52 protein-coding genes and 2 tRNA genes (2 of these 54 only partly in view) are annotated in these 57,671 nt (G+C 71.4%); 31 read left to right on the top strand and 23 right to left on the bottom strand.

Annotated elements, in window-relative coordinates:
- On the top strand, positions 1-406 hold the 3' portion of the coding sequence (locus tag ABD714_RS18625) for a CYTH domain-containing protein (RefSeq protein ID WP_344813950.1). The gene continues 74 nt to the left of window position 1, outside the view; only the last 406 of its 480 coding nucleotides appear in the window; its start codon lies off the left edge, out of view; it ends in the stop codon at positions 404-406.
- 134 nt (positions 407-540) lie between these two features.
- Here ABD714_RS18625 and ABD714_RS18630 read toward each other — a convergent pair.
- Positions 541-617 (bottom strand) — tRNA-Met (locus tag ABD714_RS18630).
- A gap of 140 nt (positions 618-757) precedes the next feature.
- Here ABD714_RS18630 and ABD714_RS18635 point away from each other — a divergent pair.
- Positions 758-1,417: a rhomboid-like protein gene (locus ABD714_RS18635; RefSeq protein ID WP_344813951.1), complete on the top strand. Its 660-nt coding sequence runs from the start codon at positions 758-760 to the stop codon at positions 1,415-1,417.
- Between the two features lie 9 nt (positions 1,418-1,426).
- Complete coding sequence (locus tag ABD714_RS18640) at positions 1,427-3,457, top strand: ABC transporter ATP-binding protein (RefSeq protein WP_344813952.1); 2,031 nt, start codon at positions 1,427-1,429, stop codon at positions 3,455-3,457.
- A gap of 125 nt (positions 3,458-3,582) precedes the next feature.
- Here the strand turns inward: ABD714_RS18640 and ABD714_RS18645 are convergent, their stop codons facing one another.
- A complete protein-coding gene (locus ABD714_RS18645) occupies positions 3,583-4,893 on the bottom strand; it encodes a threonine/serine exporter family protein (protein WP_344813953.1) in 1,311 nt (436 codons plus the stop codon).
- On the opposite strand from ABD714_RS18645, the gene ABD714_RS18650 reads away from it, so the two are divergent.
- Complete coding sequence (locus tag ABD714_RS18650; protein ID WP_344813954.1) at positions 4,886-5,383, top strand: hypothetical protein; 498 nt, start codon at positions 4,886-4,888, stop codon at positions 5,381-5,383. The genes ABD714_RS18645 and ABD714_RS18650 overlap by 8 nt on opposite strands.
- Here ABD714_RS18650 and ABD714_RS18655 read toward each other — a convergent pair.
- The gene (locus tag ABD714_RS18655) at positions 5,364-6,518 is read right to left on the bottom strand and encodes an FUSC family protein (protein ID WP_344813955.1); all 1,155 of its coding nucleotides are present in this window, start codon (positions 6,516-6,518) and stop codon (positions 5,364-5,366) included. The two genes, ABD714_RS18650 and ABD714_RS18655, sit on opposite strands and share 20 nt — an antisense overlap.
- Positions 6,519-6,560: 42 nt before the next feature.
- Between ABD714_RS18655 and ABD714_RS18660 the strand changes: the two genes are divergently transcribed.
- The 4 genes from ABD714_RS18660 (at position 6,561) to ABD714_RS18675 (ending at position 11,694) form a co-directional block, all read left to right on the top strand.
- Positions 6,561-7,379 (top strand): ThuA domain-containing protein, encoded by an 819-nt coding sequence (locus ABD714_RS18660; RefSeq protein WP_344813956.1) that lies wholly within the window; start codon positions 6,561-6,563, stop codon positions 7,377-7,379.
- Positions 7,376-8,488: a Gfo/Idh/MocA family protein gene (locus ABD714_RS18665; protein ID WP_344813957.1), complete on the top strand. Its 1,113-nt coding sequence runs from the start codon at positions 7,376-7,378 to the stop codon at positions 8,486-8,488. The genes ABD714_RS18660 and ABD714_RS18665 overlap by 4 nt, the downstream gene beginning before the upstream one ends.
- A 129-nt stretch (positions 8,489-8,617) precedes the next feature.
- Entirely contained in the window at positions 8,618-10,687 is a 2,070-nt protein-coding gene (locus ABD714_RS18670) for a SpoIID/LytB domain-containing protein (RefSeq protein WP_344813958.1), read from the top strand.
- 2 nt (positions 10,688-10,689) lie between these two features.
- Positions 10,690-11,694, top strand: a complete 1,005-nt coding sequence (locus ABD714_RS18675; protein ID WP_344813959.1) for a P1 family peptidase — start codon at positions 10,690-10,692, stop codon at positions 11,692-11,694.
- Positions 11,695-11,811: 117 nt separating this feature from the next.
- Here the strand turns inward: ABD714_RS18675 and ABD714_RS18680 are convergent, their stop codons facing one another.
- Positions 11,812-12,492, bottom strand: a complete 681-nt coding sequence (locus tag ABD714_RS18680) for a DUF8091 domain-containing protein (protein ID WP_344813960.1) — start codon at positions 12,490-12,492, stop codon at positions 11,812-11,814.
- Positions 12,493-12,586: 94 nt separating this feature from the next.
- Between ABD714_RS18680 and serA the strand changes: the two genes are divergently transcribed.
- Complete coding sequence (gene serA / locus ABD714_RS18685) at positions 12,587-13,822, top strand: phosphoglycerate dehydrogenase (protein WP_344814308.1); 1,236 nt, start codon at positions 12,587-12,589, stop codon at positions 13,820-13,822.
- Positions 13,823-13,837: 15 nt separating this feature from the next.
- Here the strand turns inward: serA and ABD714_RS18690 are convergent, their stop codons facing one another.
- From ABD714_RS18690 to ABD714_RS18715, 6 genes are all read right to left on the bottom strand, one after another.
- The gene (locus ABD714_RS18690) at positions 13,838-14,317 is read right to left on the bottom strand and encodes an NUDIX hydrolase (protein ID WP_344813961.1); all 480 of its coding nucleotides are present in this window, start codon (positions 14,315-14,317) and stop codon (positions 13,838-13,840) included.
- Complete coding sequence (locus ABD714_RS18695) at positions 14,302-15,048, bottom strand: SRPBCC family protein (protein ID WP_344813962.1); 747 nt, start codon at positions 15,046-15,048, stop codon at positions 14,302-14,304. The genes ABD714_RS18690 and ABD714_RS18695 overlap by 16 nt, the downstream gene beginning before the upstream one ends.
- A gap of 54 nt (positions 15,049-15,102) precedes the next feature.
- Entirely contained in the window at positions 15,103-15,945 is an 843-nt protein-coding gene (locus tag ABD714_RS18700; protein WP_344813963.1) for an inositol monophosphatase family protein, read from the bottom strand.
- Positions 15,946-15,955: 10 nt separating this feature from the next.
- The gene (gene rsgA / locus ABD714_RS18705; RefSeq protein ID WP_344813964.1) at positions 15,956-16,954 is read right to left on the bottom strand and encodes a ribosome small subunit-dependent GTPase A; all 999 of its coding nucleotides are present in this window, start codon (positions 16,952-16,954) and stop codon (positions 15,956-15,958) included.
- Between the two features lie 19 nt (positions 16,955-16,973).
- Complete coding sequence (aroA, locus tag ABD714_RS18710; protein WP_344813965.1) at positions 16,974-18,341, bottom strand: 3-phosphoshikimate 1-carboxyvinyltransferase; 1,368 nt, start codon at positions 18,339-18,341, stop codon at positions 16,974-16,976.
- Between the two features lie 73 nt (positions 18,342-18,414).
- Positions 18,415-19,272: a DoxX family membrane protein gene (locus tag ABD714_RS18715; protein ID WP_344813966.1), complete on the bottom strand. Its 858-nt coding sequence runs from the start codon at positions 19,270-19,272 to the stop codon at positions 18,415-18,417.
- 99 nt (positions 19,273-19,371) lie between these two features.
- Here ABD714_RS18715 and ABD714_RS18720 point away from each other — a divergent pair, with 99 nt between their 5' ends.
- The 5 genes from ABD714_RS18720 (at position 19,372) to ABD714_RS18740 (ending at position 23,011) form a co-directional block, all read left to right on the top strand.
- Positions 19,372-20,193 carry an SOS response-associated peptidase gene (locus tag ABD714_RS18720; protein WP_344813967.1) on the top strand — a complete coding sequence of 274 codons (822 nt, stop codon included), beginning with the start codon at positions 19,372-19,374 and terminating at the stop codon, positions 20,191-20,193.
- A complete protein-coding gene (locus ABD714_RS18725; RefSeq protein ID WP_344813968.1) occupies positions 20,190-20,891 on the top strand; it encodes an alpha/beta hydrolase family protein in 702 nt (233 codons plus the stop codon). The genes ABD714_RS18720 and ABD714_RS18725 overlap by 4 nt, the downstream gene beginning before the upstream one ends.
- 102 nt (positions 20,892-20,993) lie before the next feature.
- Positions 20,994-21,635, top strand: coding sequence for a sigma-70 family RNA polymerase sigma factor (locus ABD714_RS18730; protein WP_344813969.1), 642 nt, complete (start codon positions 20,994-20,996; stop codon positions 21,633-21,635).
- Positions 21,632-21,889 carry a mycothiol system anti-sigma-R factor gene (gene rsrA, locus ABD714_RS18735; protein ID WP_344813970.1) on the top strand — a complete coding sequence of 86 codons (258 nt, stop codon included), beginning with the start codon at positions 21,632-21,634 and terminating at the stop codon, positions 21,887-21,889. The genes ABD714_RS18730 and rsrA overlap by 4 nt, the downstream gene beginning before the upstream one ends.
- Positions 21,890-21,979: 90 nt before the next feature.
- The gene (locus ABD714_RS18740) at positions 21,980-23,011 is read left to right on the top strand and encodes an aldo/keto reductase (RefSeq protein WP_344813971.1); all 1,032 of its coding nucleotides are present in this window, start codon (positions 21,980-21,982) and stop codon (positions 23,009-23,011) included.
- A gap of 131 nt (positions 23,012-23,142) precedes the next feature.
- Here ABD714_RS18740 and ABD714_RS23100 read toward each other — a convergent pair whose 3' ends face one another.
- A complete protein-coding gene (locus ABD714_RS23100) occupies positions 23,143-23,217 on the bottom strand; it encodes a 50S ribosomal protein bL37 (RefSeq protein ID WP_369797015.1) in 75 nt (24 codons plus the stop codon).
- A gap of 126 nt (positions 23,218-23,343) precedes the next feature.
- Here ABD714_RS23100 and ABD714_RS18745 point away from each other — a divergent pair, with 126 nt between their 5' ends.
- Complete coding sequence (locus tag ABD714_RS18745; RefSeq protein ID WP_344813972.1) at positions 23,344-24,831, top strand: sensor histidine kinase; 1,488 nt, start codon at positions 23,344-23,346, stop codon at positions 24,829-24,831.
- 78 nt (positions 24,832-24,909) lie between these two features.
- Here ABD714_RS18745 and ABD714_RS18750 read toward each other — a convergent pair whose 3' ends face one another.
- Entirely contained in the window at positions 24,910-25,161 is a 252-nt protein-coding gene (locus ABD714_RS18750; protein ID WP_091074038.1) for a WhiB family transcriptional regulator, read from the bottom strand.
- A 272-nt stretch (positions 25,162-25,433) separates the two neighbouring features.
- On the opposite strand from ABD714_RS18750, the gene ABD714_RS18755 reads away from it, so the two are divergent.
- The gene (locus tag ABD714_RS18755; RefSeq protein ID WP_344813973.1) at positions 25,434-25,760 is read left to right on the top strand and encodes a hypothetical protein; all 327 of its coding nucleotides are present in this window, start codon (positions 25,434-25,436) and stop codon (positions 25,758-25,760) included.
- 9 nt (positions 25,761-25,769) lie between these two features.
- On the opposite strand, the gene ABD714_RS18760 is transcribed toward ABD714_RS18755, so the two are convergent.
- The 6 genes from ABD714_RS18760 to galK all read right to left on the bottom strand — a co-directional run bounded on the left by ABD714_RS18760 (position 25,770) and on the right by galK (position 33,058).
- Positions 25,770-26,588 carry an amino acid ABC transporter ATP-binding protein gene (locus ABD714_RS18760; RefSeq protein ID WP_344814309.1) on the bottom strand — a complete coding sequence of 273 codons (819 nt, stop codon included), beginning with the start codon at positions 26,586-26,588 and terminating at the stop codon, positions 25,770-25,772.
- 47 nt (positions 26,589-26,635) lie between these two features.
- Positions 26,636-27,607 (bottom strand): amino acid ABC transporter permease, encoded by a 972-nt coding sequence (locus tag ABD714_RS18765; RefSeq protein WP_344813974.1) that lies wholly within the window; start codon positions 27,605-27,607, stop codon positions 26,636-26,638.
- Complete coding sequence (locus ABD714_RS18770; RefSeq protein WP_344813975.1) at positions 27,604-28,485, bottom strand: ABC transporter substrate-binding protein; 882 nt, start codon at positions 28,483-28,485, stop codon at positions 27,604-27,606. The genes ABD714_RS18765 and ABD714_RS18770 overlap by 4 nt, the downstream gene beginning before the upstream one ends.
- A 163-nt stretch (positions 28,486-28,648) precedes the next feature.
- Positions 28,649-29,962, bottom strand: coding sequence for an NAD(P)/FAD-dependent oxidoreductase (locus tag ABD714_RS18775; protein WP_344813976.1), 1,314 nt, complete (start codon positions 29,960-29,962; stop codon positions 28,649-28,651).
- Positions 29,962-31,095, bottom strand: a complete 1,134-nt coding sequence (locus ABD714_RS18780) for an NAD(P)H-binding protein (protein WP_344813977.1) — start codon at positions 31,093-31,095, stop codon at positions 29,962-29,964. Before ABD714_RS18780 ends, ABD714_RS18775 begins: the two co-directional genes overlap by 1 nt.
- Positions 31,096-31,894: 799 nt before the next feature.
- Entirely contained in the window at positions 31,895-33,058 is a 1,164-nt protein-coding gene (gene galK, locus ABD714_RS18785; protein WP_344813978.1) for a galactokinase, read from the bottom strand.
- 55 nt (positions 33,059-33,113) lie between these two features.
- On the opposite strand from galK, the gene ABD714_RS18790 reads away from it, so the two are divergent.
- Entirely contained in the window at positions 33,114-34,085 is a 972-nt protein-coding gene (locus ABD714_RS18790; protein ID WP_344813979.1) for a zinc-binding dehydrogenase, read from the top strand.
- Positions 34,086-34,185: 100 nt separating this feature from the next.
- On the opposite strand, the gene ABD714_RS18795 is transcribed toward ABD714_RS18790, so the two are convergent.
- From ABD714_RS18795 to ABD714_RS18810, 4 genes are all read right to left on the bottom strand, one after another.
- Entirely contained in the window at positions 34,186-34,848 is a 663-nt protein-coding gene (locus ABD714_RS18795; RefSeq protein ID WP_344813980.1) for a slipin family protein, read from the bottom strand.
- A gap of 325 nt (positions 34,849-35,173) precedes the next feature.
- Positions 35,174-35,350: a DUF6104 family protein gene (locus tag ABD714_RS18800; protein WP_344813981.1), complete on the bottom strand. Its 177-nt coding sequence runs from the start codon at positions 35,348-35,350 to the stop codon at positions 35,174-35,176.
- 17 nt (positions 35,351-35,367) lie between these two features.
- Complete coding sequence (locus ABD714_RS18805) at positions 35,368-39,243, bottom strand: multifunctional oxoglutarate decarboxylase/oxoglutarate dehydrogenase thiamine pyrophosphate-binding subunit/dihydrolipoyllysine-residue succinyltransferase subunit (RefSeq protein WP_425562419.1); 3,876 nt, start codon at positions 39,241-39,243, stop codon at positions 35,368-35,370.
- A gap of 105 nt (positions 39,244-39,348) precedes the next feature.
- Positions 39,349-40,320, bottom strand: coding sequence for an N-acetylglucosamine kinase (locus ABD714_RS18810; RefSeq protein ID WP_344813983.1), 972 nt, complete (start codon positions 40,318-40,320; stop codon positions 39,349-39,351).
- Between the two features lie 238 nt (positions 40,321-40,558).
- On the opposite strand from ABD714_RS18810, the gene ngcE reads away from it, so the two are divergent.
- Genes ngcE through ABD714_RS18825 form a run of 3 tightly spaced genes read left to right on the top strand, consistent with a single transcriptional unit; the run spans position 40,559 to position 43,859 of the window.
- Positions 40,559-41,974 (top strand): N-acetylglucosamine/diacetylchitobiose ABC transporter substrate-binding protein, encoded by a 1,416-nt coding sequence (ngcE, locus tag ABD714_RS18815; protein ID WP_344813984.1) that lies wholly within the window; start codon positions 40,559-40,561, stop codon positions 41,972-41,974.
- Complete coding sequence (locus ABD714_RS18820) at positions 41,971-42,963, top strand: carbohydrate ABC transporter permease (RefSeq protein WP_344813985.1); 993 nt, start codon at positions 41,971-41,973, stop codon at positions 42,961-42,963. The genes ngcE and ABD714_RS18820 overlap by 4 nt, the downstream gene beginning before the upstream one ends.
- Positions 42,963-43,859 (top strand): carbohydrate ABC transporter permease, encoded by an 897-nt coding sequence (locus ABD714_RS18825; protein WP_344813986.1) that lies wholly within the window; start codon positions 42,963-42,965, stop codon positions 43,857-43,859. The genes ABD714_RS18820 and ABD714_RS18825 overlap by 1 nt, the downstream gene beginning before the upstream one ends.
- Here ABD714_RS18825 and ABD714_RS18830 read toward each other — a convergent pair.
- On the bottom strand, positions 43,807-45,135 hold the full coding sequence (locus ABD714_RS18830; protein WP_344813987.1) for a glycosyltransferase 87 family protein: 1,329 nt from the start codon (positions 45,133-45,135) through the stop codon (positions 43,807-43,809). The genes ABD714_RS18825 and ABD714_RS18830 overlap by 53 nt on opposite strands.
- Before the next feature lie 208 nt (positions 45,136-45,343).
- Between ABD714_RS18830 and ABD714_RS18835 the strand changes: the two genes are divergently transcribed.
- The 11 genes from ABD714_RS18835 to ABD714_RS18885 all read left to right on the top strand — a co-directional run.
- Positions 45,344-45,418, top strand: a tRNA-Arg gene (locus tag ABD714_RS18835).
- A gap of 143 nt (positions 45,419-45,561) precedes the next feature.
- On the top strand, positions 45,562-46,968 hold the full coding sequence (gene lysA / locus ABD714_RS18840) for a diaminopimelate decarboxylase (RefSeq protein ID WP_344813988.1): 1,407 nt from the start codon (positions 45,562-45,564) through the stop codon (positions 46,966-46,968).
- A gap of 202 nt (positions 46,969-47,170) precedes the next feature.
- The gene (locus ABD714_RS18845; protein ID WP_344813989.1) at positions 47,171-48,541 is read left to right on the top strand and encodes a homoserine dehydrogenase; all 1,371 of its coding nucleotides are present in this window, start codon (positions 47,171-47,173) and stop codon (positions 48,539-48,541) included.
- A complete protein-coding gene (gene thrC, locus ABD714_RS18850; protein WP_344813990.1) occupies positions 48,538-49,611 on the top strand; it encodes a threonine synthase in 1,074 nt (357 codons plus the stop codon). Before ABD714_RS18845 ends, thrC begins: the two co-directional genes overlap by 4 nt.
- Positions 49,608-50,564, top strand: coding sequence for a homoserine kinase (gene thrB / locus ABD714_RS18855; RefSeq protein WP_344813991.1), 957 nt, complete (start codon positions 49,608-49,610; stop codon positions 50,562-50,564). The genes thrC and thrB overlap by 4 nt, the downstream gene beginning before the upstream one ends.
- Positions 50,565-50,975: 411 nt before the next feature.
- Positions 50,976-53,027: a transcription termination factor Rho gene (gene rho / locus ABD714_RS18860; RefSeq protein ID WP_344813992.1), complete on the top strand. Its 2,052-nt coding sequence runs from the start codon at positions 50,976-50,978 to the stop codon at positions 53,025-53,027.
- Positions 53,028-53,181: 154 nt separating this feature from the next.
- Positions 53,182-53,403, top strand: coding sequence for a 50S ribosomal protein L31 (gene rpmE, locus ABD714_RS18865; protein WP_344813993.1), 222 nt, complete (start codon positions 53,182-53,184; stop codon positions 53,401-53,403).
- Between the two features lie 75 nt (positions 53,404-53,478).
- Positions 53,479-54,549 carry a peptide chain release factor 1 gene (prfA, locus tag ABD714_RS18870; protein ID WP_344813994.1) on the top strand — a complete coding sequence of 357 codons (1,071 nt, stop codon included), beginning with the start codon at positions 53,479-53,481 and terminating at the stop codon, positions 54,547-54,549.
- Between the two features lie 25 nt (positions 54,550-54,574).
- Entirely contained in the window at positions 54,575-55,453 is an 879-nt protein-coding gene (gene prmC, locus ABD714_RS18875) for a peptide chain release factor N(5)-glutamine methyltransferase (RefSeq protein WP_344813995.1), read from the top strand.
- Entirely contained in the window at positions 55,450-56,757 is a 1,308-nt protein-coding gene (locus ABD714_RS18880; RefSeq protein WP_344813996.1) for an L-threonylcarbamoyladenylate synthase, read from the top strand. The genes prmC and ABD714_RS18880 overlap by 4 nt, the downstream gene beginning before the upstream one ends.
- 3 nt (positions 56,758-56,760) lie before the next feature.
- Positions 56,761-57,671, top strand: partial view of an MraY family glycosyltransferase gene (locus ABD714_RS18885; RefSeq protein WP_344813997.1) — the 5' portion only. Its footprint extends 223 nt past the window's final position; the window shows 911 of its 1,134 coding nt (coding positions 1-911); it begins with the start codon at positions 56,761-56,763; its stop codon lies off the right edge, out of view.

Here is a 57,671-nt window from a genome sequence, read left to right on the forward strand (position 1 = left end):
GCTGAGCCAGGCCTACCTGAGCACCACGCCGGGGATGACCATCCGGGTTCGGGTCGTCGACGATGCCCACGCCTTCCTGACCATCAAGGGCAAGCAGGTCGGGATCGGGCGTCCGGAGTACGAGTACGAGATCCCGGTCGACGACGCTCGCGCGCTGTTGGCCATGATCACCGAGGGCTTCCCGATCACCAAGACCCGTTACGCGCTCGGGGACCCCTGGCCCGGCTGGATCGTGGACGAGTTCGCCGGCGCCAACGCCGGGCTGGTGGTCGCCGAGCTCGAGGTGCCGACAGAGGAGACTCCCTGGGAGGTGCCGGTCTGGGCGGGGGAGAACGTGACCGACGACTTCCGCTACACCAACGCCGAGCTGTTCGGCCGACCCTTCAGCCAGTGGGGCGCGGGCTGAGCGCGATCGCTGTGGTCCGACCGCGACCGGCTCGCGCAGCGGCCGGGGGCCGTGCAGCCGGCCGCGGCGGGCGTGCTGTCACCGGTCCCGAGAAGCAGAAGAACCCAGGCCCGAAGGCCTGGGTTCTTCTTCGTTGGTAGCGGGGACAGGATTTGAACCTGTGACCTCTGGGTTATGAGCCCAGCGAGCTACCGAGCTGCTCCACCCCGCGTCGCTTGCTCTAAGTTACGCGACGATGACGCAGACCCCAAATCCTGAGGTGAGACGTGCATCACGTGGCAGTGCTCGGGGGTCGGTGACGCCGGTCGGACCGGAGCCGACACCGCCGTCCGCGAGGACCAGAATGCTCTCGTGAGTGACGCCCCGACGGACAGCCGGCTCCAGACGACCCTGGCCAGGTTGTGGCGTGGTCGGGACGTCGGCCTCGTCTACGGGCTCGTCGTGACCGTGGTCAGCCTGTGGGTCGGTCTGCACTCCGACGCGACGGTCCGCAGGCTCGTGGAGGGCGTCAGCACCAACCTCGACAACATGCGGGCCAGTCCGCTGGCGGTGCTCGCGGCCAGCGCGTTCGTGGTCTCGCCCCTCACCCAGCTGCTGCTGGTGCCGGTGGTCGTGTGGGTCTTCGGGCTGGTCCAGCGCTGGCTCGGTCGCACGGCGCTGATCGCCATCTGGATCTTCGGTCACGTCGGCGCGACGCTGTTCGTGATGGCGATGGAGATCAACGCCCTCTACCGGCACATCGCCCACTTCTCCATCGTGGTGAAGCCGGACGTGGGTGTCAGCTACGGCCTGGCGGCCGCCGTGGGTCTGCTGGCCGCCCGGGTCCCGCGGCGACGCCGGCTCCCGTACGCGCTCGCCTGTCTGGGGGTGATGGGGGCGGTCTTCGCGATCAGACCGGACTTCACGGCCATGGGTCACCTGACCGCCGTCGTGATCGGTCTGGGCATGGCCGCGGCCGTGCACGGCGGCCACCGGCACCGGCACCTCGGTGGTGTCGGAGCGCGCGCGTAGCCTCAGCGCATGACGGCTGCCACGGCTCAGCAGACCCCGGCCGGCGCCCCGACCGACGAGGTCGTGGCCGACGGGGTGCTGCGGCGCATCGCGCGGCAGCTGGCGCCGTACAAGAAGCAGATGCTGCTGGTCGCCCTGGTCGTGCTGGTGTCGGCGGCCCTGACGTCCGTCGCGCCGTTCCTGACGCGGGCGATCTTCGACGACGCCCTGTTCCCCGTCGATGGGGGAGCGGTCGACCTGTCGCTGCTGTGGTGGCTGGTCGGCGGACTCATCGTGATCCCGATCGTGACCGCGCTGCTCGGCATCGGGCAGAACTACCTGACCAGCCGGATCGGCAACTCCGCGATGGCTGACCTGCGCAGCGACCTGTTCGCCCACCTGCAGCGGATGGAGCTGGCCTTCTTCACCGGCACCAAGACCGGGGCCATCCAGTCCCGGCTCGCCAACGACGTCAGCGGCGTCCGGACGGTGCTGACCGACACGGCCACCACCATCCTGCAGAACTCGGTGACGGTGATCGCGGCCTTCATCGCCATGGTGCTGCTGTCCTGGCAGCTGACCGTCCTGACCCTGATCCTGATGCCGCTGTTCCTGGTCGTCCAGGTGCGGGTCGGCCGACGCCGACAACGGATCGCCCGCCGCACCCAGGAGTCGCTGTCGGAGATGACGGCCATCACCGAGGAGTCCCTGTCGGTGTCGGGGATCCTGCTGGCCAAGGTCTTCGGCCGCGGCCACGCCGAGACCGAGCGCTACCGCGAGGAGAACCGCAACCAGACCCGGTTGCAGATCGAGGCGGCGATGACCGGCCGCACGTTCTTCGCCCTGGTCCAGACGTTCTTCGCCGTCACCCCGGCCCTGATCTACCTCGTGGCCGGCTACCTGATGACCGGGCGGATCGGGGGTGGCGAGCTGCTCACCGCCGGCACCCTGGTCGCCTTCACCACCCTGCAGGCGCGCCTGCAGATGCCGCTCATGCAGCTGATGCGGGTGACCCTCGACGTGCAGACCTCACTGGCCCTGTTCCGCCGGATCTTCGAGTACTTCGACCTGCAGCCGGCGATCGTCGAGCGGGTCGACGCGCGCCCGCTGGAGAGGACCCGGCAGGGCGGGCGGGTCGAGTTCGACGACGTCTGGTTCCGCTACCCGGAGGCGCGCGAGCTGAGTGGCACCCGGTCCGGGCCACGGTTCGGGCCCGCCGACAGCGCACCGCCGCCGGAGGAGATGGCGGAAGCGGCAACCGACGAGCCGATCGAGCCGGCCCGTGACTGGACCCTGGCCGGCATCAGCCTGCGCATCGAGCCCGGTCAGCTGGCGGCGATCGTCGGTCCGTCCGGGTCGGGCAAGACGACCATGACCTACCTGGTGCCGCGGTTCTACGACGTGGGGCGCGGCGCGATCCGGATCGACGGCAACGACGTCCGCGACGTCACCTTCGACTCCCTCGCCCAGTCCGTCGGCATGGTCACCCAGGAGCCCTACCTGTTCCACGGCTCCTTGTTCGACAACATCGCGTACGCCAAGGCGGGTGCGACCCGGGCCGAGGTCGAGCAGGCCGCCCGCGACGCCAACATCCACGACCGGATCATGAGCTTCGCGCAGGGCTACGACACGGTGGCCGGCGAGCGGGGCTACCGGCTCTCGGGTGGGGAGAAGCAGCGGCTGGCCATCGCCCGGGTGCTGCTGATGAACCCGCGGGTGCTCATCCTCGACGAGGCCACCTCAGCCCTGGACACCGAGACCGAGCGGCTCGTCCAGCAGGCGCTCGAGCGTGCCACCCAGGGGCGGACGACGATCGCCATCGCCCACCGGCTGTCCACCATCCGCAACGCCGACGTGATCTTCGGTCTGGAGGACGGCGAGCTGGTCGAGCAGGGCACCCACGCCGAGCTGCTGGCCCGCGGCGGCCTGTACGCGCGGCTCTACAACGAGCAGTTCGACGGCGGCCGGGTGGAGGGCCGCTTCTCCGACGGGGTGGTGTACGCCGACGGCGAGGTCTGGTGCGACAAGCGGGCTGGTCGCCGCGCCGACATCGGCGTCTGAGCTCCCGAGCCTCCCGAGCCGGACGCTCCCGAGCCCGACGCTCCCGAGCCGGCCCCTCCCGAGCCGGCCCCTCCCGAGCCGGCCCCTCCCGAGCCGAACGCTGACCGCGTGGCCGACCGCGTGCCTCAGCTCCACACCCGGCGGCGCAGCCCGATCAGGGTCGACAGCGCGCGTCCGACCAGCACCCCGAGGGCGATGCCGATCATGGTGATCACGGCGGTCAGCAGCGACCCGGTGCCGGTGCCGTCGCCCGACAGCAGCGTGGCCACGCCCATCAACCCGAGGGCCCCGGGCACCAGGATCCAGAACGCCGGGGTGAAGCTGACGATGGCCGGCGGCCCGCCGCGCTGACGCGCGACCAGGTCCGCGACGGGGGTCATGGCCAGCGCCCCCACGAACGCCGACAGCAGACCGCCGATGAACAGACCGCCGAGCACCTGAGCGCCGTACGCGACGTAGAGCACGATCAGGATCCAGCCCATCGACCGCGGGCGGGCGCAGCGGTTCACCACGATGCCGATCCCGAACGCGGCCACGCCCAGCCACGGACCCAGGGTGCCGAAGGCGGGTCGGGTGCTGGTCAGCTCGAGAGCGGGGATGCCGACCAGCAGCGCCGGGCCGACGATGCCCAGCGCCAGCAGCAGCAGCTGCGTCGCCCCGGCGGCCAGCCGCCCGGCCCCGGAGATCATCTGACCGCTGGCCAGCTCGATCACCGCGGTGGTCAGCAGGGCACCGGGCAACAGCGTGACCAGTGGAGCGATCAGGGACGGGACGATGTCGGCGGTCCAGCCGGACCGGGCGAGCAGGAACACGGCCAGCGAGACCCCGGTGGCCGCGGACACCGTGACCAGCGCCTGGTAGCGCAGCGGCACCCGCAGACCCAGCAGCTGGACGGCGCCGGTGAACACCCCGAGACCTCCGGCCAGCAGCGTGCCGCGACCCGAGCTGCCCAGCAGCACGGCCAGTCCCATGGTGGCCAGCACCCCACCCAGCAGCTGGACCGCGGGCGGGAACGGGGGCGGCGCCTGGCGGATCGCTCGGATCTCCTTGAGCGCGGCTCGCGGGTCCAGGCCCAGCCGGGTCCGGGCGACCACGTCGTCGAGCGCCTCGATCTGGTGCAGCCGGAGCTGGACGGCTCCGGTGGCCACGGCACTGGTCCGCAGCGTGCCGCCGCTGGTCGAGGAGACCACCAGCGCCGTCGGCATCGCGATGATCTGGACGTCCGGCAGCCCGTGCGCGGTGGCGATGGCCCGCAGGTCGGACTGGACGTCGCTCACGTCGAAGCCGGCCTCGATCAGCGCGTCCCCGGCGATGGACATCAGCCGGAGCACGTCCTCCTGGGTCGCCGGTCGCAGGATGACGGTGTCATCGGTCTCGGGCGGTGAGCCGGCGACCGTGGTCAGCTCCCGGAGCAGCAGCCCCACCAGGATGAGCACGACGAAGGCGATGATCGCCGAGGTCAGTGGGACGCTGGCGCTCAGGCTCGCCGGTGGCGTCGACGGGATCATCACCACCGGGGTGGTCGACGCGGTCGGCGTACGACGGGTGGGGGACGGTGTCGGGGTCGGGCGCGGGGTCGGCGCCGCTGAGCTGACCGTCGGCTCCGGGGTCGGGGTCACCGACCGGGTGGGACCGGTCGGCTCCGGAGACGAAGGTGCCGTGGCGGTGACGCCGGGACTGGCCGGTGGCGTGGCGTCCGGGGTGGGGGAGGGCGGGGGGGGTGTGGTCGCGCTGGGAGACGCCCCCGGGCTCGCCGGCGTGGGCGTGTCGGCGACCGCCGGAGGAGTCGTGGCCAGCGCGATGGTGGCGAGCAACGCCAGCAGCAGGGAGGTCAGGACCGTGAGCAGGCGGTCTCTCAGCGGGCTGCGGGCGAGCGGTCGGGGCGGTCGGGTCATGGGCTGTGGTCTCAGTCCATGTCCGGGATGAGCTCGCGGGCGTCGGCGTAGTCCAACCCGGTCAGCTCCATCAGGTCCACCAGGATGGAACGGGCCTGAGCGAGGATCACCACCGCCGAGATGCTGTCGGCGACCGGCAGGTGCGACGTCTCCCGGGCCGCCGCCACCAGCAGCTTGCGGGCCGCGACGGGCAGCTTTCCCTCGTGCAGGTCGCTGGCCATCCGCTCGGCCAGTCCGGCGTTGCTCTCCAGCAGCCGCAGGTACGACTCCGGCACCGTGTCGCCCCGCCAGACCGCTGTCGCGCTGCGGCGGGCCAGCACCCGCAGGTTGCGGCTGGCCCGGTCCAACGGCTCGGCCAGCTGCGCGTACGCGAGCGCCGAGCCCAGCTGCCGGCGCCGGAAGGGGCTCTGGCGGACCACCGCGAGACCCTCGTCGGCGGCGTCCTGGAGCGTCTTCAGCTGGGCCTCGCCCTCGCGGGCCCGCTCCAGCACCAGGTCCGCGGCGGACTCGTCACCGTCCCGGAGCGCGGTGGCCGCCGCACGCAGGGTGGCGGCCAGCTCCTGCAGCAGCTGGGCGGCCAGGATCCCGGGCCGGCGCAGCGGTGCGCTCGGGGCCAGGGTGGCCACGGCCAGCGCCAGGGCGCAGCCGACCACCGCGTCCAGCCAGCGGCCGAAGCCGGCGCCGGGATCGGGCAGCAGGGTGGTCACGATCACCGCCTGCACAGCGGCCTGGATGGTCATCAGCTGGCCGGCCCCCAGCAGGCTGGCCAGGGACATGGCCAGCGCCACCACGACCATGATCTGCCAGACCCCGGTGCCGAAGACGGACACGAACACGTCGCCGACCAGCACGCCGAGGGCGACCCCGATGGCCACCTCGACCCCGCGCCGGAGCCGGTTGCCGTACGTGACGTTGAGCACGAGGATCGCGGCCACCGGGGCGAAGAACGGGGCGGCGTGCTGCAGCAGCTCTCGGGCCATCAACCAGGCCAACCCGGCCGTCACCGCGCACTGGGCGATCAGGAAGCCGCGGCCCCGCCACCGGGCCAGCCGGCGCTGCGCCGAGCGGTAACCGAGCCGGGTGGTCCGCTCGCTCAGGTCGAAGGCGCGGAGCCGGACCTTGTCGAGAGCAGAGCGGTCGTCAGCCACGCTGAATGATCGCAGCATCGACTCGCCATTCTCACGCTGGCCTTGGCAGACTGTTGCCTCGTGACTTCACCGACACAGTCCCAGTCCACGACCACCCCCACCGCACCGATCCGCGTCACCGTGTGGGGCGAGAACTTCCACGAGAACAGCGACCGCGACCGGGAGATGATGGCCCGGTTGTATCCCGACGGGATGCACGGGGCGATCGCCGCCGGTCTGAGCGAGCTGCTCGGCGACCGCGTCGAGGTGCGCACCGCCACGCAGGACCAGCCCGAGCACGGTCTGAGCGCCGAGGTGCTCGACAACACCGACGTCCTCACCTGGTGGGGACACGCCACCCACGGGTCGGTCGACGACGCGGTGGTCGACCGCGTCTACTCCCGCGTGCTGGGCGGCATGGGTCTGCTGCCCCTGCACTCCGCGCACTTCTCCAAGATCTTCATCAAGCTGATGGGCACCTCCTGCTCGCTCGCGTGGCGCAACTCCGCCGACACCGAGCTGGTCTGGACGGTTGCCCCCGGGCACCCGATCACCGAAGGGGTCCCGTCGCCGATCGTCATCGACGAGCAGGAGATGTACGGCGAGTACTTCGACATCCCGCAGCCGGACGAGCAGATCTTCCTGTCCACCTTCACCGGGGGCGAGGTCTTCCGCTCCGGCTGCACCTGGCGGCGGGGCAAGGGCCGGATCTTCTACTTCTCGCCCGGTGACCAGGACTATCCCGTCTACCACCATCCCGACATCAAGCGGGTGCTGGCCAACGCGGTGCAGTGGGCGGCCCCGCAGCGCAGCATCGACTTCGTCGCCCCGGCCGTGGTGAACGAGCCGGCCCCGCGCTTCCGGGCGCAGCTCGCGCAGGACGGGGAGGTGTCGGCATGAGCGCCCCGACGACGAACGAGAGCGGGACCCTGCGGGCCGGAGTGATCGGCCTCGGCTGGGCCGGCCAGCAGCACATGGACGCGTACGCCCAGCTGGACGGCGTCGAGCTGGTGGCGCTGGCCGGGTTGGAGCCTGACAAGCTGGCGCTGCTGGGCGACCAGTACGGCGTGCCGCCGGAGCGTCGGTTCGGCGACTGGTCCGAGCTGGTGGCGGCTGACTGCGTGGACGTGGTGTCGGTGGCGACCCCGAACAACCTGCACGCGCCGGTCACGGTGGCGGCTCTCGACGCGGGGCTGCACGTGCTCAGCGAGAAGCCGATGGCGGACACCGGCGCGGCGGCCCAGACCATGGTCGATGCGGCCCGCCGGAACTCCCAGGTGCTGGACATCACGTTCAACCACCGCCGCCGCGGTGACGTCCAGGCGCTCAAGCAGGTCGTCGCGTCCGGGGTGCTGGGCGACATCTACTACGCCAAGGCCGGCTGGCTGCGCAAGGAGGGGATCCCGGGTCTGGGCAGCTGGTTCACCCAGCAGTCCGCGTCCGGCGGCGGCCCGCTGATGGACATCGGCGTGCACATGCTGGACATGGCGCTGTTCCTGCTCGGCGAGCCGGACGTGACCAGCGCGACGGCGTCCACCTACGCGGAGTTCGGCCCCCGCGGACAGGGCGCGTCGGCGTACGGGCCGTGGGCCAAGACCGACGGTGCCACCCCCGACTTCGACGTGGAGGACCTGGCCACGGCGTTCCTGCGGTTGGGCGGCGGCGGCACGCTGCTGCTGGAGTCCAGCTGGGCCCAGTGGATCCCGTACGACCAGTGCTACGTGACCCTCTACGGCACCGAGGGCGGCGCCAGCATCGAGTGGGGCGGGTTCCCGGCGACCTACCGCAAGCTGGGCATCTGGACCCAGAAGGACGGGGTCCCGGCCGAGCTCACGCCGTACGTGCCCGAGGACGGTCAGCACCTGCAGGCGGTGACCGACTTCGTCTCCGCGGTCCGGGCGGGGGCCAACGTCGAGCACGACGGATCGGAGGCGCTGGCCCGGGCCCGCGTGGTCGATGCCTGCTACGCCTCGGCCGCTCAGCGACAGGAGATCAGCCTCGGGAGCTGAGGTGAACCTGTGACTGAGGGTTCGCCCCAACATTCACTCTAGTCACAGGAATTTCTTCCTTAACACTGGCGTGTTGGGCTTGACCTCCTGCACTCTGGGGCCTTCGTGACCCCGGACGAACGGATGGCCATGTCTTCCCCGAGACAGCACGCCCTGCAGCAGCCGCTCCTCGGCCTCCGTCGGTGGGCCCGCCGCCTGGTGGTGGCGGGCCTCGCCGTCGGCCTGGTCGGGGCCTCGTCGGTGACCGCCAGCCCGACGGCGGCGGCCGACTCCGCGACGTCTCCCCGCAGCGGCAACTTCTACGTCACCGGGGCGGGGTTCGGCCACGGCTGGGGGATGAGCCAGTACGGCGCCTACGGGGCGGCCCGGAAGGGTCTGACCTGGAAGCAGATCCTGGCCTTCTACTACCCGAAGACGGTCCGCGCGGCGCTGCCCAACACGGGCACCATCCGGGTCTGGGTGACCGCGGACTCCGACGGCAGCCTCACGTTCAAGCCGGCCGCCGGAGCCCGGGTCAGCGACGGCTCGAGGACGTACACGCTGCCGACCGGGTCGGCGTACGCCACCTGGCGAATCAGCCGGTCCGGCTCCGGCTACACGCTGTCGCACAAGTCCTCCGGGGGCAGCTGGAAGACCCGGAGCACGGGTCTGGGTACCGGCACCTGGACGGCGAGCAGCTCCGCCGGCAGCCTCCGGCTGGTGCTGCCGAGCGGCTCGACGCGGGGCTACCGCGGCAGCCTGTCGTTGATCAAGCGGGGCAGCAGCGGCCGTTCGGTCAACACGGTGTCGGTCGAGAACTACGTCCGGGCGGTGGTTCCCTCGGAGATGCCGACGTCCTGGCACCCCGAGGCGGTCAAGGCGCAGGCTGTGGCCGCCCGGACCTACGGCGCGTTCCTGCGGGCCCGCTCCGCGAGCTCGGGCTACGACATCTGCGACACCACCAGCTGCCAGGTCTACCGGGGCATGGACAACGAGACCGCCAACGGCGACACCGCCGTCCGGGCGACCGCGCACGTGATCATGTCCTTCGGCGGCAAGCCGGCCTACACGCAGTTCACCTCGTCCAACGGCGGACAGATCACCACCGGCGACTACAGCTACCAGAGCGCCCAGAAGGACCCGTACGACGGCGTGATCAAGGACCAGTCGTGGAGCAAGACGATCTCGGCGTCCCGGCTGGGCAAGGCGTTCGGGGTCGGCACCGCGAAGCGGGTCCAGGTGACCAAGCGTGACGGCTACGGCCGCTGGGGCGGCCGCGTCACCACCATCAAGATCACCGGCAGCAAGAAGTCGGTGACCGTGAGCGGCACCACCTTCAAGGGCAAGTTCGGCATGCGCGGCAACTACTTCACCGTCAACGGCACCTCGTCGCCGTCCAAGCCCTCGCCGTCGACCCCGCTCCCGGCCCCGACGCCCGAACCGGCTCCGGTGGTGATCAAGCCCGGCAAGAAGTACGCCGCCTTCCCCCGCTCCTACCGGTCCACCAGCCGGGTCGACCTGCTGCTGATCACCAGCGGAGGGGACCTCCGCCGCTACCCGGTCTCGACCAAGGCGCTCGGTGCCGGGCAGACGCTGGACTCCGGGTTCGGCTCCTTCACCCACGTGCTGAACGCCGGTGACTGGAACGGCGACGGCTACGCCGACGTGGTGGCCCGCACCTCCCGGCAGCGGTTGGTCCTCTACCGGGGCACCAGCACCGGCAGCTTCTCCACCGGTATCGACCTGGGCGTCGTGTCCAAGCACCGCTACCTGAGCGGGGTGGGCGACCTCAACGGCGACCGGTTCCCCGACCTGATGGCGATCACGTCCGGCGGCGTCGCCTCGGTGATCTACGGCAACGGCGCGACCGGAGTCAAGGGGGTGACCACTGTCGCGGGCAGCTGGTCCAAGGCCGACTGGCTGCGCGGCGCCGGCGACTTCAACGCCGACGGCCGGCTGGACGTGATCACCCGCAGCGGCTCGAGCCTGTACGTGCACCTGCGGACGGCCAATGGCTTCGCGGCCCGCAAGCCGATCGGCACCGGCTTCGGCGGGGTCTCCTCGATCACCGCGGTCGGCGACGTGGACGGGGACGAGCGGGGCGACCTGGTGACCCGGTCCAGAGCCGGCCGCCTCCAGCTGTACCGCAGCAACGGGACGAAGCTGGTCCGGTCGACGGCCTACACGGGCTCGTTCTCCGGCACCCGCTTCGCCATCTGAGCATGATCGACGGCTTCGCCATCGGCCACCACACCGCCGACGGCGACGGCTGGCTGACCGGCGCCACCGTCGTGCTGACCGAGCGCGGCGCGGTCGGCGGGGTCGACGTGCGGGGCGGCGCTCCGGGCACCCGCGAGACCGACCTGCTCGACCCCCGGGCCCTGGTCGAGCAGGTGGACGCGGTGGTGCTGTGCGGCGGCAGCGCGTACGGCCTGGCGGCCGCCGACGGCGTGATGACGTCGCTGGCGGCGGACGGTCGTGGATTCCGGGTGGGCCGGGAGCCGGGCGAGGTGGTGCCCATCGTGCCGGCCGCGGTGATCTTCGACCTGGGACGGGGTGGGGTCTTCGCGCACCGACCGACCGCGGAGTTCGGCGCTCGGGCGTACGACGCCGCCAAGGGAGCCTTCGGTCGCCGGACGACCGACCCGGAGCTGGGCGCGGTCGGCGCGGGCACCGGGGCGATGGCCGGCGGTCTCAAGGGCGGCTTCGGCTACGCGGAGGCCGCGTTGTCCCTGGGCGACGACGGACCGGCCGGGCGGGTCGGGGTGGCCATCGTGGTGAACGCGGCGGGCTCCCCGGTCGACCCCGACACCGGCGCCCTGTGGTCGGACCGACGCGGGGTTCTGGACCGTCCCGACAGCGTCGGGCGGGTGGCGCTCTCCGCCGCGCGTGGGCAGGCCGGCCGACCGTTCAACACCACCATCGGGGTGGTGCTCACCGACCTGACCCTGACCAAGGCCCACGCCGGCAAGGTCGCGGCCGTGGCCCACGACGGGCTGGCTCGGGCCGTGCGTCCCGCCCACCAGCTGACCGACGGCGACACCTTCTTCGCGCTGGGCTCCGGTCGGCACACCGCGCCCGCCGACCCGCTGGCTTCGGTGGGGCTGCTCAACCGGCTGCTGGAGGTGACCGCCGACGTGGTGGTGGACGCCTGCTTCGTGGCCCTGACCTCGGCACAGACCCGTGGTCGGTTGCGCGCCTACCGTGAGCTGGCCGGACTGCGCTGACCTGCGCGGGCGGGACCGGCTGGAACCTGCGTCAAAGTCAGCTCGACTGCGCCGAATCCGGGGCGACACGCCGGGAACGGGTTCGGTCGAGCTGACTTCGACGCAGCGGGGCCGCGATCAGGGTCCGGCTACGCGGTACAGGGGCGCGTGACCGCGCTTCCCGGCGGGCTCGATCAGCTCCAGCAGCCGCAGGCAGAAGATGATCCGCTGGGCCAGCACCCTCGGCACTCCCACCAGACCGCCCAGCTCAGCCGTGCTGAACGGCCCGGCGGGGAGTGGCGCATCCAGCAGCTCGAGCACGTCGGGGGGCTGCCGGATCTCGTATGACGTCAGCACCCCGACCAGGTGCCGCACCCCCGGATCCCGGCGGCGCCGCCCGGTCCCCACCGGGGCCGCTGCGCGGACGTGCTCCTCCTCGCACAGCAGCACCTCGATCACCAGGTTCGGGTGACCGATCAGGGTCGGGAACGCCACGAGCACGTCGAAGATCTCCGTCGGGCGGCCCGCGCGCGGCGACCGGCGCCGGCTCAGCTCGTCGCCGGACGCGTCGGTCCGGACGACCCAGCGGCGGCCGGGCACGGGGTGCACGATCCGCATCCGGTGCTGATCGAGCAGCCCGTCGAGCTTGCGTCCCAGGGGACCGAAGCCACCGGTCTGGATCTCGACCAGCTCGCCGTCGGCGCGGACCAGGTCGACCACCCAGCGCTCGACCGGAACCTCGAAGCGATCCCCCGGTCTGCCCAGGTGCTGCTTGAGCGCGGCGTGCAGCGGTCCCTCCGCCAGCTCGCCGATGCCCACGCGGTCACCCTAGAGTCTGAGCGACCGACCACCTGAGACGGGAATGCCCGACCGTCGACGGTGTTCCTAGACTTGTCCGCTGGGCCCGACGTGCATCGCGGACGGCCGCACGAGCACCACCGACGAGGGAACCATGAGAGCGCTGCTGCTGGAGAACATCCACCCCGAGGCCGAACGGCTGCTCGGCGAGCGGGGGATCGAGGTACGGACCGTCAAGGGTGCCCTCGACACCGACGAGCTGGTGGCGGCGCTGGACGGTGTCCAGCTGCTCGGCATCCGCTCCAAGACCACGGTGACCGACGAGGTGCTGGAGCGGGCTCCCAGCCTGCTCGCGGTGGGGGCCTTCTGCATCGGCACCAACCAGATCGACCTGACCGCGGCCTCCGAGCGTGGTCTCGCGGTGTTCAACGCGCCCTACTCCAACACGCGCAGCGTGGTCGAGCTGGCCATCGCCGAGATCATCTCGATGGCCCGGCACCTGACCGACAAGAACGCCAAGATGCACGACGGCGAGTGGGACAAGTCGGCCAAGGGCGCTCACGAGGTCCGTGGCCGGACCCTGGGCATCGTCGGGTACGGCAACATCGGCAGCCAGCTGTCGGTGGTGGCCGAGGCGCTCGGCATGCGGGTGCTCTTCTACGACGTGGCCGACAAGCTGGCCCTGGGCAACGCCCGCCGCTGCCACAGCCTGGAGGAGCTGCTGGCCGAGGCCGAGACCATCTCGCTGCACGTCGACGGTCGGCCCGGCAACGCCGGTCTGTTCGGCCGGGAGCAGTTCGCGATGATGCGGCCCCGGAGCCTGTTCCTCAACCTCTGCCGCGGCGTCGTCGTCGACCACGAGGCACTGCGCGACCACCTGCTCAGCGGCCACCTGGCCGGTGCTGCGGTGGACGTGTTCCCCGAGGAGCCGAAGACCGTCGGCGACCCGTTCACGTCCTGCCTGCAGGGCATCCCCAACGTCATCCTCACCCCGCACATCGGCGGCTCCACGCAGGAGGCCCAGGAGGACATCGGCCGGTTCGTGGCCGGCAAGCTCCGCGACTACGTCGCCGCCGGCAACACCTCGATGTCGGTCAACCTGCCGCCGGTGGCCACCGACCGCGGCGATCGGACCCGCATCCTGCACGTGCACCAGAACGTGCCGGGCGTGCTGGCCACGGTCAACGGGGTGCTGGCCGACAGCCGGGTCAACATCGAGGGTCAGACGCTGTCCACCCGGGGTGACCTGGGCTACGTGATCACCGACGTCAGCGGTCCGTTGGCCGAAGAGGCCCTGGCCAAGCTGCGGGACCTGCCCGAGACCGTACGGCTGCGGGTCATCGCCGGCTGAGGACACCGCACGGGCTCAGGATCGGCCGAGGCCGTCCAGGAGGTGGTCGGCGGCCGTCAGCAGCGGAGGCAGCCAGTCAGGACAGTTGTCCGCGGTCGCCAGGGCCGCCGCGGTCCACCACCCGACGGCGGTGAGCTCGTCGGGGTCGGCGAGCCGGGGCTCAGGGCCGACGGGCAGCTCGCCGGCGTACGTCACCGTCAGGACCGGTTGGTCGTCCCGGCCGAGGTAGAGCCCGCTGGACAGGTAGGACAACGGCACCGCCGTCAGGTCGAGCCCGGTCTCCTCGCGCGCCTCGCGGCGCGCGGTCCTCTCGAGCACGCCTGTCCCGGCCACCGGCTCGACGTGTCCGCCGACCATGCCGATCATCCCGGGCGCGTACGCCACGTGCGGGCCGCGGACGGTGAGGAGCCAGCGCCGGTCGCGGCGCAGCAGCACGCAGACGTTCGCCTCGTAGCGGGTGCGCCGGGCCATCGGGCGGCTCAGCGCCGTCGCCACCAGCCGACGACCAGAGCCAGGACGGCCAGGCCGCCCACGGCGCCGGCCACCAACGGCAGCCAGGTGCGCGCCACGTCGGGCAGCACCTGCAGGTGGGGGGCCGACTCCGAGGCGGTCGGCGGGCGGTACGCGTAGTCGGGCCGTGCCGGGCGGGGTGTCGTCGGGCCGGTGGCACCGACGGCCGCCGGGTCCGCGGCCGCCGCCGCAGGACCGCGCTGGTCGCCGGCCCGATCGCTCGTCGCGGGGCCTCCGGCCGGCTGCGACCCGGGCGCGTCGGCGGTCAGCCCGGTCGCGAGCTTGGCCCCGATGCAGCCGATGAACTGGTCGGCCAGTCGGTTGCTGGCCGAGGAGATGGCCCCGGCCCCGAGCTGGGCCGGGCGGCCCGTCAGGTCCAGGTCGGTGCCGACCTCGACCCGGGTGCCGTCGTCGCCTGTCGGTCGGAAGATGGCCGTGACCGTGGCCGACCCGGCCGCCGCCCCGCGCCGGTCCCGGGCGTTGGCCTTGACCACCAGGCGACGGTCGGCGACATCGGCCCGCACCACCCGCGCGGTTCCCTCGAAGACCAGGGGGAACGGCCCGAACTTGATCTTGACCGCCCCGTGGTAGACCTCACCGTCACGACCCCACACCGAGGCGCCCGGAAAGCACGGCGCGAGCAGGTCGAGACGACCGAACACGTCGAAGACCTGGTCGACGGGAGCGTCGATCGTGAAGGTGTGGGTCAGCTGCATGGCGTCATTCTGCCCTGGCCCACCCGGGCCGCCGCCGCGGCCACGATCGTCGGGTCAGGACTCCTCGTCGGCCAGGGCGAGCTGGTCCAGCACGAGATCGTGCAGCCGGCCGTTGGTGGCCACCGCATTGGCGCCGCGCGGCCCGGGGACGCCGTCGAGGTCGGTGAAGCGGCCGCCCGCCTCGCTGACCACGATCGAGCAGGCGGCCATGTCGTGCAGCGCCAGCTCGGGCTCGCAGGCGATGTCCACCCCGCCCTCGGCGAGCAGCATGTAGGACCAGAAGTCCCCGTACGCCCGGCTCCGCCAGCAGCCCCGCATCAGATCGACGAACTGCTGGCCGCGGCCCGACTCCACCCAGCCCGGGATGGAGGAGTAGCTCAGCGAGGCGTCCTCGATGGCGGCCACGTCGGAGACCTTGCACGGGGTGGCCGACATCAGCGACTTGCCGGCGTACGCGCCGCCGCCCAGGCTGGCCCACCAGCGGCGGCCGAGCGCCGGCGCCGACACCACGCCCACGGCCACCTCGTCGTTGATCATCAACGCGATCAGGGTGGCCCAAACCGGCACGCCGCGGACGAAGTTCTTGGTCCCGTCGATCGGGTCGATCACCCAGCGACGCGGACCCCAGCCGGTGTCGGCCATCTCCTCCCCGTGCACGGCGTCGCGCGGGCGAGCCCGGCCGAGGGTGCGGCGCAGGGCCTCCTCCACGGCGGTGTCGGCGTCGGAGACCGGGGTCAGATCGGGTTTGGCGACCACGTGCAGATCGAGGGCCTTGAACCGGTTCATGGTGATCGAGTCGGCGTCGTCGGCCAGCAGGTGCGCCAGCCGGAGGTCATCGGTCAGGTTCCGGAACGCCGGATCACTCGACGTGGCTGCTGGGGTGGGGGTTCCGGACATGCCTCGTACGCTACTGGCCCGACCCGAGCATCCGGCGGAACGACTCCAGTCGTACGGGAGACAGTTCGCCGCGACCGACGGCGTCGTCCAGGGCGCACTCCGGCTCGGCCGCTGTGTGGGTGCAGCCCCGCGGGCAGTCCGCCACGATCGCCGCCAGGTCGTCGAACGCGGCGACGATCCGCTGCGGCGTGACGTGGCTCAGGCCGAAGGAGCGGACGCCGGGGGTGTCGATCACCCAGCCCGGGTCACCGTCGATCGCGGGGTCGGCGGGCAGCCGGAGCGCGATCGCCGAGGAGGAGGTGTGCCGTCCACGGCCGGTCACCTCGTTGACGTGGGACGTCGCCCGGAAGGCGTCGGGGATCAACGCGTTGACCAGGGTGGACTTGCCGACCCCGGAGTGGCCCACGAAGACACTGCGGTGACCGGCCAGCCGCCGGCGGAGCTCGGCCAGGTCGGCACCGGGCCGGGTCACCGCGATCGCCACGTCCAGCGGGCCGTACTGGGCCAGCAGCACGTCGGGGGAGGCCAGATCGGCCTTGGTCAGACAGAGCAGCGGGGCCAGCCCGGCGTCGAAGCCGGCCACCAGGATCCGGTCGATCATCCCGGTCCGCGGCGGTGGATCGGCCAGGGCGGTGACGATCACCAGCTGGTCGGCGTTGGCCACGATCGGCCGCTCGTACGGGTCGTCGTCGTCGGCGGTCCGCCGCAGCACGGTCCGGCGCTCCTCGACGGCCACGATCCGGGCGAGGGTGCCCTCCTCCCCGCTGGTGTCGCCGACGACCCGCACCTCGTCGCCCACGATCACCCCGGTGCGGCCGAGCTGGCGGGCCTTGGTGGCCACCACCTCGTGGTCGTCGACCACGAGCCGGTAGCGCCCCCGGTCGACCGTGATCACCACCCCGATGGCGGCCGCGGAGTAGTCGGGATGGTCTTTGGTGCGGGGTCGGCTCCGGCGGCGCGGCCGCTCGAAGGCGGCGTGCTCGTCGGTGTAGAGACCGCGGGACGTCACGCGCGGGAACCGGACCCGGTCACTGCGGAGCGCTGTCCGGATCGGCGGCGATCTCGGCGGCGGACTCGCCGGCCGCCTCGGCCAGCATCGCCGTCCACAGCGGCACGAACTCGGGCATCGTCTTGTCGGTGCAGGCCACGTCGTCGACGACCACGTCCTCGACCACCAGCCCGATCAGCGCGCCGGCCTGGGCCATCCGGTGGTCGGCGTAGGTGTGCCACGTGCCGCCGCCCAGCAGCCGCGGGTGGATGACCAGACCGTCATCGGTCACCTTCACCCTGACCCCCAGTCCCTCCAGCTCGGTGGCGATGGCGGCGAGCCGGTCGGTCTCGTGCCCACGGATGTGGCCGACGCCGTGGATGTGGCTGGTGTCGGCGGCCAGGGCGGCGATGGCCGCCACCACCGGGGTCAGCTCGCTGGCGTCGCGGAGGTCGATCTCGATGCTGTCGATCTCGTCGGTCCCGGTGACGGTGAGGGCACCGTCGTCCTCGTAAGTGATGTCGGCGCCGAACTGCTGCAGGATGTGCGGCAGCACGATGCCGGGCTGGTTGCTCTCGGCCGGCCAGTGCGGGACGGAGACCGAGCCGCCGGTGAGGGCGGCCGCGGCCAGGAACGGGGCGGCGTTGGACAGGTCGGGCTCGACCGTCACGTCGAGCGGGGCGATCGTGCCGGGCCGGACCACCCAGCGATCGGTCTCGCTGTCGTCGACCTCCACCCCCCGCGCCCGCAGCATGGCCACGGTCATGGCGATGTGGGGCCGGGAGGGCAGGTCACCGCCGGCGTGCCGCAGATCGAGCCCCTCGGCCAGGCGGGCCCCGATCAGCAGCAACCCGGAGACGTACTGGCTCGAGGTGCTGGCGTCGATGGTCACCAGCCCGCCGGTCAGGTCGGCACCACCGGTCACCGTGAACGGCAGGGCGTCGCCCGAGACCCGGGCTCCGAGCGCGGTGAGCCCGTCCAGCAGCGGGCCCATCGGCCGTGCGTACGCCTGCTGGTCGCCGTCGAACGCGACCGGAGCATCGGCCAGGACGGCCAGCGGGGGCAGGAACCGCATCACGGTGCCGGCCAGCCCGCAGTCGACGGTGCCGCCTCCGGTGAAGCCGGCCGGCGGGGTGACGCGCCAGCTGTCACCGCTGTCGTCGACGTCCACGCCGAGCGTGCGCAGCCCGTCCCGCATCAGGCGGGTGTCGCGGGCGTCGAGGCCGTTGGTGATGGTGGACGGACCGGTGGCCAGCGCGGCCAGCACCAGGGCCCTGTTGGTCTCCGACTTCGAGCCGGGCACCCGGACGGTCGCCCGGATCGGGGCCGGGGCGGTCGGTGCGGGCCAGGCGCCGCTCGGCGCGGTGGCGGGTTCGGCGGATCGCGGGGGAAGCGGGGTGGTCGACACAGCGGGGGAGTCTACGCGAGGCCCACCGTGCGGGGCCGGGTCCGGTGGCCCCGGACCGGCCCCCGCGCCGGGATCAGTTCTCGCCCAGCTCGATGTTCTCGGTGAACTTCTGAGCCGACTTCTTGGCGGCGGCGATCTGCTTCGCCGCCTCCTTCTTCGCCGCCTCCAGCTGCTTGCCGGCGTCCCGCCCGGTGTGCTTGGCGAACTTCCCGGCGTCCCTCTGGGCCTGCTTGGCGGCCTTGGTCGCCGCCTGCCGGGCGTCGGCCGCCTGGCGGGTGGCCGTCTTCTTGGCCGCCGCGATCTGCTTCTTGATCTTCTTCCGGTTCTTGCCGGTGGTGCCGACCAGCGCGCCCACCAGGAGAGCGCCCTCGGCCAGCGCCGAGTCGGTCAGCTCCCGGGTCTCCTTGGCGACCTTGCGCCCCGCCTTCTTGGTGTCGGCGGCGATCGCGTTGGTGTTCTTCGCCAGCGCCTGACCACCCTTGTGCGCGCGGTACCCGAGGCTCGGCTTGCCCTCGGTGTCACGGGAGGCGATCAGCACGCCACCCAGCAGGCTGACGTTCTTGAGGAAGTGGTCCCGGTCCGCCGCGCGCTCGGCCGGGTCGCTCCGGCTCCAGAACGGGTACTTGCCGATGGTGGTGGGCACCAGCGACAGGGCGAGCAGGGCAGCACCGAGGCGCCGGCCCTTGCCCGTGGCCAGGGCGATGCCGCCGACGAGCTCGAGCGCGCCGTTGATGCGGACCCACGTCTTGGCGTCGGTCGGCACCAGGCTGGCGACCTGCTCCGGGGCGAAGCGCTGCACGGTCGGGACGACCCCGTCGACCAGCGGCTCGGCAGCGGGAACCAGGGAATCGGGATCGCGCACGGCCTTGAGTCCGCTGACCACGAAGTAGGAGGCCAGCATCGTGCGTGCGGTGGAGCGCAACAACGTCATGGACCATTCCTACCGTGCCGGAGGTGCCAGACCAACACGGGGCCGGCGGTTCCGGACCAGCACGGGGGACTGTCGGAGTCGGCCGGTAGCGTCGCAGCCATGTGTGGTCGGTATGCCTCGAGCTCACGTCCGGAGACGTTGGTCCAGGAGTTCGACATCGACGAGATCCTCGGCGAGCTGCCCGGGCCCGACTTCAACGTGGCCCCGACCGTGGCCGTCCCGGCGGTGCTGGAGCGGCGCTCGCGGACCGAGGACACCGTGGTGCGTCGGCTCAGCCCCCTGGTCTGGGGGCTGGTGCCGTCCTGGGCCAAAGACGCGAAGGGCGGCGCCCGGATGATCAACGCCCGGGTCGAGACGGTGGCCGAGAAGCCCGCGTTCCGCCGGGCCTTCGCCACCCGCCGGTGCCTGTTGCCGGCCGACGGCTTCTACGAGTGGTACGCGCCGGAGGCGACCGAGCGGGTCCTCGGTCGTGCCCCGGTCGCGGCGGGCAAGGGCTCGGCCAAGGCCAGGAAGCAGCCGTTCTTCATCCACCGTGCCGACGGCAGCCTGCTGGTGATGGCCGGCATCTACGAGATCTGGCGTGATCCGGCCAAGGACGCCGACGACGACACCGCCTGGTTGCGGACCTGCTCGGTCATCACCACCGAGGCCACCGACGCCGTCGGTCATCTGCACGACCGGATGCCCATGGTGGTGCCGAGGTCGGCGTGGGACTCCTGGCTGGACCCGACCGTGACCGATCCGCAGACCGCTCTCGACCTCCTGCAGGTCACCGAGGCGGAGGCCCTGGAGGCGTACGCGGTGTCGACGGCGGTGAACAAGGTGAGCAACAACGACCCGTCACTGCTCGAGCCGCTGGCCGTCGACGACCCGGACGAGGCCACCCAGGACGCCGGGCCGGCCCAGGACACCTTGTTGTGACGGAGCCGGCGCCGGCCACCGTCGTGGTCGAGGTGGACACGCCGGAGGGACCGGGCCGCTGGCACGTCGACGCCGCCACCGATCCCTCGGCAGTCCTGGTCCTCGGCCACGGCGCCGGCGGCGGGGTTACGGCGATGGACCTGGCGCTGCTGGCCCGTGAGCTGCCGCCGCTGGGGACCACCGTGGCCCGGTTCGAGCAGCCCTGGCGGCTCGCCGGGCGCAAGGTGGCCGTCCCGCCGCCCCGGCTGGACGTCGGCTGGTTGCCGGCTGTGGCGAGCCTGACCCGACGTCCGGAGCTGGTCGGTCTCCCGGTGGTCGCGGGCGGACGGAGTGCCGGCGCGCGGGTGGCCTGCCGGACCGCGGAGGAGCTGGGTGTCGCCGCGGTGCTGTGTCTGGCGTTTCCCCTGCACCTGCCCGGTCGTCCCGAGCGGTCGCGGCTGCCGGAGCTGCTGTCGCCGTCGGTGCCCCGGCTGGTGCTGCAGGGGACCAGGGACACGTTCGGGACCGCGGCCGAGCTCGCGGGTGTCCTGGCCGCGACCGACGGCGGTGACGAGGTCGTGGTGGTTCCGTTGCCCGGTGCCGACCACGGGTTCGCGACCCCGGCCCGGGCCGACTTCCGCCCGGCCGACCTGCGTGCGCTGGTGGTGGCCAGTGCGGTGGAGCTGGTCGCCGGTGTGCGGGACACCCCGGGGGAATAGCCACGCCGCTACCGCGTTGTGATCTGCATGACCGCAGCCGTGTCCGAGCGCCCCCCGGTGCGCCGAGGCTTTTCTCAGCCGGCGCCGGTACGCTCGTACGTGATGACCCTCCCCACCAGCGAGAGCACCACCAGCGCACCCGACGTCGAGACCGTCCCCCGGGAGACGGCCGAGGAGCGGCACGCCCGTTTCGAGGCCGAGGCCCTTGCCTACATCGACCAGCTGTACGCCGCCGCGCTGCGGATGACCCGTAACCCGTCGGATGCCGAGGACGTGGTGCAGGAGACGTACGCCAAGGCGTACGCGTCCTTCCACCAGTTCACGCCGGGCACCAACCTCAAGGCGTGGCTGTACCGGATCCTGACGAACACCTACATCAACTCCTATCGCAAGAAGCAGCGACAGCCTCAGATCGCCGACGGCGAGAACATCGAGGACTGGCAGCTGGCGCGAGCGGAGTCGCACACGTCGTCCGGTCTGAAGTCGGCCGAGACGGTGGCTCTGGAGCACCTGCCCGACTCCGACGTGAAGGAGGCGCTGCAGCAGCTCGCGCCGGACTTCCGGTTGGCAGTGTTCCTGGCCGATGTCGAGGGCTTCTCCTACAAGGAGATCGCCGAGATCATGGGCACCCCGATCGGGACGGTGATGTCGCGTCTCAACCGCGGGCGCAACCAACTGCGGAACCTCCTGGCCTCGTACGCCAAGGACCGCGGGATGGCGCAGAACGAAGGGGGTCGGCGGTGACCGGGTTGTCGAACGAGGAGTGCGAGCACACCCTCAACCGGGTGTACGAGTTCCTGGACCACGAGCTGGACGACGCCAGCGGCGACCAGATCCGGGCCCATCTCGCCGCGTGCGAGCCGTGCCTGGAGAAGTTCGACGTCGAGCAGGCGGTCAAGGCACTGGTCTCCCGCTGCTGCGGCGGGGACGTCGCCCCGGATCATCTGCGCTCCAAGGTGATGACGCAGATCTCGGTGGCCCGGCACCAGCTGAGCTGACCGGCGGCGGGGTCGTGGCCCAGCCCGAACTCCTGACCTGTCGCCGGCGACGACCGGCTGGCCGGTGGATGCACGTCGAGAGGATGACGCATGCGGTACCGCAGTCTGGGTGACACCGGAGTCCAGGTCAGCACCCTCTGCCTCGGGGCGATGATGTTCGGCGGGGTCAACAACGCCGACCGCGACGACTGCGTCAGCATCATCCACACCGCGCTCGACGCCGGGGTCACCTTCATCGACACCGCCGACGTCTACTCCCAGGGTGAGTCGGAGGAGATCGTCGGCCAGGCGCTGCGGGGCCGCCGGGACGAGGTGGTCCTGGCCAGCAAGTTCCAGGGCGCGATGGGGGAGGAGCGGAACCGGCGCGGCGCTTCCCGGCGCTGGATCGTCACCGCCGTCGAGGACTCCCTGCGCCGCTTGGGCACCGACCACATCGATCTCTACCAGCTGCACCGGCCCAACCCGGACACCAACATCGAGGAGACGCTGGGCGCCCTCGACGACCTGGTCCACCAGGGCAAGATCCTCTACGTCGGCCACTCCGCGTTCCAGGCCAGCCAGATCGTCGAAGCCCAGTGGGCGGCGCGGGACCGGGGAACGGTCCGGCCGGTCTGCGAGCAGCTCTCCTACTCGCTGCTGGTCCGACTGCCCGAGGTCGACGTCCTCCCGACGACGCTGCGACACCGGATGGGCGTGATCTGCTACTCCCCGCTGGCCGGTGGCTGGCTGAGCGGCAAGTGGCGCAAGGGTGTCGAGCCGCCCGTCCCGTCGACCGGTCGAGGGGCTCGGGCGCACTTCCAGCGCCGTTACGACCTGGACGAGCCGGCCAACGCGGGCAAGCTGGACGCCGCCGACGCCCTGGCCGCGCTGGCCGAGGAGCACGGTCTGACCCTGGTCGAGCTGGCGGTGGCCTTCGTGGTGAACCACCCGGCCGTCACCAGTGCCATCATCGGGCCGCGGACCCTGGATCAGCTCACCACCCAGCTGCCCGCCGCCGATCTCACCCTGGCCCCGGAGGTCCTCGACCGGATCGACCAGATCGTCGCACCCGGCACGACCCCGAACCCCTTCGACAGCGCGTACGTCAACCCCGCGCTGCAGCCCGACGCCCTGCGCCGCTAGTCCTGGCGCCGCTGGTCCCTGCCTCCCGGTTCACCCGGGAAGCGACCGGGTCAGCCGGCCCGGACCGAGAGGTCCTGGAAACGCGTCAGCGGCCCGGCGTGATCGCCGAGCCGCTGACCGACCAACGCGGTTCAGGCGTTGGGACGCTTGCCGTGGTTCGCGCCCTTCTTACGACGCGCACGACGCTTCCGACCCGTCTTTCCCATGATCACTCCTTCGCTGCCGGCGGCACAGCCTTCCATCTTGCCACGTCGCCCCGCCTGAGCGGAAAGCGAACTGCGGGCCGGTCCGGTGCGTCGGGGGGTTCCGACCGGGCCACTAGGGTGCAGTGCATGCCATCGATGTCGGAGATCATCGCCGATCACACGACGCTCTCCGAGAACGACCACCGCCGCCTCAAGCAGGTCCTCTCGGAGTGGCAGCTGCTGGCCGACCTGGCGTTCTCCGACCTGGTGCTGTGGGTGCCCGACCACGACGAGAACGTGTTCTGGGCGGTCGCGCAGATCCGCCCCACGACCGGTCCCACCGCGTTGCTGGAGGACGTCGTCGGTGACCTGATCGCCTACTCGCCCGACCACCTGGTCTCGGAGGCGTTCCTCAGCGGCGAGATCACCCAGACCAGCGCCAACAAGCTGAGCGCCGGCATCCCGGTCGACGTCCACGCCATCCCCGTACGGTTCAGTGACCGCGTGATCGGGGTGGTGGAGCAGCACACGAACCAGCTCGGGGTGCGGAGCCCCAGCGTGCTGGAGAACTCGTACCTGGACAGCGCGGCCGATCTCGCGCTGATGGTCGCGGCCGGTGAGTTCCCGATCGCCACCGACCTGTCCGACCAGACCATCAACCCCCGGGTCGGCGACGGCTTCATCCGTCTCGATCCGGACGGCAACGTCGAGTACGCCAGCCCCAACGCCCTGAGCGCCTACCGTCGCATCGGGCTGATCGGCGACCTGGTGGACGAGAACCTGGTCAGCCTGACCCGCGACCTGATGCCGCACACCGACGGCCCGATCGACCACTCGCTCGACTCGCTGCTGGAGGGTCGCGTCGCCCGGCGCGCCGAGGCGGTGGCCGGTGACGCCCACCTGCTGCTCAGGTCGGTGCCGCTGACCCGGGGTCGGGAGCGACACGGGGCCATCGTGCTGTGCCGGGACGTCTCGGACCTGCGCAGCAAGGAACGGGAGCTGATCACCAAGGACGCCACGATCCGCGAGATCCACCACCGGGTGAAGAACAACCTGCAGACGGTGGCCGCTCTCCTCCGGATGCAGGCCCGCCGGATCGCCGCCCCGGAGGCGAAGATGGCCCTCAACGACGCGATGTCCCGGGTGGCGGCCATCGCGATCGTGCACGAGACGCTGTCCCAGGCCTTCGACGAGGTGGTGGACTTCGACAAGGTGGCCGACGGTCTGCTCCGGATGGTGGTCGACGTGGCGGCCACCCGCGACGGCGTCCGGGCGGTCCGGATCGGCAGCTTCGGGGAGGTGTCGGCCGACCTGGCGACCAACCTGTCGATGGTCATCACCGAGCTGTGCCAGAACGCCGTCGAGCACGGTCTGATCTCCGCGGACGGCACGGCCACCCGCGGCGAGGTGCGGGTCGTCCCCGGCGTGCGCGAGGGCCGGCTGCGGGTGGAGATCACCGACGACGGCGCCGGACTGCCCGACGACTTCGACTGGCGATCCTCACCCAGCCTCGGGCTGTCCATCGTCGACACCCTGGTCGGGGACATGGGCGGAGACTTCCGCCTGGGACGGAACCCCCAGGGTCCGGGGACCCAGGCCGTGATCGAGGTGCCGTTGAAGAAGAAGAAGCGCTAGACCGCCGGGAAGACCGGGAAGATCCAGATCCGCACCCGGGCGGCGCTCAGGCGGTGCGGATGCGCGCCCGTGCGGCGCTCAGGCGGTGCGGATGCGCGCCCGTGCGGCGCGACGCTTCAGGGCGCGGCGCTCGTCCTCGCTCAACCCACCCCAGACTCCGTGGTCCTGGCCGGCCTCGAGGGCCCACTGCAGACACGCGTCCCGGACGTCGCAACGGCGACAGACCTGCTTCGCCTCCTCGATCTGGAGCAGTGCGGGTCCGGTGTTCCCGATGGGGAAAAACAGCTCCGGATCCTCGTCCAGACAGGCAGCCTTGTGGCGCCAATCCATGTCCCACTCACTCCTTCATCGCGGTGCGGGACCCCGGAGGGACCCGCATACTGCAGCACGTCTCGAGTCGTCTACACTGACCGCCTCGGTTCGTGACCCACACTTTCAGGCAAATCGCGTCGACACAAGGGTCGACAGGGTCGGTTGGCTCACATTTCACCTGAGGCGACGCTGCCTGCTGTGAGCCGTACGCTGACATCGTGTCTCGCTCCACCAAATCCTCGATCTATCCGGCGTTGGCCCTAGCCGCGGGGCTGTTGACCGTGATAGGGGTGGCGTCCGCCGGTTACGGCGTGCTGGAGCTGCTGGCCACCCGCGCCTCTCGGGCGGTGGTGGGCAGTGGCGCCGCGATCATATTGCTGGGCTATGCGGTGCTGCTGATCGCCGTGGCGCGCGGCGTGTTCCGCGGCCGCCGCTGGAGCCGGGCTCCGGCGATCGCGACCCAGCTCATCCAGCTCCCGGTGGCCTGGAGCTTCCGGGGCGGCGAGACCACGTGGTTCGCCGCCCTGCTCGGGGCCGTGTCGCTGACCGTCATCGTCTGCCTGCTGCTGCCCAGCTCGACCCGGGTCTTCACCGCCGGGCAGGACACCGGTTCCTGACCGGGACGATCAGGAACCGAGCTCCTCCAGCAGCCGGGCCGTCTCCTCCTCGCGGGCCGCTTCGGCCTCGTGCTCGTGCTTGACCCTGGTCAAGAACAGCTTCGTCCGCTCGTGCCGGGGGTGCAGCAGCACCTGATCGGGCGCGCCCTCCTCGACCACCACACCGGCATCCATGAACACCACGCGGTCGGCCGCCTCGCGGGCGAAGCCCATCTCGTGCGTGACCACGATCATCGTGGTGCCCTCGGTCGCCAGCTCCTTCATCACCTTGAGCACCTCCCCGACCAGCTCGGGGTCCAGGGCCGAGGTCGGCTCGTCGAAGAGCATCAGCTCCGGCTTCATCGCCAGTGCCCGGGCGATGGCCACCCGTTGCTGCTGTCCCCCGGAGAGCTGAGCCGGGTAGTAGGAGGCGCGGTCGGAGAGACCGACCTTCTCCAACAGCGCCAGCGCCTCGGCCTTCGCCTGGGACCGGGCGATCTTCTTCACCCGGATGGGGGCCTCGGTGATGTTCTCGAGCGCGGTCATGTGCGGGAACAGGTTGAACCGCTGGAACACCATCCCGACTCGCGACCGCTGTCGGGCGATGTCGGAGTCGTGGCGGACGTGCAGCCGGCCCTTGCGCTCCTCGAAGCCGATCAGCTCACCGCCGACCCAGATCCGGCCCCCGGTCAGGGTCTCCATCTGGTTGATCAGGCGCAGGAAGGTGGTCTTGCCGGAGCCGCTGGGTCCGAGCAGGCAGACGACCTCGCCCTTGTCGACAGTCAGGTCGACGCCCTTGAGCACCTCGTTCGACCCGAAGTGCTTGATCACGTTGACCGCTTCGACCAGGTGCGCCGAGTCGGGCCGGTGCTCGGCGTCGACGGTTGGGACGTGGCTCACTTGGACCCCCCGATCTGCAGACCGATGGCTGCCTTCTCCTTGGTGGACTTGACCGTGGTGCCGAAGCCGCGCCCGAACCGGCGCTCCAGGTAGGCCTGGCCGATCATCAGGACGCTGGTGGCGATCAGGTAGTACAGCGTCGCCGCCACGAAGACGGGGAACAGCTGAAAGGTCCGGGCCCCGATCTGGGAGAGCTGAAAGAACATCTCCGTGGACAGCGGCAGGGCGATCAGCAGCGAGGTGTCCTTGAGCATGGCGATGGTCTCGTTGCCGGTCGGTGGGACGATCACCCGCATCGCCTGGGGCAGCACCACGCGGCGCATGGCCAGCCCGCGGCTCATGCCCACCGCCCGGGCCGCCTCCATCTGGCCCTTGTCCACGCTGTTGATGCCGGCCCGGGCGATCTCGGCCATGTAGGCCGCCTCGGAGGCGGCCAGACCGATGATCGCCCCGACCAGACCGGAGAACAGGGTGTTGGCGTCGACGCTGTAGAAGCGCCAGTCGCCCGACAGCCCGAACCACTCGATCAGCTTCCAGTCGAACGGCACGCCGAGCGACAGACCACCCCGGTTGAGTGGGAACAGGATCCCCAGCACGCCCATGATGGTCAGCAGCACCAACCGGGGGATGGCCCGGAAGAACCAGGTGTACAGCCAGGACACGCCGCGCAGGATCGGGTTGTCCGACAGCCGCATGATGGCGAGGAGCACCCCGCCGATCACCCCGAAGAACATGGCCAGCACGGTGCAGAGCAGGGTGCCCTTGATGAAGCCCTCGATGACGATGCTCTGGTTCATCGCCTCGAAGACGAACGGCCAGTTGAAGGCCGGGTTGAACAGCACCAGGTGCAGGAACATCAGTCCCAGCACCGCGAGCACCACGATCGTGACGTAGCGCCCCGGGTGGCGGACGGGCACCGCGTCGATGATGCCCGGCCGCTCCGGCTCCCGCGCGGCCGGCTCGGTCACGGCTTGACTTCGAAGCTGTCGACCGCGCCGCCGCTGGTGCCCCAGGTCTTCAGGATCTCCGCGTAGCTGCCGTCGGCCTTCATGGCGGTGAGCGCGTCGGCGACGGTCTGGGCCAGCTCCTGCTGGTCCTTGGCCACCACGACACCGTACGGAGCGGCGTCGTAGACGTCACCGAGCAGCTCGAGCTTGCCGCCCGACTTCGACACCGCGTACGCCGTCACCGGGGAGTCGGCGAGCATGGCGTCCGCCTTGCCGGTCGCGACGGCCGCGGTGGCGGTGTCCTGACCCGCGTACTGCTGGATCTTGATCGGGTCGGACCCGCACTTCTTCTGCCGGACCGGCAGGTCGTCGAGGTCCTGCACGGTGGCCTTCTGCACCGCGATCGTCTTACCGCAGGGGTTCTCCGGGTCCACGCCCTTCGGGTTGCCGGCGGCGGTGGCCCACTGGGTGCCGGCGGAGAAGTAGCTGACCATCAGGACCTGCTGCAGCCGCTCGTCGTTGATCGTGAACGAGGACACGCCGAGGTCGTACTTGGCGCTGGTGACGCCCGGGATGATGGTGGCGAACGGGGCGTTCTCGAACTCGGCCTCGACCCCGAGCTTCTTGGCCACCGCGGTGAAGAGGTCGACCTCGCTGCCGACGATCTTGTCGCCCTCGGTGAACTGGTTCGGGGCGTAGCTGGCGTCGGTGCCGATCTTGATCTTGCCGGCGGTACGGATCGCCTCGGGCAGCTTGGCGTTGAGATCGGCGTCGGCGCTGACCGACGTGGTCGGCGCCGGTGACGCGTCGCCGCCGCTCAGGGTGTTGGAGCCGCAGGCGGACAGCAGGAGCGAGGCGACCGCCGTGGCAGCCAGGGCTGCCTTGAGGGGGATGCGCATAGGAAGGTGACCTCCGGGAGTCGGTGACGAGAAGACTTCTCGTACGACCTGTGACGCACGAGATCCTCGGGCATCCTGCCATGGCAGACGCTGGATCTCGCACCGAAGGCAGCACTGGAACCCGATCGAAATATGGTCGGTCTCGTCGTCACCCGCTGCTCCGCTACGCGGCGGCTCGCGAACGGTTCGTCTGACCGGACAGGGTCGGCGCCTCGCTCGCGGGCGGGATCGGCCGGCTCGGCCGGAACCAGTCCAGGGCGGTGCGGAGGGCGACGGGCCGGGAGGGCATGTAGTAGTGGAACAGCACCCAACGGGCGAGCCAGCCAGAGAGGCCGAGGAGCGGCACCCCGGCCAGCTCGGCGGAGCCCACGCCGACCCCGAAGCTCGCCGCCTGCCCGAGCCCGGGGAAGCGGAAGGGGCGGGGCGGCGCTCCGCGCAGTGCCAGGGCGACGTTCGCCCCTGCACGCTCCCCGTGGTAGATCGCCCAGAGAGCGCTGGCCGGGCAGGAGCCGGTGCCCGCCGGGTGCGGCACGGCGGCGACGTCGCCGCCCGCCCAGACGCCGTCGACCACTCCGGCGGCGTCGCGCACCCGCAGGTACTGGTCGACCACGAGGCGACCGGTGGGGTCCCGCGCCAGCATCTCCGTCCCGGGCAGGGCCACCGGCACCTGTCCGAGCGTGGTCACCACGGTGCCGATCGGGAGCGCTGCTCGGCCCTCCACGTGCGCCGTGGTGGCCGTCACCGCGGTCAGCCGACCGCCGCACCACACCTCGACCCCGGCCAGCGCGACCTGAGCGGCGGCGTGATCGGCCACCCGGTCGAGCTGCGGCCGCAGTCCCGGCAGCAGGGTCGGGCCCGCGTGCGCCAGCACGACCCGAGGTCGTATCCCGACGCCGAGCCGCCGCCCCCGCACCTGCCGGTCGAGTCGTTGCTGGACCGCCACCGCGGTCTCCACGCCGGCGAACCCGCCGCCGGCGACCAGCACGGTGAGCAGCCTCGCCAGTTCGAGCGGGTCCGGGGTCGCGGCGGCGCGCGCCACGACCGCGTCGAGGTGGTCGATCAGCGCCTCGAGGGCGCCCTCGCCCTTCGTCGAGTGGGCGTACGCGTGCAGGCCCGGGACCGGTTCGGTGGCGTCGCGGCTGCCGACGCCGAGCACCAGCTGGTCGTACCGCAGCTGCGTCATCCCCGTCACCCCGACGACGGTGACCACCCGCCGGTCCAGGTCGACCGACTCGACCGTCCCGGTGACGACGCGGACGCCGGGGAGCAGATCGGTGAGCGGGGTCAGTGTGCGCTCGAGCCGGACGTGTCCGGTGAGGACCTCGGCGGTCCAGCCGTGGAAGGCGTGGCTCCGGCTCGCCGACACCACGGTGACCCGCACGCGCGAGCCGCCGGCCGGGCCGAGGGCGTGCCGGAGGCGGCGGGCGGCCCACACGGCGGTGTAGCCACCGCCGAGGACCACCACATCGGTGACCATCAGCCGACCCGGCCGAGCAGCACCGGTGCCGCCGTGGGCCAGGGCACGGGCCGGCCGAACGACAGCGCCGGTTCGGCCAGGGTGAAGCCGAGGTCGGAGTGCCGTCGGGCGGCGTCCCGCATCCGCCGCGCGTGAGCGACGTCGGCGGTCCCGACGGCGTGCGCCCGCTGTCCTTCGAGCGCCATCAGCATCGTCTCGCACAGGCAGGCGTACGCGAGTCCGCGGGGGAGTCCGATGTCTCCACGGACGTCGATCCCCGGTACGGCGGCGACCCCGCCGTCGACGACCAGGACATCGGGACGGTGCGTGGCGAGGGTCGGATCGGTGTTGCGCGGCTGAGTGTCATCCAGGACGACGGCGCCGGGCTTGAGATGCTCCGAGCGCAGGAGCGCATCCGCGGCCGAGGTCAAGATCACCACCAGGTCCGCCCGCCGCACCGCGTCCATGGTCCGCGCGGTGCGGACCGTGAGCGTCTCTCCGTTCCTGGTCAGCGTGGCCGTCACCTCCTGGGCCAGGGCCGCCAATCGCTTCGGCTCCCGGGCGATGAGGGTGACCTCGGTGCCGAGCGGCTCGTCGGCCAGCATCCTCACCACGCAGGAGCCCACGCTGCCGGTGGCACCCACGACGGCGACGTGTCCACCCGGTGCGGCCGGCAGCAGCCGCCGCAGCGCCTCGACCGTGAGGTGCGCCGTGAAGGCGTTCCCGGTCGTGAAGGTCACGCCCGGGCGCTCGCGGAGCAGCCGCCCGCCGGCTGTCACCGGTGCGGTCAGCGCGCCCAGCCCCACCACCGACGCCCCGAGCTCGACCGCGTGGTCCACCGCCTGCTCGATCTTGCCGATCACCCAGCGGCGGTCCTCGCAGAGCAGCTGTCGGGCGCCGACCGGGACCACCAGGACGTGACCGAGCGGACTGTCGTTCACGTCACCGGACCCGGCCGACCCCGGCATCCGCCGGTGGACACCGGCCAGCGGCAGGGTCGGCAGGGGGAGATGACGGAGCGCCGACCGCCAGACGCCTTCCGGCACCAGGCCCAGCGGCCGCCAGACCCGGGCCATGTCGGCGGCGACGTCGGCCCGGGGATGGACGAGGAACGCGAACGTCGCCGGCGGAGCGACGGGTACGGGTGCAGTCACGGTGGGCTCCTCCGGGTCGGCGCGCGAACGCGATGACACCGGGAGGGAGGGGAGACGTCACCTGATACGCGGAGCGGGACCGGTGCCGCCGGTCACCGGCCGGCACACGCCGACGCATGTCGGCCGTTCTTGACTCGGGGGTGGTATCCGGCTGCGGGTTGGCGGTCCGGTTGACCGTTGTCGACTCGGGGGTGGTATCCGGCTGCGGGTTGGCGGTCCGGTTGACCGTTGTCGACTCGCGGGCGGCATCCGGCGGCAGGTCGGCGGTCCGGTTTGCCGTTGTTGACTCGCGGGTGGCATTCGGCGGCAGGTCGGCGGTCCGGTTTGCCGTTGTTGACTCGGGGGTGGGATCCGGCGGCAGGTCGGCGGTCCGGTTTGACCGTTGTCGACTCGCGGGTGGGATCCGGCGGCAGGTCGGCCGTCCGGTTGACCGTTTCCGACTCGCGGGCGGCATCCGGCGGTCGGTCGGCCGTCCGGTTGACCGTTTCTGACGCGCGGGTGACATCCGGCTCTAGATCGCCCGTCCGGTAGACCGTTGTCGACTCGGGGGTGGGATCCGGCTGCGGGTTGGCCGTCCGGTTTGCCGTTGTTGACTCGCGGGTGGCATCCGGCGGCAGGTCGGCCGTCCGGTTGACCGTTGTTGACTCGTGGGTGGCATCCGGCGGCAGGTCGGCGGTCCGGTTTGACCGTTGTTGACTCGCGGGTGGCATCCGGCGGCAGGTCGCCCGTCCGGTTGACCGTCTCCGACTCGCGGGCGGCATCCGGCGGTCGGCTGTGCGTGCGTGTTCGGACGCGAAGGTCAGCGCAGGCGGCGGGCTCCGGCCGACGGTACGCCGACGAAGTGGGCGGGCGGTCCGTAGCCCGAAGCCTCGAAGGCCTCGGCGATGGCCAGGGCCACCGCGTCCGAGCGGCCCTGGTCCACCAGGGCGATGATGCAGCCGCCGAAACCTCCACCGGTCATCCGCGCCCCGTGCGCGCCGGCCTCGGTGGCGACCCGGACGGCCAGGTCGACAGTGGGCACGGTGATCTCGAAGTCGTCACGCATGGAGGCGTGGGAGGCGTCCAGCAGCGGCGCCAGTCCCCGGTAGTCCTGGGCGCGGAGCCTCTCGGCCGCGTCCAGGACCCGCTGGTTCTCGGTGACGACGTGGCGGACCCGGCGTCGCATCACCTCGTCGTCCAGCTGGGCCAGCGCGGACTCCAGGTCGGGGACGTCGCGGAGCGCCGACACCCCGAGGATGGCCGCGGCGTCCTCGCAGCTCTGCCGGCGGGCGGCGTACTCGCTGTCGACCAGGGCGTGCGGGGTGCGGGTGTCCAGGACCAGCAGCTCCAGACCGGCCCCGGCCAGGTCGAGCGGCACCTGCTCGACGTCGAAGCTGCGGCAGTCGAAGAACAGGGCGTTGCCGGCCTCGCACAAGGTGGAGGCGGCCTGGTCCATCTGCCCGGTCGGTGCGCCGACGAAGGCGTTCTCCGCTCGGCGGGCCAGCTTGGCGCGCTCCATCGGCTCGATCACCAGGTCGTCGAGGTCGGCGAGAACGGCGAGGGTGGCGCACTCCAGCGCGGCCGAGGACGACAATCCGGCCCCGATCGGCACGTCGGAGGTGAGCACCAGATCGGCTCCACCGACCCGGTGACCGGCCTCGTCCAGGGCCCAGACGACGCCCGCCACGTACGCCTGCCAGCCGTCCATCCCGGGCACCAGGTCCGCGCGGTCGAAGGTCTCGGTCAGGTTGCCGTTGAGCGACCGGACGCGCCAGGTGTCGTCGTCGCGACGGCCGGCGGCCACGGTGACGCGCTGCGGCAGCGCGAACGGCATCACGAAGCCGTCGTTGTAGTCGGTGTGCTCGCCGATCAGATTGACCCGACCCGGCGCCGCCCAGACCCCGGCCGGAGCCCGCCCGACCAGGTCGGTGTAGGCCCGGGTGAGGACGTCGACGTCGGCGGGTGCGGCGGGCTGGGAGTCCATGGCCCGCACTGTAGCGAGTCCCGGGAGGCGCGCGGCACGCCACTAGGGTGAGTCCATGCTCGCCGCGTACGCCGTCGCCGCCGACGCGCAGGACCCGCTGTCCGCGCTCCGCGTGGGGGAGATCGAGCCGCCCCCGGTGCCTGACGGCTGGGTGACGGTGCAGGTCCGCGCGGCCGCCCTGAACCACCACGACGTGTGGTCGTTGCGTGGGGTGGGCCTGCCGGCCGACCGACTGCCGATGATCCTGGGCTGCGACGCGGCCGGAGTCACCGACGACGGCCGCGAGGTGGTGGTCCACGCGGTGATCAACGACCCGACCTACACCGGCCCGGACGAGACCTTCGACCCCCGCCGGTCGCTCCTCTCGGAGCGCCATCCCGGCACCCTGGCCGAGACGGTCCGGGTGCCGGCCCGCAACCTCGTCGCCAAACCGGCGGCCCTGTCGTTCGCCGAGGCCGCGTGCCTGCCCACGGCCTGGCTGACCGCGTACCGGGCCCTGTTCACCGCGGCCGGGCTGCGGCCCGGGGACTCCGTGCTGGTCCAGGGCGCCGGGGGAGGGGTGGCCACCGCCGCGATCATGATCGGTCGGGCCACCGGGCTGCGGGTCTGGGTCACCTCCCGCGATCCGGGGCGGGGCGAGCGGGCCCTGGAGCTCGGCGCCCACCGTGTCTTCGCCGCGGGGGAGCGCCTGCCCGGGCGGGTGGACGCGGTGCTGGACAGCGTGGGTGCCGCCACCTGGTCGCACTCGGTCAACGCCCTCCGGCCCGGGGGCCGGCTGGTCACCGTCGGCACCACGTCCGGTGCCGAACCGCCGTCGGCGGAGCTGACCAAGATCTTCTTCAAGCCGCTGCAGGTGGTCGGCAGCACCATGGGCACCCGTGACGAGCTGGCTGCCGTGCTGCAGCTGGTGGAGAGCACGGGTCTGCGACCACTGGTCGATCGGGTGCTGCCGCTGTCCGACGCAGCCGCCGGCCTCGCCGCGCTCGCCGCCGGCGAGGTCTTCGGCAAGGTGGTCCTCGAACCCTGACCTCCGAGCCGCTCACGAAGGTCACCGGCCGGGGTCACCGGCCGGGGGGTCACGCCCGAAGGCCACGGCCAGAGGTCACCGGCCGGGGATCACCGGCACGTCACTCCGCCGGTCGCCGACCGGTGTCCACCACCAGCGTGCTGCCGTACGTAGCAGCCTGGACCATCCGCAGCTGGGCCAGCGCCGGGTGCTCGTCGAGCAGCCTGGCCGCGTTGGCCATCGACCGCAACGCGGCGCTCTCGGCCCGGGCGGCCTCCAGCTGGACCAGCCCGCGCTGCCGGGTGGTGATCAGGTCGGCGTACGCGGACCGCAGCTCGGCCGGCAGCACGATGTCCTTGATCACGACGTCGTCGACCGCGATGCCGACCGAGGCTCCGGCCGGCTGAGCCGCCGCCAGCAGCGCCGGGCCGACGTCGGACCGGCCGGAACGCACGACGTCCATCACCTCGCGGGTGGCCAGCTCGTCCCGGAGGGCGATCTGGACGGCGAGGTAGACGACCGCTTCGGCGTCGGCGACGGCGGTGTAGGCCACCGGGTCGAGCACCTGCCAGCGGACGGCCGCGGACACCTTCACGGAGACGGTGTCGGCCGTGAGCACCTCCTGGGCGGCCACGCCGGTGATCCGCTCCCGGACGTCGACGTGCTCGTAGACGGACCGGCGCTCGCGCCGGTGACGACCGGGCCCGAGCACCCGCGCGACAGTGCCGTCGCGGACGACCAGTGCCCGTTCGTGGCGTTCGACCACGATGGTGAACACACCCATCTCGACCCTCCTCACGGCTCCCGCCGACGCTGTCCCGAAACGGACCTCGTCCGCCGACCCGGCACGGCGCGGGGCAGCCCGCGTCGACCGGACCGCGGGTGCCGCAGAGCGGCGTACCGGTGACGTCGGCGGACGAGACCCGTCGCGTTGGGACTCGAACCCAGTACCCAGCCGGAGCTGCCACCAGAGCCCGGGTACGACATGCGGCATCTGGATCGGCAGCGCCGACCGTCACCGCTGATCCGGGCTCGCCGAGCGTACGGCGCGCGACCGCGCCCGCGCGACGGGTTTCCCGCCGGCCGCGGTGGCCCGGCCCCGGTGCCGTTCAGTCCTCTTCGTCGTCGAGCCGCGCCAGCCAGGTGGCCAGCTGCTCGACCGGGCCCTCGAACTCGGGGTGCAGGTCGACGAAGGACCTGAGCTGCTCGGCGAGCCACGCCAGGGTGACCTCGTCGTCACCCCGGCGTGCCTCGAGCTCCTCGATCCCTCGATCGGTGAAGTACATCGCGCCCCTGCTCCGAGTCAGCGGAAGGCTGACTCGAGCAGCTCGCGCTGCTGAGCCTCGTGCACCTTGGCCGACCCCACCGACGGCGCCGACGAGGCGGGCCGGGTGATGGGGGTGACCGTCCACTGCTGGCTCGGCTCAGCCGCTCGGAGCGCGCTGATCAGGTTCAGCGCCATGAACGGCCACGCCCCCTGGTTGGCGGGCTCGTCCTGCACCCAGAGCAGCTCGGCGCCGACGTTGGCGAACTTGCGCAGCTCCGCGCCGATCTCCTCGGCGGCCAGCGGGTAGAGCCGCTCGACCGGGATGATCGCGGTGTCCCAGCGGTCCAGCTGGGACCGCTTCGTGGTGAGGTCCCAACGGACCTTGCCCGAGCACAGGATCACCCGGCGGACGGCGCCCGCGTCGGTGATCTGCGGATCGGCCAGCACGGGGCGCCAACGGTCCTCGATGAAGTCCTCCGGCTGCGAGACGGCCTGCTTGTTCCGCAGCATCGACTTCGGCGTCATGATCACCAGCGGGCGGTGTCGCTCGCCGATCGCGTGCTGGCGCAGCAGGTGGAAGTGGCTGGCCGGGGTCGACGGCTGGGCGACGGCGATCGAGTCCTCGGCCGCCAGCTGCAGGAACCGCTCGATCCGGGCCGAGCTGTGGTCGGGCCCCTGCCCCTCGTAGCCGTGCGGCAGCAGCAGCGTGACCCCCGACTTCTGGGTCCACTTCGCCTGTCCGGACGAGATGAACTCGTCGATGATCGTCTGCGCACCGTTGGCGAAGTCGCCGAACTGCGCCTCCCACAGGACCAGGGCGTCGGGCCGGGCCACCGAGTAGCCGTACTCGAACCCCATCGCGGCGTACTCGCTGAGCAGCGAGTCGAAGATGTGGAACTTGCCCTGGTCGTCGTCGAGGTGCTTCAGCGGCACGTACGACTCGCCGGTCCTGCGGTCCACCACCGACGCGAAGCGCTGCACGAACGTGCCGCGCCGGCTGTCCTGACCGGTCAGCCGGACCGTGCGGCCCTCCATCAGCAGCGAGCCCAGGGCCAGGATCTCCGCGGTGCCCCAGTCGATGCCGCCCTGGGTGATGGCGGCGGCCCGGCGCTGCAGCTGCGGCATCACCTTCGGGTGCACGCTGAACCCGTCGGGGAAGCTGGTGTGGGCGTCGGCGATCTTCTTCAGCGTCTCCAGCGAGACGGCGGTGCCGTGGGGCGCGGCCTCCTTGCTCGGGTAGGCCGGCACCATCTGCAACGGGTTCTTGTGGTCGGACTGACCGGCGTCCCGCACCTCGCGGAAGACGCTCTCCAGGCGCTGCTGGTAGCGCGTCATCACCGCCTCGGCGTCCTCGATGGTGATGTCGCCACGACCGATCAGGGCCTCGGTGTAGAGCTTGCGGGTCGACCGCTTCTTCTCGATCAGGTCGTACATCAGCGGCTGGGTGAAGCTCGGGTCGTCGCCCTCGTTGTGACCGCGACGGCGGTAGCAGATGATGTCGACGACGACGTCCTTGTTGAACTCCTGCCGGAAGGCGAAGGCCAGCCGCGCCACCCGGATGCAGGCCTCGGGATCGTCGCCGTTGACGTGGAAGATCGGCGCCTGGATCATCCGGGCCACGTCGGTGCAGTACATCGAGGACCGCGACTCGGTCGGGGAGGTGGTGAAGCCCACCTGGTTGTTCACGATGATGTGGATGGTGCCGCCGGTGCGGTAGCCCCGCAGCTGCGACAGGTTGAGGGTCTCCGCAACCACGCCCTGGCCGGCGAACGCGGCGTCCCCGTGCATCAGCACCGGCATCACCGGGAACTCGTTGCCCCGGTCCAGGATGTCCTGCTTGGCGCGGGCGATGCCCTCGAGCACCGGGTTGACCGCCTCGAGGTGGCTGGGGTTGGCCGCCACCGACGTCTTGATCGTCGCGCCGCTCAGGGCGGTGAACTTGCCCTCGGCGCCCAGGTGGTACTTCACGTCGCCCGAGCCCTGCACGGTGCGCGGGTCGATGTTGCCCTCGAACTCACGGAAGATCTGGGCGTAGCTCTTGCCCACGATGTTGGCCAGCACGTTCAGCCGACCACGGTGCGGCATGCCGATGCAGACCTCTTCCAGACCGTGGTTGGCCGCCTGCTCGCACACCTCGTCCAGCAGGGCGATGGTGGCCTCGCCACCCTCCAGGGAGAACCGCTTCTGACCGACGAACTTGGTCTGCAGGAACGTCTCGAAGATCTCGGCCTCGTTCAGCTTGTCCAGGATCCGCAGGTGCTCCTCGCGCGGCAGCGACTCGTGCGGCCGCTCCACCCGGTCCTGGATCCACTTGCGCTGGGCGGGCTCCTGGATGTGCATGTACTCGATGCCGATGGTGCGGCAGTAGGAGTCGCGGAGGATGCCCAGGATCTTGCGCATCTTCATCAGGCCCTGGCCGCCGGCGAACGAGCCGGTGGCGAACTCCCGGTCCAGGTCCCACAGCGTCAGGCTGTGGGTCTGCACGTCGAGGTCGTGGTGGCTGCGCTGCCGGTACTCCAGCGGGTCGGTGTCGGCCATCAGGTGCCCGCGCACCCGGTAGGCGTTGATCATCTCGAAGATGCGCGCCTGCTTGGAGACCTGGTCCTCGTGGTCGGCGCTGAGGTCCTGGGCCCAGCGGATGGGCTCGTACGGGATGCGCAGCGCGGAGAAGACGTCGTCGTAGAAGCCGTCCTCACCGAGCAGCAGGGCGTGCAGCCGGGCCAGGTACTGACCGGAGCCGGCGCCCTGGATGACCCGGTGGTCGTACGTCGAGGTCAGCGTCATCACCTTGGACACGCTCATCTGCGAGAGCTTGTCCGGGTCCGACCCCTGGAACTCCGGCGGGTAGTCCATCGACCCGACGCCGATGATCGCGCCCTGGCCGTTCATCAACCGGGGCACCGAGTGGTTGGTGCCGATGGTCCCGGGGTTGGTCAGGGTGATGGTGGTGCCCTGGAAGTCCTCGACGGTCAGCGAGTTCGACCGGGCCTTCTTGACGATCTCCTCGTAGGCCGACCAGAACTGGGCGAAGTCGAGGTTCTCGCAGCTCTTGATGCTGGGCACCAGCAGCTGACGGGTGCCGTCCGGCTTGGGCATGTCGATGGCCAGCCCGAGGTTGATGTGCCGGGGCACCACCATCGTGGGCTTGCCGTCGACGACCTCGTAGCCGTTGTTCATGGCGGGGTGCGTCTTCAGCGCCTGCACCATGGCGAAGCCGATCAGGTGCGTGTACGACACCTTGCCGCCACGGGCCCGACGCAGGTGGTTGTTGATCACCACGCGCTGGTCGATCAGCAGCTTCACCGGCAGGGACCGGACGCTTGTGGCGGTCGGCACCGTCAGCGAGGTGTCCATGTTCTTGGCGGTCCGGGCGGGCGCGCCCCGGAGCACCGTACGGGTCGGCTCCTCCAGGTCCACGGTGGGCCGGTTGGCCGGGTTCGGCGGATCGGCCGGGACCCCGCCGCGGTTGCCGGGGGCGGTGGGTCGGGCGTTCTTGTTCGCCGTCGGCTGCTCAACGGTGGCAGGCCGCTTGGCGGCCGCAGCGGGAGCGGCGGGCGCCGGCCGGGCCGGCGTGCTCGGGGCCGACGCCGGGGGGGCCGTCTGCTTGGCGGGGGCCGTCTGCTTGGCGGGAGCCGCCTTCGGTGCGGCGGTGGCGGCCGCGGGCGCCGCCGGGCGCGTGGTCGCGCCGTTCCCCTGCCCCCCGGACCCGTTCGGGCCCGTGCTGGTGCCGCCGGAGCCGTTGGCGGAGCCGCCGAGCTGGTGGGTCGTGAAGTACTGCGCCCAGCTCGGGTCCACCGAGTCGGGATCGGAGACGTACTGCTCGTACATCTCCTCCAGCAGCCAGTCGTTGGCGCCGAACTCCTCGGCTAGAGCGTCTGTGGCGGTCTGGGTGGAGCTGGATGGGTCGGGCACGGGGGCCACAATCGCCTTCTTCCGTCGCGGTCTGGTGGGCGAGGGCCCCTGCCACCGCGAAAAAAAGGGGCCCGCCCGCGTCGTCTGTCCAGACTACCGAAAACCTCATACCAGCGTGCCGCTGGTCCGACCTATCGACCGGGCGAGTCGGCCGTGGACGGTGTCGTCGACCGCGAACGCCTCGCCGGTGGCGAGCCACAGAGCCCCGACCAGACCGCTCTCGGCGGTCAGCCGCGGGTTGTCCAGTGCCGCGTCCAGACGGGCCCACAGCGCCTCGCGGACGGGGCCGGGGCGGGTCGCCACCGAGCCGGCGAGGACCACCGGCTGGTCCGGTGCGGGGGCCAGGTCCACCAGCAGGTGCACCAGGTGACCGGCCGCCCGGTGGGCGATCGAGATCGCCGCGGGGTCGTCGGCGTGGCGGGCCACCAGCTCGGCGAACGTGGACAGCCACACCGGCGGCTGGGCGTAGCAGGCCTGCACGACGGCCACCGGGTCCCGGGTCCCCAGGCGCTCGACGACCGCCGCGGCCAACGCTCCCAGCGACGGGGTGCCGGACTGCAGCTGGGTCAGCGTGTCCCGGACCGCCTCGCGGCCCAGCCAGTAGCCGGACCCCTCGTCCCCGAGCAGCCAGCCCCAGCCGTCCCGGCGCTCCCGCAGCTCACCCGCGTCGATGCGACCCGCCACCGCGCCGGTCCCGGCCACCAGGACGTAGCCCCGTGGGGCCGGGGTGGCCGAGGAGAAGGCCACCGCGAGGTCGGAGACCAACCGCGGCTGGACCGGCAGACCCGCGGGTCGGGTGGCGGTCAGGTACGCGTCGTCGGCGCGGGCCCCGCCGGCCAGTCCGATGACGGCGGCGACCACGCGCTCCGCCGCGCCCTCCCCGACCCGGGCCAGGCACTGTTCGGCGGCGGCCCGGACCCGCCGGGCCGACTCCTCCGGACCGACGCTGTTGGGGTTGCCCGCCGGTCCGGCAGCGACCCCCAGCACCTCGCCGCCCGCGGTGGCCACCGCGACCCGGGTGGCGGTGCCACCGACGTCGGCTCCCAGGAGCAGGTGGGGCGGTGCAACTTCGCTCACGGTTCTCCTCCTCTTCTGGTCCGAACCTCGTCAGATCACCGTCATGTTGCAGTTTTGTGCAACTTTCGGGTCAGATACTGCACAACCGCAAAACATGTGCTTAGGTGTTTCTCACTTGCGGGCCCGGCTCGCTCCGTCATCACCCGGCCCGGAGAACGCTCCGGACAGGTCCGCTCCCTCGGGAGTACCACATCCCACGTGCGCCTCGGCGCACCGGTGACGAAAGGCACACATCTCGATGACGATCGACAAGACGCCTCTGCAGCGTCGGCAGTTCCTGAAGTTCGCGCTGGCCGCGGCGGCGATCACCCCGCTGGCCGGGTCGCTCGCCTCGTGCGCGGCGAGCGGGGGCAGCGACACCCCCGCCACCCAGGAGACCGGTGCGGTCTCGGCGGACAACCCGTTCGGCGTGCCGGCGAGCAGCGCGGTCGACGCGGTCATCTTCAACGGCGGCTACGGCATCGACTACGTCGAGTTCGCCGCCAAGCAGATGCAGACCCTGCACGACGGCGTGACGGTGAAGGTCTCGCCGTCCACCCAGATCGCGCAGGAGCTGCAGCCCCGCTTCGTGGCCGGGGACCCGCCCGACCTGATCGACAACTCCGGCGCCGGCAACATCGGCATCGCGACGATCATCGCCCAGCTCGAGGACCTGACCTCGGTCATCGACGCGCCGAACGTGGAGGGCACCACGATCCGCGACACGCTCTTCGGTGGCGTGCTCGAGCCGGGCACCTTCGACGGCAAGCTGGCGGCGATCAACTACGCGCTGACCGTCTACGCCCTGTGGTACTCGGCGTCGCTGTTCGAGGAGAACAGCTGGACCCCGCCGAAGACGTGGGACGAGGCGTACGAGCTGGGGATGAAGGCCAAGGAGAAGGACAAGTTCCTCTTCGTCTGGGGCAAGGAGGCCGCGACCTACTACCAGACGCTGGCCATCTGCTCGGCGATCAAGCAGGGCGGTGACGAGGTCCGGCTGTCGCTGGAGAACCTCAAGTCGGACTGCTGGTCTCAGCAGGCCGTCCAGGACGTGTTCACCGGCATGAAGAAGATCATCGACGCCAAGATGTTCAAGCCGGGCGGTTCGGGCACCCAGTTCACCGCGGCCCAGTCGCAGTGGAGCAACGACCAGGACGCGCTGCTCTACCCGTCGGGTTCCTGGATCGAGAACGAGATGAAGGACCAGACCAAGGACGGCTTCAAGATGACCGGGGCGCCCGAGCCCACTGTCGACTCGTCCAGCAAGCTGCCGTACGAGGCCCTGCACAGCGCAGCCGGTGAGCCGTTCGTGATCCCCAGCCAGGGCAAGAACGTGGCCGGCGGCAAGGAGCTGCTGCGGGTGATGCTGTCCAAGGAGGCCGCGACCAACTTCGCCAAGACCAAGCTGGCCCCGACCGTGGTCAAGGACACCGTGCCGGCCGACGGCTTCGGCTCCACCGCGCTGGTGTCGCAGACGACGATGCTGAGCGCGGCGGGGGAGAACATCTTCTCCTGGCAGTTCGTCGACTACTACGGCATGAACAAGGACCAGCTCGTGCTGTGGAACACCTTCCTCGACGGCAAGTCCTCGGTGGCCGACCTGACGAAGGGACTGCAGGGCATCACCGACAAGGTGGCGAACGACAGCTCGGTGACGAAGATCGAGATCAAGTGACCGCTACGGTCACCCAGCCGCTGCCGGGTGGGGACACCGTCCCCGCCCGGCGGCGGCGCGCCGGCCGCTGGACCTTCGACAAGATCAGCTTCATGGTGGTCTTCCTCGGACTGCCGCTGGCCATCTACATCGTCCTGGTCGTGTCGCCGTTCGCCCAGGCCGTGTACTACTCCATGACCGACTGGACCGGGTTCAGTCCGCAGCAGAACTTCGTCGGGCTGCGCAACTTCCAGCGCATCTTCACCGACGACATCTTCATGAAGTCGCTGCGCAACAACGTCGTGCTGGCCGTCGTGCTGCCGGTGGTCACGCTGGTGCTGAGCTTCGCGCTCGCCTCGCTGCTGACCGTGGGCGGCACCATGAAGGGCCAGACCCGCGGTCTGCGGGGTTCCGGCTTCTACCGCACCGTCTCCTTCTTCCCCTACGTCATCCCGGCCATCGTGATCGGCATCATGTGGAGCCAGATCTACGACCCGAGCAACGGGCTGCTGAACGGCATCCTGACCGGTCTCGGCTTCGACGTCTTCGCCTCGTTCCCCTGGTTGGGCGACGAGCGCACCGCCATGGCCGCCACCATCTTCGTCATCGTCTGGAGCATGGTCGGTTTCTACATGGTGCTCTTCGTGGCCGCGATCAAGGACGTGCCCGCCGAGATCTTCGAAGCCGCCCGGATCGACGGTGCCGGCCGGTTCCGGGTCGCCACCTCGATCACCCTGCCGCTGATCCGGGACAACGTGCAGACCGCGTACATCTACCTCGGCATCCTGGCCCTGGACGCGTTCGTCTACATGGCCGCGCTGAACCCCGGCGGCGGCCCCAACAACTCGACCCTGGTGATGGCCCAGCAGCTGTTCACCACGGCCTTCACCAAGGGGCAGTTCGGGCTCGCCTGCGCCATGGGCGTCGTGCTGGCTGCCGTGACCCTGCTGTTCTCGGCTCTCGTCTTCGCCGTCAACCGGCTGCTGGGCGGGAAGGAGGTCACCCGCTGATGAGCACCGTGACCCGGGACCACCCCACGACGATCGAGCCGCTCCCCGAGCGCACGTCGACGACCAGCGCCGGTGAGAAGACCTTCCTCGGCGTCTCCCACGGCATCTTGATCCTGTGGTCGGTGATCGTCATCGGTCCGATGCTGTGGACGCTGATGACGTCGTTCAAGACCACCAGGGAGATCTTCTCCTCACCGTTCTCGCTGCCGTCGGCGCTGAACCTGCAGAACTACGTCAACGCCTGGACCACCGCCGGGATCGGCAAGTACTTCGTCAACACGGTGGTGGTGGTCGGCACCGCGCTGGTCATCGTGATGGTCCTCGGCGCCATGTGCGCCTACGTCCTGGCGCGGTTCGAGTTCCCCGGCAGCAAGGCCATCTACTACCTGATGCTGGCCGGGCTGACCTTCCCGATCTTCCTGGCCATCGTGCCGCTGTTCTTCACCCTGCGGAACCTCGGGCTGCTCAACACCCTGCCCGGGCTGTCGCTGACCTACGTGGCCTTCGCGCTGCCGTTCACCGTCTTCTTCCTGTTCGCCTTCTTTCGTACGCTGCCGTACGAGATCTCGGAGGCGGCGTCGCTGGACGGGGCGGGGGAGTGGGCCACGTTCTTCCTGGTGATGCTGCCGATGGCCCGCAACGGGTTCGCCTCGGTGGCGATCTTCAACTTCCTCGGTCTGTGGAACCAGTTCCTCATCCCGGTGGCGATCAACACCAACGTGGACAACTACGTGCTCAGCCAGGGGATGGCGGCCTTCGCCTCCCAGGCCGGCTACGCCGTCGACTTCGGGGCGCTGTTCGCCGCCGTGGTGATCACGGTGACGCCGGTGCTGATCGTCTACATCATCTTCCAGCGTCAGCTGCAGGGCTCGGTGTCGCAGGGGACGATGAAGTAGTCCGCCAGGCCAGCACCAGGCAGACCACTGTGAAGGCCAGCAGGCAGAGGTTGCGGGCGGCGGTGACGACCGTGGACAGCACCAGACCGGCGGTGTCGGTGAAGCCCAGATAGCCGTCGTACAGCAGCGGGTAGACCAGCTGCGTCAGCCCGGCGAGCACCAGCCCGGCGACGCCGAGGCGGACGATCCACCGGCGCACGTCGCCGGAGCCGGAGCCGGCGTCGTCTGCGCGAAGCAGCAGCAGGGCGGCGACCGGCCCGCCGATCCAGAGCAGGTACTGCGGGCTGAGGGTCTTGTTGGTGATGATCACCACCGCCACGGTGGCCAGCACCACCAGCGCCACCGCGATCGGGGTGACCCCGCCGGGCATCCGGAAGGCCCGCACCCAGAGCACCACGATGGTCACCAGGCCGATCACCGTGGCCACGTCGCTGACCGTCTGCCACAGCCCCACGCCGGGACCGAAGATCTCGTACGCCTGGTAGCGGGAGATGTCGACCACCCACCTGTCGGGGGAGACCATCCGCACCAGCATCAGCGGGCTGGCCCACACCGACTCGATCTGCAGACCGCGGCCGGACTGCCAGGTGAGCGGGGAGAACAGCCGGGTCAGCCCGCCGGTGAGCAGGCTCACCAGGGCGAGTCCGAAACCGACCACGACGAAGCCGATGGCTGTCGGCTTGCGACGCTCCCGGTCCGCCAGCAGGGCGGGGATCAGCAGGGCGGGCCAGAGCTTGATCGCCGCGCCGAGGCCGGTCAGCGCCCCGGCCACCCAGGGTCGGGTGCGCGCGGCCAACAGGGCCCCGCCGGCCAGCACCGCCGGGATCATGTCGAAGCGGACGTAGCTCAGCGGCCCGATCAGGAACACGAACAGCATCCAGAAGTCCACGGCCGCGTCGTGCCGTCGGCCACCGGAGCGCCACACCGCGTACGTGAACAGCGCGTCGAGCACCAGCATGAAGATCATGAAGGCGACCAGGTAGGCGGTCTCGCCGCCGAGCCCCACCGCGTACGGCAGGGTCAGGATCCAGACCACCGGGGTCGGGTACTCCATCAGCGTGCCGGGCAGACCCACCTCGAACAGCCCGACGATCTTGCGGTGGTAGTAGAAGACGTCGCCCACGATGAAGGACTCGAAGACCGCCAGGATGCCGAGCATCAGCGCTCGGGTGACGAGCCAGGTGACGATGACCGTCCCTCCGCCACGGTGGGCCTCCCACCAGCCGATCAGGCCGGAGCGGGCGGCAGGTGGCGGAGCGGAGCGCGGGCTGGACACCCCGGCAGATTAGCGGGCGAACGCCAGTGGTCACGGTGATCGACGAGCCGGGTCGGTGCGTCGACGTCAGCTCGATCGTGCCCGCTCTCGGCGTGGCGAGGCGTTTTCGGGCTGACCGGGCCGCGCACGACGCGCCCGATCGGTCGAGCTCCACGGTTCGTCGTGGCCCGCGCACCACTGGTACAGTCTCCCTCGGCCCAGGCGCCGAGCCCCCGTAGCTCAGGGGATAGAGCATCGCCCTCCGGAGGCGGGAGCGCAGGTTCGAATCCTGCCGGGGGCGCCAGGGAAGCAGCACGACAGCGGACTCGCCGGCAGGCGGGTCCGCTGTCTGCTGTCCGGACGGGTGGTGCCGGGTGAGCTGCTCGGTGGCGGTCCAGGTGGTGGCCTCCGCCCGTCGGGCCCAGCGCGCTCTGAGAGGGTGGGCCGGTGACCCACACGCATGTCGCCGGCTCGATCCACGCCGACGTCCTCAGTCGCGCACCCGGCTGGTTGGGGGTGCCCGGCAACGTCAACGACCTGTTGCCCGCGCTGTGGAGCCGCAACGTCGACAAGGACGAGGACGGCGTGCTCACCGTGGCCGGGCGCAGCGTGAACGACATCGCCGACGAGGTCGGCACGCCGGTCTACGTGGTCGACGAGGATGACCTGCGCAGCCGGGCCCGGGACTTCGCCACCGCCTTCGCGGGCTGGGACGTCTACTACGCCGGCAAGTCCTTCCTCTGCACCGCGGTCGCCCGCTGGGTGGCCGAGGAGGGTCTCGGGGTCGACGTCTGCACCGGCGGCGAGCTGACCGTCGCCCTGCGGGCCGGGGTCGACCCGCGCACGATCGGCCTGCACGGCAACAACAAGAGCGAGGCGGAGATCGAGCTCGCCCTGGACGCGGGGGTGGGACGGATCATCGCCGACTCCTTCGACGAGATCGAGCGGATCGGCCGGCTGGTCGCGGCGCGGGGTCGACGTGAGCGCCCGCGCATCATGGTGCGCGTCACCACCGGGGTCGAGGCGCACACCCACGAGTACATCGCCACCGCGCACGAGGACCAGAAGTTCGGGTTCTCGATCTCCTCGGGCCAGGCCCTCGACGCCCTGCGCGCGGTCCACACCGCCCCTGACCTCGACCTGGCCGGGATCCACTCCCACATCGGCTCCCAGATCTTCGACGCCGAGGGCTTCGCCGTGGCGGCCCGTCGGACGCTTCAGCTGCACGCCGCGTTCGCGGCGGAGACCGGGTTCGAGCCACCCGAGATGGATCTGGGCGGGGGCTTCGGGATCGCCTACACCAGCGCCGACACCCCGGCCCGGCCGGCGGACCTGGCCGCCGCCATGCGGCGCATCGTGGAGACCGAGTGCGCGGCCCACGGGGTCGCCGTCCCGCACCTGTCCATCGAACCGGGTCGGGCGATCAGCGGACCCAGCGCCTTCGCGCTCTACACGGTGGGCACGGTCAAGCCGGTCCACCTCGACGGCGACGCGGTCCGCACCTACGTGGCGGTGGACGGGGGGATGAGCGACAACATCCGGACGGCGCTCTACGCCGCGGAGTACTCCGCCACCCTGGCCTCGCGCCGCTCCGACGCGGGCCCGGCCATCGCCCGGGTGGTGGGGAAGCACTGCGAGGGCGGGGACATCCTCGTCCGGGACGAGTTCCTGCCCGCGGACATCGCGCCCGGGGACCTGCTCGCCGTGCCGGCGAGCGGCGCCTACAGCCGGTCGATGGCCAGCAACTACAACCACGTGCCGCGACCACCGGTGGTCGCGGTCCGGGACGGGCGGATCTCCACCCTGCTGAGACGCGAGACCTTGGACGACCTGCTGCGGCTGGACGTCGGCTAGGGGTCGTGCTCGGCGGCGACGGTCACCAACGGCCACGGTTACCACCGGCCGCGGGCGATGGGGAAGAATGAACTGCCGCTCGCCCGCCGCTCGGGGTGTGGGTGGTGAGTGAGGACAGCACGACGGGAGTCGGGACAGCCAAGGGTCCCGTCCGGCGATCGGCCGGACTCCGACGACAGGACGACGTGAGGCAGAAGTGACGATGACCACCGAGGCGGTGTCGCGACCGCAGACCGCTGCGCGTCCCGATCCGTCGGGCTCCTCGCCGCGCTCCGGCCAGCCCCTCCGGGTGGCGCTGCTCGGGTGCGGCACGGTCGGTTCTGAGGTGGCGCGGCTGCTCATCGACTCCTCGGCCGACCTGCAGGCACGGATCGGCCGGCCCCTCGAGCTGGTCGGGATCGCCGTACGGCGGCTCAACCGCCCGCGGGCCGGACTGGACCCCGAGCTGTTCACCACCGACGCCGAGGCCCTGGTCGGTCGCGACGACGTCGACCTGGTGGTCGAGGTGATCGGTGGCATCGAGCCCGCCCGCACGCTGATCCTGTCCGCGCTGCGGCACGGCGCCTCGGTGGTCACCGCCAACAAGGCCCTGCTGGCCGAGGACGGCGCCACCCTGTTCACCGCCGCCGAGGATGCGGGGGTCGATCTCTACTTCGAGGCGGCGGTGGCCGGGGCCATCCCGATCGTGCGGCCGTTGCGCGAGTCCCTGGTCGGCGACGAGATCACCTCGGTGATCGGCATCGTCAACGGCACCACCAACTTCATCCTGGACAAGATGGACGGCGAGGGCGCCGGCTTCGCCGAGACCCTGTCCGACGCCCAGGCCCTGGGCTACGCCGAGGCGGACCCGACCGCCGACGTGGAGGGTTTCGATGCCGCGGCCAAAGCCGCCATCCTGGCCAGCCTGGCCTTCCACACCCGGGTGACCGCGGCCGACGTCTACCGCGAGGGCATCACCGACGTCACCACCTCCGACATCGCCTCGGCCCGTGCGATCGGGTTCGTGGTCAAGCTGCTGGCCATCTGCGAGCTGGCCGACCCGGACGCCGACGGACAGCGCAGCGTGTCGGTCCGGGTGCACCCGGCGATGATCCCCCGGAGCCATCCGCTCGCCTCGGTCGGCGGCGCCTACAACGCCGTGTTCGTCGAGTCCCGCTCGGCCGGTCGGCTGATGTTCTACGGTCCCGGGGCCGGCGGCTCGCCGACGGCCAGCGCCGTGCTCGGCGACCTGGTCACCGTCGCCCGCAACCGGGTCCGCGGGGCCGCCGGACCGGGGGAGTCGAGCTATGCCGCCCGCCCGGTCAGCCCCATCGACGACGTGGTCACCCGCTACCACATCTCCTTGGAGGTGGCCGACGTGACCGGCGTCCTGGCCAGCATCGCCACCTGCTTCGCCGAGCACGGGGTCTCCATCCAGACCGTGCGGCAGGCGGGGCGCGGATCCGACGCCCAGCTGGTCATCGTGACCCACCGGGCCCGGGACGCGGCGCTGTCGGCGACCGTACGAGCACTGCGGACGCTGCCGGCGGTCCGCGAGGTGGCCAGTGTGATGCGAGTGGAAGGTGACGTATGAGTGTCGTGCAGGGGGTCCGACGAGGGGTGATCGACCGCTACCGGTCCTGGCTGCCGGTGACCGACACCACGCCGGTGATCACCCTCGGCGAGGGCACCACGCCGCTGGTGCCGGCGCAGGTCCTGTCGGAGCGTCTCGGCTGCGAGGTGTGGCTGAAGGTCGAGGGCGCCAACCCCACCGGCTCCTTCAAGGACCGGGGGATGACGGTGGCGGTCAGCGTGTCCGCCGGCGAGGGTGCGGAGGCGGTTGTCTGCGCCTCGACCGGCAACACCTCGGCGTCGGCGGCGGCGTACGCGTCCCGTGGTGGTCTGAAGCCGATCGTGCTGCTGCCCGCCGGCCGGATCGCGGCCGGCAAGCTGGCTCAGGCCATCGTGCACGGCGCCCAGGTGGTGCAGGTCGAGGGCAACTTCGACGACTGCCTCCGGCTGGCCCGGTCGCTGGCCGAGAGCTACCCGGTGGCGCTGGTCAACTCGGTCAACCCGGTCCGGATCGAGGGCCAGAAGACCGCGGCCTTCGAGGTGGTGGACGACCTCGGCGACGCGCCGGACCTGCATGTGCTGCCGGTCGGCAACGGAGGCAACATCTCGGCCTACTGGCGGGGCTACGTCCAGTACGCCGAGGCGGGCATCGCCAGCCGGCGACCACGCATGTGGGCCTTCCAGGCGGCCGGTGCGGCCCCGCTGGTGCTGGGTCACCCGGTGCGGAACCCGGAGACCGTGGCCACCGCCATCCGGATCGGCGACCCCGCCTCGACCACGCTCGCGGTGGCGGCCAAGGAGGAGTCGGGCGGTCGCTTTGGCGCCGTGACCGACGACGAGATCCTCGCGGCACAAGGGTTTCTGGCCGCCCGGGAGGGTGTCTTCGTCGAGCCGGCGTCGGCTGCCGGGGTGGCCGGGTTGCTCGGCCTGGCCCAGCGCGGCGAGGTCGACCGGGGCCAGCGCATCGTGGTCACCGTCACCGGGCACGGTCTCAAGGACATCGACACCGCCCTCTCGGGCAAGACCGTCCAGGCCGAGGTGGTGGCCGCGGAGCTGACCAAGGTCGCCCAGGCCTGCGGCCTGGCGGGATGACCGCGTCGCGGCCGGTGACCGGTCCCCGCCCCAGGGGTGGGACGCTCGCCGTGGGCCGGGAGGTGGTGGTCGAGGTGCCCGCCACCAGCGCGAACCTCGGACCGGGGTTCGACTGCTTCGGACTGGCCCTCGACTGGCGTGAGCGGGTCACGCTGCGGACCGAGCCGAGTGGTTTCCACCTCGCCGTGAGCGGCGAGGGAGCGGACCAGGTGCCGCGGGACGAGACCCATCTCATCATCCGCTCGACCCTGCTGGGACTCGCCGACCTGGGCGTCTCGGCCTCCGGCCTGCGGCTGGACTGTCACAACACCATCCCGCACGGTCGCGGGCTGGGCTCGTCCTCGGCCGCCATCGTCGCGGGGCTGCTGGCCGCCCGGGCCCTGGCGGGGCGCGAACCCGACCCGGCCTGGACCCTGCGGCACGCGACCGCCATCGAGGGCCACCCGGACAACGTCGCCGCCGCCGTCTACGGGGGCTTCGTGCTGGCCTACGAGGGTCGGGAGGGGGTGGCCGTGGTCGAGGGCCGGGTGGCGTCGGACCTGGCGGTCGCCACCTTCACTCCCGGCCAGGCGATGGCCACCAAGGCGGCGCGCGCCCTGCTGCCGGCCCGGGTTCAGCACGTCGACGCCGCCGCCAACAGCGCGCGGGCCGCCCTGCTGGTCGAGGCCATCGCCGGCCGGACCGATCTGCTGTGGGAGGCGACCCGGGACTGGCTGCACCAGGAGTACCGCAAGCCGGCCATGCCGAAGTCCGCCGAGCTGATGACCCAGCTGCGCGGAGCAGGTCTCGCGGCGGTGATCAGCGGTGCCGGTCCGACGGTCCTGGTGCTGGGTGACAGCACGGACCTGGCGGCGGCCGAGGCTGCCGGGTGGGTGCCCGCGGCGCAGGGCTTCGTCGTCCGCCGCGGTGGAGTCGGACCGGGTGCCCGGGTCACCGTCGGCGGAGCGGAATAGGACGGACTGCACCGCCGTTGCAACACGTGAGGCTCACCACGGGCGCCTGGTGCCCAATCGCTTCGCGATGGTGCTAGCCTTTCTGCAGCCGAACGGTGAACCGCGTCGGATTTCCCCCTGACGAGCCGTGTACCGTTCCGGCCAAAGCGCCGACAGGTCCGGCGCGACGGACCAGTTCCGACCTCCGTCACCACTCCGACACCACCGAAGCATGCGGTGGCACCGGATCGACCTACGAAGACACCGAGCCGTACGTGAGCGAACCGACCGCGGCGGACCGATGTGAATCTGGACTGGGCGTCGATCGCCCACTCCGAAAGGACATTCGTGACAGACATCGCCGAAGCGCAGACCGCCCCGTCCGAAGAGTCGGGTGACCGTCGTCGGCGCAGGGGTGCCGGCCTCGATGGCATGGTGCTGCCCGAGCTCAAGCAGCTGGCCTCGTCCCTCGGGGTCAAGGCCGGCGGGCTCCGCAAGGGTCAGCTGATCGACGCCATCCGCTCCGCCCAGTCGGGCGGCACCGGCAACGGCGGCGGCGGGAACAGCGGCAACGCCGCGGCGCCGGAGCGCCGGGCACCCCGGGAGAGCCAGCCCACGCTGGAGACCGCGCCGGCTGCCACCCCTCGCGCTGAGAACACCCCCGAGGACACCACTCGTACCGAGGCCCGGCGCGGCGACCAGCCGCGGGCCGAGCGGAACGACCAGCCGCGCGCCGAGCGCGAGCGGAACGACCAGCCGCGCGCCGAGCGCGAGCCACGGATCGAGAACGAGCGCCAGGACCGTCAGGACGCGCGCCAGCAGGGCGGCGACGGACGGGAGCAGCGGCCCCGGACCGAGCGGTCCGGCGACGACTCGACCGGCGGCACCGACGAGCAGCCACGCGAGCGCCGGGAGAGCGACCGCTCGGAGCGCCAGGAGGGCGACCGCTCGGAACGTCAGAACGGTGACCGCCAGAACGGCGGCAACGACCGGGGCGCCAACGGCGGGAACGACCGCAACGGCGGGAACGACCGCAACGGCGGGGACCGCAACGGCGGCAACGACCGCAACGGCGGCAACAACCGGGACCAGCAGCGCCAGAGCAACCGGGGCAACGACAACCGGTCCAACGACAACCGGTCCAACGACAACCGGTCCAACGACCGGGGCAACGACAACCGCTCCAACGACCGGGGCAACGACAACCGCTCCAACGACCTGGACGAGGACGGCGGCAACCGTCGCGGCCGGCGTCGTCGCAGCCGTGACCGGCAGAACCGCCGGACCGGCGGACGCAGCTCCGGTGGCGGCATGGACCGCTACGAGTCCGAGCCGGTGGTCTCCGAGGACGACGTCCTGACCCCGATCAACGGCATCCTCGACGTCCTCGACAGCTACGCCTTCGTCCGAACCTCCGGCTACCTGCCCGGTTCCGACGACGCGTACGTGTCGCTGTCGATGGTGAAGAAGCTCGGGCTGCGCAAGGGTGACGTGCTCACCGGTGCGATCCGGGCGCCGCAGGACAGTGACCGCAAGGAGAAGTTCAACCCGCTGGTCCGGGTCGACACGATCAACGGTGCGGACCCCGAGCAGGCGCGCAACCGTCCGGAGTTCGCCAAGCTGACCCCGCTCTACCCGCAGGAGCGGCTCAAGCTGGAGACCGCCCCCAACCAGCTGATGGGTCGGATCATCGACCTGCTTGCTCCGGTGGGCAAGGGTCAGCGCGGTCTGATCGTCTCCCCGCCCAAGGCCGGCAAGACGATGGCGATGCAGACCATCGCCAACGCCATCGCGGCCAACAACCCCGAGGTGCACCTGATGGTGGTGCTGGTCGACGAGCGACCCGAGGAGGTCACCGACTTCCAGCGCACCGTGCACGGCGAGGTGATCGCCTCGACGTTCGACCGCCCGGCCACGGACCACACCACTGTCGCCGAGCTGGCGATCGAGCGGGCCAAGCGACTGGTCGAGCTCGGTCACGACGTGGTCGTGCTGCTCGACGGCATCACCCGCCTGAGCCGGGCCTACAACATCGCGGCCCCGGCCAGCGGCCGGATCCTGTCCGGCGGTGTGGACTCGGCAGCCCTCTACCCGCCCAAGAAGTTCTTCGGCGCGGCCCGCAACATCGAGCACGGTGGCTCGCTCACCATCCTGGCCACCGCCCTGATCGAGACCGGCTCGAAGATGGACGAGGTGATCTTCGAGGAGTTCAAGGGCACCGGCAACATGGAGCTGCGCCTGCGGCGCGAGTTCGCCGACAAGCGGATCTTCCCGGCCATCGACGTCGACGCGTCCAGCACCCGTCGCGAAGAGCTCCTGATGAGCCGCGAGGAGCTCAACATCATCTGGAAGCTGCGCCGCGTGCTGTCCGGCGGGGAGAACCTGCAGGGTCTGGAGATGCTGCTCGATCGGCTGCGCAAGACCGGCAGCAACGCCGAGTTCCTGGGAGCGATCACCAAGTCGATCCCGGGTCGGGGCGAGTAGCCCACGACGCTGTCCCCGCGGGACTAAATCCGACGCCGTGCTGGTTGGAGGGTTTGGTGCCGCGGGTCCTGCTGCGGCACACTGATCCGTTGGTGCCGGTTCACGCCCGTCGATCCCGACCATGGCGACCCGGTGCCGGAACAAGGAGAACACCATGAAGCCCGACATCCACCCGACGTACGTGGACACCCAGGTGACCTGCACCTGCGGCAACACGTTCACCACGCGCAGCACGAACGCCAGCGGCGTCATCCGCGCCGACGTGTGCTCGGCCTGCCACCCCTTCTACACCGGCAAGCAGAAGATCCTCGACACCGGTGGCCGGGTGGCCCGCTTCGAGAAGCGGTACGCGCAGAAGGCTGCAGCCAAGAAGTGACCTCCACCTACGCTCCCGGATCGCGAGATCCGGGAGCGTACGTGTGTCCGGGGACGAAACAGGAGGGACGGGACCGTGTTCGAGTCGGCCGACGCGCTGCGCGCTGAGTTCACCGAGCTGGAGGCCGCGCTGTCGGACCCCGCCGTGCACAGCGACCTGGCCCGGGCACGCAAGGTGGGACGGCGCTACGCCGAACTGACGCCCATCGTCAAGGCCCTGACCGAGTACGACAGCCTGACCGACGACCTGGCCGCGGCCCGCGAGCTGGGGGCGGAGGATCCCGCCTTCGCCGACGAGGCGGACGAGCTGCAGGCCCGGCTGGGACCCGTCATCGACCGGCTGACCCGGTTGCTGGCTCCGCGCGACCCGAACGACTCCTCCGACGCGCTGCTGGAGATCAAGTCCGGCGAGGGCGGCGAGGAGTCGGCCCTGTTCGCCGGCGACCTGCTCAACATGTACACCCGCTACGCGGCCACCCGCGGCTGGAAGGTCGAGGTCCTGGACGCCCAGGAGACCGACCTCGGGGGCTACAAGTCGGTCACCGTCGGCATCAAGGCGGCCTCGCTGGGTGAGCCCGACCAGATGCCGTACGGCGTGCTGAAGTTCGAGGGCGGTGTCCACCGCGTGCAGCGGGTCCCCGTCACCGAGTCCCAGGGCCGGGTGCACACCTCCGCCGCCGGCGTGCTGGTGATGCACGAGGTGGAGGAGTCCGAGGTCGCCATCGACGAGGGCGACCTGCGGATCGACGTCTACCGCTCCTCCGGTCCGGGTGGCCAGGGGGTCAACACCACCGACTCGGCGGTACGCATCACCCACCTGCCCACCGGCATCGTCGTGTCCTGCCAGAACGAGCGCTCCCAGCTGCAGAACCGCGAGCAGGCGATGCGGATGCTGCGGTCCCGGCTGACCGCCGCGGCCGAGGAGGCCGCCGCCCAGGAGGCGTCGGCGGCGCGCCGCTCCCAGGTCCGCACGGTCGACCGCTCGGAGCGGATCCGCACCTACAACTACCCGGAGAACCGGATCGCCGACCACCGCATCGGCTACAAGGCCTACAACCTGGACCAGGTCCTGAACGGCGAGCTCCAGGCCGTGGTCGAGGCGTTGCAGGAGGCCGACACCGCCGAGCGGCTGGCGGCCGGCTCGTGAGGTCCGACGGCCCGCCGGCGGCCCGGTGACGACCGTCGGCGCGCTGCTGGACGAGGCGACCCATCGGCTGACCTCCGCCGGGGTGCCCAGCCCGGCTCACGACGCCCGTGAGCTGCTGTCCCACGTGCTGCACCGACGGCCGATGCTCCTCGCTCGCACCGACCCGGTCAGTGCGGACCAGGCCGAGCGGTTCGCGACGCTGCTGGCGCACCGCAGTGCCCGGGTACCGCTGCAGCACCTGACCGCCGAGGCGCACTTCCGCTACCTGACGCTGGCGGTCGGGCCGGGAGCCTTCGTCCCGCGGCCGGAGACCGAGGTGATGACCGGGTGGGCCGTCGACCGGTTGCGCGAGCGACCGGCCGGGGACGCGCCGCCGGTCGTGGTCGACCTGTGCACAGGCTCCGGTGCCATCGCCAAGGCCGTGGCCACCGAGGTGCCGGGAAGCCGGGTGTTCGCGGTCGAGGTGTCGCCCGAGGCGCACGCCTGGGCCGAGCGCAACCTCGCGGACACCGACGTCACCCTGCTGCTGGGCGACATGGCCGACAGCCTGGCCGAGCTCGACGGGACCGTGGACCTGGTCATCTGCAACCCGCCCTACGTCCCGCTGGAGGCGTACGACTCGGTGGTGGCCGAGGCCCGCGACCACGACCCCACCATCGCCCTGTTCTCCGGCGACGACGGACTGGACGCCATCCGGGTGCTCACCGCGACCGCAGCCCGGTTGCTGAAGCCCGGCGGCCGGCTGACCTTCGAGCACGCCGAGGTCCAGGTCGACGCCGCGCCTGCCGTGGTCGTGGCCTCCGCGGCCTACCGGACCGTGCGGGACCACCGCGATCTGACCGGACGGCCACGGTTCGTCACGGCCGTCCGCACCTCGTCGCCTCTGGCAGGATGGGACGAGTGAGTGCTCAGCCCGACCCGGCGACCGTGACCGGTCCCGGAAACGCGTCCGACCCCGAGACCCAGCCCGAGCAGGACAGCCCGGTGCAGCCGTCGAGCGCGTCGCCCGCGGAGCAGGCCGACGCCCCCGCCGCCGCCGAGACCTCCGAAGCCCCTGACACCCCTGACACCCCTGACCACCCGGAGGCCGCCGACAGCGAGACCGAGATCGATCTCGGCTACCGACGCTGGGACTGCGTCGGCGGTGATCCGGAAGTCGTCTCCCGCGCCGAGGACGACGCCCGGGCGGCGATCGAGGCGGGGGAGTGCATCGTGCTCCCCACCGACACCGTGTACGGGATCGGGGCGGACGCCTTCAACGGCGAGGCGGTGCAGCGGCTGCTGGACGCCAAGGTCCGCGGTCGTGACATGCCGCCCCCGGTCCTGATCGGGGAGCCGTCGCTGATCCGCGCCCTGGCTACGGACATCCCGGATGCGGCACGCGAGCTGGTCGCCCGGCACTGGCCGGGACCGCTGACGATCATCCTCAAGCGGCAGCCGAGTCTGAAGATGGACCTGGGCGAGACCGAGGGCACCGTGGCCCTGCGGGTGCCCGACCACGAGCTGGCCCGGGACATCCTCCGGGCGACCGGTCCGATGGCGGTCAGCAGCGCCAACATCAGCGGCTTGCCGGCCGCCCTGTCCTGCGACGACGCCATCGCCCAGCTGGGTGCGAACGTGTCGGTCTACCTCGACGGCGGACGGGTGGGCGAGGACGGGCAGGCCGCCTCCACCATCGTGGACTTCACCCAGGCCGACCACGGCCAGGTGCTCCGTCGCGGCGCCCTGAGCCTGGCCGTGCTGCGCGAGACGCTGCCGGACCTCGAGGACCTCGTCGAGGACGACCCGGCCGATGCCGACGTCGCCGAGCCGGACGAGGACGACCCGGAGCAGCCGGGCACCGACGAGGCCGGTACCGACGCGACCGATGGCGACGAGCCCGGTACCGACGCGACCGATGGCGACGCGACCGATGGCGACGCGACCGATGGCGACGGGACCGATGGCGACGGGACCGATGGCGACGGGACCGATGGCGGCGGGGCGGCCGAACCGCTGGACTCGGCCGAGGACGTCCGTCAGCAGATCGAGAGCCTCGCCGAGCCGCCCCCCGCCGGCGCGGGTCCGCCCCGCGCGGAGGAGGACTGGCACGAGCCGACCACCGACGAGCTGCGCATCACCCACCCCGACCACGACATCGACCAGCCCGACCTGTTCGAGGCCGACCGGCCGACCGGCGACGCGCCCACCTCGGACCCGAGGGTCTAGCCCGTGCGGGAGTACCTGCTGGTGCTGCTGGTCGCCGCCGCGGTGACCTTCCTGGCCAGCGGCGTCTGCCGCCGGATCGCGCTGCGGACCGGGGCCCTGGCCCAGGTGCGGGACCGCGACGTCCACACCGTGGCCATGCCCTACTTCGGGGGCGTGGCCATGTTCGCCGGCGTCGGGGCGGCCATCGTGCTGGCCTGGCAGCTGCCGTTCCTCGGTCGGCAGGTGCTGGTCCAGCAGGACTCGCTGGCGGTGCTGATCGCCGCCGGCGTGATCTGCGCGGTCGGCGTCCTGGACGACCTCTACGACCTGTCCGCGCTGACCAAGTTCGCCGGGCAGGTGCTCGCGGCGGGCATCGTCGTGGCCCTCGGGGTCCGGATGCTGTGGATCCCGTTACCGGGCCAGCTGGTCTCGCTGGACTTCGGCGCATCGGTGGCCATCACCGTCTTCTTCATCGTGCTGTGCTCGAACGCAGTCAACTTCGTCGACGGGCTGGACGGGTTGGCCACCGGGGTGGTCGGCATCGGAGCGTGCGCGTTCTTCGCGTACTCGTACGTGCTCGTGGTCAGTCAGGACCTGACCCGGGCCACCACCTCGAGCCTGATCACCGTCGCCATCGCGGGCGCCTGCCTGGGGTTCCTCCCGCACAACTTCTTCCCCGCCCGGATGTTCATGGGGGACTCGGGGGCGATGCTGCTGGGGCTGCTGCTCGCCGCCTCCACCATCAGCCTGACCGGGCAGCTCGATCCGTCACAGCTGACCGACGGCCAGAGCGGGCTGATGCCGCTGGTGCTGCCCCTGGTGCTGCCTCTGGCGATCCTGTCGCTGCCGTTCCTCGACCTGATCATGGCCTTCGTGCGTCGCACGTACGCGGGCCGCTGGTGGTTCCTGCCGGACAAGCAGCACCTGCACCACCG

Origin of the sequence: Microlunatus aurantiacus, from assembly GCF_039536605.1 — a bacterium.
Taxonomy (GTDB): domain Bacteria; phylum Actinomycetota; class Actinomycetes; order Propionibacteriales; family Propionibacteriaceae; genus Microlunatus; species Microlunatus aurantiacus.

What these genes read in the sequence shown, in the direction of transcription:
- ABD714_RS18640 (WP_344813952.1), top strand. Translation starts at nt 1,427, where the DNA reads ATGACGGCTGCCACGGCTCAGCAGACCCCGGCCGGCGCCCCGACCGAC.
- ABD714_RS18650 (WP_344813954.1), top strand. Translation starts at nt 4,886, where the DNA reads ATGAGCACGACGAAGGCGATGATCGCCGAGGTCAGTGGGACGCTGGCG.
- ABD714_RS18655 (WP_344813955.1), bottom strand. Translation starts at nt 6,518, where the DNA reads ATGCTGCGATCATTCAGCGTGGCTGACGACCGCTCTGCTCTCGACAAG.
- ABD714_RS18665 (WP_344813957.1), top strand. Translation starts at nt 7,376, where the DNA reads ATGAGCGCCCCGACGACGAACGAGAGCGGGACCCTGCGGGCCGGAGTG.
- ABD714_RS18670 (WP_344813958.1), top strand. Translation starts at nt 8,618, where the DNA reads ATGTCTTCCCCGAGACAGCACGCCCTGCAGCAGCCGCTCCTCGGCCTC.
- ABD714_RS18675 (WP_344813959.1), top strand. Translation starts at nt 10,690, where the DNA reads ATGATCGACGGCTTCGCCATCGGCCACCACACCGCCGACGGCGACGGC.
- ABD714_RS18695 (WP_344813962.1), bottom strand. Translation starts at nt 15,048, where the DNA reads ATGCAGCTGACCCACACCTTCACGATCGACGCTCCCGTCGACCAGGTC.
- ABD714_RS18700 (WP_344813963.1), bottom strand. Translation starts at nt 15,945, where the DNA reads ATGTCCGGAACCCCCACCCCAGCAGCCACGTCGAGTGATCCGGCGTTC.
- ABD714_RS18715 (WP_344813966.1), bottom strand. Translation starts at nt 19,272, where the DNA reads ATGACGTTGTTGCGCTCCACCGCACGCACGATGCTGGCCTCCTACTTC.
- ABD714_RS18720 (WP_344813967.1), top strand. Translation starts at nt 19,372, where the DNA reads ATGTGTGGTCGGTATGCCTCGAGCTCACGTCCGGAGACGTTGGTCCAG.
- ABD714_RS18730 (WP_344813969.1), top strand. Translation starts at nt 20,994, where the DNA reads ATGACCCTCCCCACCAGCGAGAGCACCACCAGCGCACCCGACGTCGAG.
- ABD714_RS18740 (WP_344813971.1), top strand. Translation starts at nt 21,980, where the DNA reads ATGCGGTACCGCAGTCTGGGTGACACCGGAGTCCAGGTCAGCACCCTC.
- ABD714_RS18745 (WP_344813972.1), top strand. Translation starts at nt 23,344, where the DNA reads ATGCCATCGATGTCGGAGATCATCGCCGATCACACGACGCTCTCCGAG.
- ABD714_RS18750 (WP_091074038.1), bottom strand. Translation starts at nt 25,161, where the DNA reads ATGGATTGGCGCCACAAGGCTGCCTGTCTGGACGAGGATCCGGAGCTG.
- ABD714_RS18770 (WP_344813975.1), bottom strand. Translation starts at nt 28,485, where the DNA reads ATGCGCATCCCCCTCAAGGCAGCCCTGGCTGCCACGGCGGTCGCCTCG.
- ABD714_RS18775 (WP_344813976.1), bottom strand. Translation starts at nt 29,962, where the DNA reads ATGGTCACCGATGTGGTGGTCCTCGGCGGTGGCTACACCGCCGTGTGG.
- galK (WP_344813978.1), bottom strand. Translation starts at nt 33,058, where the DNA reads ATGGACTCCCAGCCCGCCGCACCCGCCGACGTCGACGTCCTCACCCGG.
- ABD714_RS18790 (WP_344813979.1), top strand. Translation starts at nt 33,114, where the DNA reads ATGCTCGCCGCGTACGCCGTCGCCGCCGACGCGCAGGACCCGCTGTCC.
- ABD714_RS18795 (WP_344813980.1), bottom strand. Translation starts at nt 34,848, where the DNA reads ATGGGTGTGTTCACCATCGTGGTCGAACGCCACGAACGGGCACTGGTC.
- ABD714_RS18800 (WP_344813981.1), bottom strand. Translation starts at nt 35,350, where the DNA reads ATGTACTTCACCGATCGAGGGATCGAGGAGCTCGAGGCACGCCGGGGT.
- ngcE (WP_344813984.1), top strand. Translation starts at nt 40,559, where the DNA reads ATGACGATCGACAAGACGCCTCTGCAGCGTCGGCAGTTCCTGAAGTTC.
- ABD714_RS18825 (WP_344813986.1), top strand. Translation starts at nt 42,963, where the DNA reads ATGAGCACCGTGACCCGGGACCACCCCACGACGATCGAGCCGCTCCCC.
- ABD714_RS18845 (WP_344813989.1), top strand. Translation starts at nt 47,171, where the DNA reads ATGACCACCGAGGCGGTGTCGCGACCGCAGACCGCTGCGCGTCCCGAT.
- thrC (WP_344813990.1), top strand. Translation starts at nt 48,538, where the DNA reads ATGAGTGTCGTGCAGGGGGTCCGACGAGGGGTGATCGACCGCTACCGG.
- thrB (WP_344813991.1), top strand. Translation starts at nt 49,608, where the DNA reads ATGACCGCGTCGCGGCCGGTGACCGGTCCCCGCCCCAGGGGTGGGACG.
- rho (WP_344813992.1), top strand. Translation starts at nt 50,976, where the DNA reads ATGGTGCTGCCCGAGCTCAAGCAGCTGGCCTCGTCCCTCGGGGTCAAG.
- rpmE (WP_344813993.1), top strand. Translation starts at nt 53,182, where the DNA reads ATGAAGCCCGACATCCACCCGACGTACGTGGACACCCAGGTGACCTGC.